Source organism: Streptomyces sp. NPDC043861 (assembly GCF_056435905.1).
The window spans coordinates 57,672-115,342 of the sequence record NZ_JBWKDP010000014.1 but is presented as its reverse complement, the minus strand read 5'-3'; the positions used below and the strand labels follow the sequence as shown (position 1 = coordinate 115,342).

Annotated in this window: 44 protein-coding genes and 1 riboswitch (2 of these 45 cut by a window edge); of the genes, 32 read left to right on the top strand and 12 right to left on the bottom strand. The window is 71.4% G+C overall.

From position 1 onward, the window contains the following. A protein-coding gene (locus AC068D_RS27915) for a DNA gyrase/topoisomerase IV subunit A (RefSeq protein WP_478825850.1) crosses the window boundary here: on the bottom strand, positions 1-540 show its 5' end (the start). The gene continues 1,914 nt to the left of window position 1, outside the view; the window shows 540 of its 2,454 coding nt (coding positions 1-540); the start codon lies at positions 538-540; its stop codon lies beyond the left edge, outside the window. A 262-nt stretch (positions 541-802) separates the two neighbouring features. Here AC068D_RS27915 and AC068D_RS27910 point away from each other — a divergent pair, with 262 nt between their 5' ends. The 4 genes from AC068D_RS27910 (at position 803) to AC068D_RS27895 (ending at position 5,591) form a co-directional block, all read left to right on the top strand. Continuing rightward, complete coding sequence (locus tag AC068D_RS27910) at positions 803-2,149, top strand: M16 family metallopeptidase (RefSeq protein WP_478825849.1); 1,347 nt, start codon at positions 803-805, stop codon at positions 2,147-2,149. A gap of 17 nt (positions 2,150-2,166) precedes the next feature. After that, positions 2,167-3,549, top strand: coding sequence for a M16 family metallopeptidase (locus tag AC068D_RS27905; protein WP_478825931.1), 1,383 nt, complete (start codon positions 2,167-2,169; stop codon positions 3,547-3,549). 208 nt (positions 3,550-3,757) lie between these two features. After that, a riboswitch (cyclic di-AMP (ydaO/yuaA leader) is annotated at positions 3,758-3,920 on the top strand. Positions 3,921-3,933: 13 nt separating this feature from the next. Beyond that, positions 3,934-4,704, top strand: coding sequence for a M23 family metallopeptidase (locus AC068D_RS27900; protein WP_478825848.1), 771 nt, complete (start codon positions 3,934-3,936; stop codon positions 4,702-4,704). A 203-nt stretch (positions 4,705-4,907) separates the two neighbouring features. Continuing rightward, the gene (locus AC068D_RS27895) at positions 4,908-5,591 is read left to right on the top strand and encodes a GntR family transcriptional regulator (protein WP_478825847.1); all 684 of its coding nucleotides are present in this window, start codon (positions 4,908-4,910) and stop codon (positions 5,589-5,591) included. Positions 5,592-5,762: 171 nt separating this feature from the next. On the opposite strand, the gene AC068D_RS27890 is transcribed toward AC068D_RS27895, so the two are convergent. Beyond that, on the bottom strand, positions 5,763-6,044 hold the full coding sequence (locus AC068D_RS27890) for an HPr family phosphocarrier protein (RefSeq protein WP_242330306.1): 282 nt from the start codon (positions 6,042-6,044) through the stop codon (positions 5,763-5,765). Between the two features lie 196 nt (positions 6,045-6,240). On the opposite strand from AC068D_RS27890, the gene AC068D_RS27885 reads away from it, so the two are divergent. The 4 genes from AC068D_RS27885 to AC068D_RS27870 all read left to right on the top strand — a co-directional run bounded on the left by AC068D_RS27885 (position 6,241) and on the right by AC068D_RS27870 (position 12,250). Further along, positions 6,241-9,537: a bifunctional acetate--CoA ligase family protein/GNAT family N-acetyltransferase gene (locus tag AC068D_RS27885; protein ID WP_478825846.1), complete on the top strand. Its 3,297-nt coding sequence runs from the start codon at positions 6,241-6,243 to the stop codon at positions 9,535-9,537. 39 nt (positions 9,538-9,576) lie between these two features. Beyond that, entirely contained in the window at positions 9,577-10,170 is a 594-nt protein-coding gene (locus tag AC068D_RS27880) for a DUF5998 family protein (RefSeq protein WP_478825845.1), read from the top strand. Continuing rightward, positions 10,170-11,366, top strand: a complete 1,197-nt coding sequence (locus AC068D_RS27875; protein ID WP_478825844.1) for an alkaline phosphatase family protein — start codon at positions 10,170-10,172, stop codon at positions 11,364-11,366. The genes AC068D_RS27880 and AC068D_RS27875 overlap by 1 nt, the downstream gene beginning before the upstream one ends. 236 nt (positions 11,367-11,602) lie before the next feature. After that, a complete protein-coding gene (locus AC068D_RS27870) occupies positions 11,603-12,250 on the top strand; it encodes a thymidine kinase (RefSeq protein ID WP_478825843.1) in 648 nt (215 codons plus the stop codon). A 98-nt stretch (positions 12,251-12,348) separates the two neighbouring features. Here the strand turns inward: AC068D_RS27870 and AC068D_RS27865 are convergent, their stop codons facing one another. Beyond that, positions 12,349-13,125: a VOC family protein gene (locus tag AC068D_RS27865; RefSeq protein WP_478825842.1), complete on the bottom strand. Its 777-nt coding sequence runs from the start codon at positions 13,123-13,125 to the stop codon at positions 12,349-12,351. A gap of 224 nt (positions 13,126-13,349) precedes the next feature. On the opposite strand from AC068D_RS27865, the gene AC068D_RS27860 reads away from it, so the two are divergent. Further along, the gene (locus AC068D_RS27860) at positions 13,350-14,204 is read left to right on the top strand and encodes a sulfurtransferase (protein WP_478825841.1); all 855 of its coding nucleotides are present in this window, start codon (positions 13,350-13,352) and stop codon (positions 14,202-14,204) included. 149 nt (positions 14,205-14,353) lie between these two features. On the opposite strand, the gene sepH is transcribed toward AC068D_RS27860, so the two are convergent. Continuing rightward, positions 14,354-15,394 (bottom strand): septation protein SepH, encoded by a 1,041-nt coding sequence (sepH, locus tag AC068D_RS27855; RefSeq protein WP_478825840.1) that lies wholly within the window; start codon positions 15,392-15,394, stop codon positions 14,354-14,356. A gap of 464 nt (positions 15,395-15,858) precedes the next feature. On the opposite strand from sepH, the gene AC068D_RS27850 reads away from it, so the two are divergent. After that, entirely contained in the window at positions 15,859-16,743 is an 885-nt protein-coding gene (locus tag AC068D_RS27850) for a hypothetical protein (protein WP_478825839.1), read from the top strand. A gap of 202 nt (positions 16,744-16,945) precedes the next feature. Here AC068D_RS27850 and AC068D_RS27845 read toward each other — a convergent pair whose 3' ends face one another. Together AC068D_RS27845 and AC068D_RS27840 are read right to left on the bottom strand one after the other, a co-directional pair. Further along, positions 16,946-18,268, bottom strand: a complete 1,323-nt coding sequence (locus AC068D_RS27845; protein WP_478825838.1) for a D-arabinono-1,4-lactone oxidase — start codon at positions 18,266-18,268, stop codon at positions 16,946-16,948. Continuing rightward, a complete protein-coding gene (locus tag AC068D_RS27840) occupies positions 18,225-19,469 on the bottom strand; it encodes an MFS transporter (RefSeq protein ID WP_478825837.1) in 1,245 nt (414 codons plus the stop codon). The genes AC068D_RS27845 and AC068D_RS27840 overlap by 44 nt, the downstream gene beginning before the upstream one ends. Before the next feature lie 165 nt (positions 19,470-19,634). On the opposite strand from AC068D_RS27840, the gene AC068D_RS27835 reads away from it, so the two are divergent. Both AC068D_RS27835 and AC068D_RS27830 read left to right on the top strand, forming a co-directional pair. Further along, positions 19,635-20,777: a ferrochelatase gene (locus AC068D_RS27835; RefSeq protein WP_478825836.1), complete on the top strand. Its 1,143-nt coding sequence runs from the start codon at positions 19,635-19,637 to the stop codon at positions 20,775-20,777. An 80-nt stretch (positions 20,778-20,857) separates the two neighbouring features. Next, positions 20,858-21,658: an inositol monophosphatase family protein gene (locus AC068D_RS27830; RefSeq protein ID WP_478825835.1), complete on the top strand. Its 801-nt coding sequence runs from the start codon at positions 20,858-20,860 to the stop codon at positions 21,656-21,658. 117 nt (positions 21,659-21,775) lie between these two features. On the opposite strand, the gene AC068D_RS27825 is transcribed toward AC068D_RS27830, so the two are convergent. Next, positions 21,776-21,949, bottom strand: a complete 174-nt coding sequence (locus tag AC068D_RS27825) for a hypothetical protein (RefSeq protein ID WP_478825834.1) — start codon at positions 21,947-21,949, stop codon at positions 21,776-21,778. Between the two features lie 346 nt (positions 21,950-22,295). Between AC068D_RS27825 and AC068D_RS27820 the strand changes: the two genes are divergently transcribed. The 4 genes from AC068D_RS27820 to AC068D_RS27805 all read left to right on the top strand — a co-directional run bounded on the left by AC068D_RS27820 (position 22,296) and on the right by AC068D_RS27805 (position 25,878). Beyond that, entirely contained in the window at positions 22,296-22,949 is a 654-nt protein-coding gene (locus AC068D_RS27820; protein WP_478825833.1) for a response regulator transcription factor, read from the top strand. A gap of 4 nt (positions 22,950-22,953) precedes the next feature. Further along, positions 22,954-24,183 (top strand): sensor histidine kinase, encoded by a 1,230-nt coding sequence (locus AC068D_RS27815; protein WP_478825832.1) that lies wholly within the window; start codon positions 22,954-22,956, stop codon positions 24,181-24,183. Between the two features lie 428 nt (positions 24,184-24,611). Further along, positions 24,612-24,908: a DUF4193 domain-containing protein gene (locus AC068D_RS27810; protein ID WP_166632484.1), complete on the top strand. Its 297-nt coding sequence runs from the start codon at positions 24,612-24,614 to the stop codon at positions 24,906-24,908. A 13-nt stretch (positions 24,909-24,921) separates the two neighbouring features. Next, positions 24,922-25,878 carry a hypothetical protein gene (locus AC068D_RS27805; RefSeq protein WP_478825831.1) on the top strand — a complete coding sequence of 319 codons (957 nt, stop codon included), beginning with the start codon at positions 24,922-24,924 and terminating at the stop codon, positions 25,876-25,878. A 182-nt stretch (positions 25,879-26,060) separates the two neighbouring features. Here AC068D_RS27805 and AC068D_RS27800 read toward each other — a convergent pair whose 3' ends face one another. Continuing rightward, the gene (locus AC068D_RS27800) at positions 26,061-26,543 is read right to left on the bottom strand and encodes a DUF3093 domain-containing protein (RefSeq protein WP_478825830.1); all 483 of its coding nucleotides are present in this window, start codon (positions 26,541-26,543) and stop codon (positions 26,061-26,063) included. Between the two features lie 58 nt (positions 26,544-26,601). Here AC068D_RS27800 and AC068D_RS27795 point away from each other — a divergent pair, with 58 nt between their 5' ends. From AC068D_RS27795 to AC068D_RS27745, 11 genes are all read left to right on the top strand, one after another. Then, positions 26,602-27,177, top strand: coding sequence for a PaaI family thioesterase (locus AC068D_RS27795; protein ID WP_478825829.1), 576 nt, complete (start codon positions 26,602-26,604; stop codon positions 27,175-27,177). Further along, entirely contained in the window at positions 27,177-27,704 is a 528-nt protein-coding gene (gene dut, locus AC068D_RS27790; protein ID WP_478825828.1) for a dUTP diphosphatase, read from the top strand. Before AC068D_RS27795 ends, dut begins: the two co-directional genes overlap by 1 nt. A gap of 1 nt (position 27,705) precedes the next feature. Further along, positions 27,706-28,485 (top strand): DUF3710 domain-containing protein, encoded by a 780-nt coding sequence (locus tag AC068D_RS27785; protein WP_478825827.1) that lies wholly within the window; start codon positions 27,706-27,708, stop codon positions 28,483-28,485. Between the two features lie 497 nt (positions 28,486-28,982). Beyond that, positions 28,983-32,234: an FtsX-like permease family protein gene (locus AC068D_RS27780; RefSeq protein WP_478825826.1), complete on the top strand. Its 3,252-nt coding sequence runs from the start codon at positions 28,983-28,985 to the stop codon at positions 32,232-32,234. Beyond that, positions 32,231-35,113 carry an FtsX-like permease family protein gene (locus tag AC068D_RS27775; protein WP_478825825.1) on the top strand — a complete coding sequence of 961 codons (2,883 nt, stop codon included), beginning with the start codon at positions 32,231-32,233 and terminating at the stop codon, positions 35,111-35,113. Before AC068D_RS27780 ends, AC068D_RS27775 begins: the two co-directional genes overlap by 4 nt. Beyond that, positions 35,110-36,015 (top strand): ABC transporter ATP-binding protein, encoded by a 906-nt coding sequence (locus AC068D_RS27770; RefSeq protein WP_478825824.1) that lies wholly within the window; start codon positions 35,110-35,112, stop codon positions 36,013-36,015. The genes AC068D_RS27775 and AC068D_RS27770 overlap by 4 nt, the downstream gene beginning before the upstream one ends. 72 nt (positions 36,016-36,087) lie before the next feature. Then, positions 36,088-36,822 (top strand): ABC transporter ATP-binding protein, encoded by a 735-nt coding sequence (locus AC068D_RS27765; RefSeq protein WP_478825823.1) that lies wholly within the window; start codon positions 36,088-36,090, stop codon positions 36,820-36,822. Positions 36,823-36,978: 156 nt separating this feature from the next. Then, positions 36,979-39,522, top strand: coding sequence for an ATP-binding protein (locus tag AC068D_RS27760; RefSeq protein WP_478825822.1), 2,544 nt, complete (start codon positions 36,979-36,981; stop codon positions 39,520-39,522). A 63-nt stretch (positions 39,523-39,585) separates the two neighbouring features. After that, the gene (locus AC068D_RS27755; protein WP_478825821.1) at positions 39,586-40,269 is read left to right on the top strand and encodes a response regulator; all 684 of its coding nucleotides are present in this window, start codon (positions 39,586-39,588) and stop codon (positions 40,267-40,269) included. 161 nt (positions 40,270-40,430) lie between these two features. Next, entirely contained in the window at positions 40,431-40,838 is a 408-nt protein-coding gene (locus AC068D_RS27750; RefSeq protein WP_478825820.1) for an OB-fold nucleic acid binding domain-containing protein, read from the top strand. 3 nt (positions 40,839-40,841) lie between these two features. Beyond that, on the top strand, positions 40,842-41,582 hold the full coding sequence (locus AC068D_RS27745; protein ID WP_478825819.1) for a DUF3159 domain-containing protein: 741 nt from the start codon (positions 40,842-40,844) through the stop codon (positions 41,580-41,582). Positions 41,583-41,936: 354 nt separating this feature from the next. Here AC068D_RS27745 and AC068D_RS27740 read toward each other — a convergent pair whose 3' ends face one another. Next, a complete protein-coding gene (locus AC068D_RS27740; RefSeq protein WP_478825818.1) occupies positions 41,937-42,617 on the bottom strand; it encodes a potassium channel family protein in 681 nt (226 codons plus the stop codon). After that, complete coding sequence (locus AC068D_RS27735; RefSeq protein WP_351230915.1) at positions 42,617-43,285, bottom strand: potassium channel family protein; 669 nt, start codon at positions 43,283-43,285, stop codon at positions 42,617-42,619. Before AC068D_RS27735 ends, AC068D_RS27740 begins: the two co-directional genes overlap by 1 nt. 256 nt (positions 43,286-43,541) lie before the next feature. On the opposite strand from AC068D_RS27735, the gene AC068D_RS27730 reads away from it, so the two are divergent. The 4 genes from AC068D_RS27730 to AC068D_RS27715 all read left to right on the top strand — a co-directional run bounded on the left by AC068D_RS27730 (position 43,542) and on the right by AC068D_RS27715 (position 51,825). Then, complete coding sequence (locus AC068D_RS27730; protein ID WP_478825817.1) at positions 43,542-43,901, top strand: CU044_2847 family protein; 360 nt, start codon at positions 43,542-43,544, stop codon at positions 43,899-43,901. 161 nt (positions 43,902-44,062) lie between these two features. Next, a complete protein-coding gene (locus tag AC068D_RS27725) occupies positions 44,063-48,295 on the top strand; it encodes an nSTAND1 domain-containing NTPase (RefSeq protein WP_478825816.1) in 4,233 nt (1,410 codons plus the stop codon). Positions 48,296-48,316: 21 nt separating this feature from the next. Further along, positions 48,317-50,365 (top strand): APC family permease, encoded by a 2,049-nt coding sequence (locus tag AC068D_RS27720; RefSeq protein ID WP_478825815.1) that lies wholly within the window; start codon positions 48,317-48,319, stop codon positions 50,363-50,365. Between the two features lie 131 nt (positions 50,366-50,496). Beyond that, the gene (locus tag AC068D_RS27715) at positions 50,497-51,825 is read left to right on the top strand and encodes a class I SAM-dependent RNA methyltransferase (RefSeq protein ID WP_478825814.1); all 1,329 of its coding nucleotides are present in this window, start codon (positions 50,497-50,499) and stop codon (positions 51,823-51,825) included. A gap of 485 nt (positions 51,826-52,310) precedes the next feature. On the opposite strand, the gene AC068D_RS27710 is transcribed toward AC068D_RS27715, so the two are convergent. Beyond that, positions 52,311-54,029 carry a TIGR04141 family sporadically distributed protein gene (locus AC068D_RS27710; protein ID WP_478825813.1) on the bottom strand — a complete coding sequence of 573 codons (1,719 nt, stop codon included), beginning with the start codon at positions 54,027-54,029 and terminating at the stop codon, positions 52,311-52,313. 120 nt (positions 54,030-54,149) lie between these two features. On the opposite strand from AC068D_RS27710, the gene AC068D_RS27705 reads away from it, so the two are divergent. Next, positions 54,150-55,805 (top strand): N-6 DNA methylase, encoded by a 1,656-nt coding sequence (locus AC068D_RS27705; protein ID WP_478825812.1) that lies wholly within the window; start codon positions 54,150-54,152, stop codon positions 55,803-55,805. A 13-nt stretch (positions 55,806-55,818) separates the two neighbouring features. Here the strand turns inward: AC068D_RS27705 and AC068D_RS27700 are convergent, their stop codons facing one another. Continuing rightward, positions 55,819-57,671, bottom strand: the 3' portion of a protein-coding gene (locus AC068D_RS27700; protein WP_478825811.1) for a UvrD-helicase domain-containing protein. The gene runs 289 nt beyond the window's last position; 1,853 of the gene's 2,142 nt are visible here — the last part of the coding sequence; its start codon lies off the right edge, out of view — the gene reads right to left on this strand; its stop codon occupies positions 55,819-55,821.

The following is a 57,671-nucleotide window of genomic DNA, read 5'->3' as shown; positions in this document are numbered from 1 at the left end:
GTTGACCAGCAGATTCGGGTAGGCGGCCGGAAGAGCGACCGGCTCCCGCTCCTGCCCGTCGTAGTTGGGCGTGAAATCGACCGTGTCCTCGTCGATCGACTCGGTCATCAGGCTGGTCGCATCGGCCATCCGGCACTCGGTGTACCGCATGGCGGCCGGGGGGTCGTCGTTGCCCAGCGAGCCGAAGTTGCCGTGGCCGTCGACCAACGGGAGACGCATGGAGAAGGGCTGTGCCATGCGCACCAGGGCGTCGTAGATCGACGCGTCGCCGTGCGGGTGCAGCTTGCCCATGACCTCGCCGACGACACGGGCACACTTCACGTAGCCGCGGTCGGGGCGCAGCCCCATCTCGTTCATCTGGTACACGATCCGGCGGTGCACGGGCTTCATGCCGTCCCGGGCATCGGGCAGGGCTCGGGAATAGATCACCGAGTACGCGTACTCGAGGAAGGAGCCCTGCATTTCGTCGACGACGTCGATGTCGAGGATTTTTTCCTCGAAGTCGTCGGGCGGCGGCGTCTTCGTGCTGCGGCGGGCCATCGCTGCTGCGGCTCCTTCACCAACATGAACCTTGAACGGATCTGACGCGGACCATTGTGGACCGTCCCGCTGACAACGCCGACCGCGACCCGTGTACCCGCCCGTATCGGCGCCCCGGAACCGGCCCGGTCGCCCGGCCGCGGGCCCCGCCCGGGGCCCGCCCCTGAACGCTCCGGCGGACTGCCGGGAACTTCGCCAGGTGTCGGCGGGCTTGCATACAGTGGCAGGACATTCACGACGCGATCGAAGGGACCACATGCCCATGGGTCACACGGCCACAGCCCAGGCCGGCTCCGGCGGCCTGACAGCGACCGAGCACCGCCTGGCCAACGGCCTGCGCGTGGTGCTCTCCGAGGACCGCCTGACCCCGGTCGCCGCGGTCTGCCTCTGGTACGACGTCGGCTCACGCCACGAAGTCAAGGGCCGTACGGGCCTGGCTCACCTTTTCGAGCACCTGATGTTCCAGGGGTCCGCCCAGGTGCCGGGGAACGGACACTTCGAGCTGGTGCAGGGAGCGGGCGGCTCGCTCAACGGCACGACCAGTTTCGAGCGCACCAACTACTTCGAGACCATGCCCGCCCATCAGCTCGAGCTCGCGCTCTGGCTGGAGGCCGACCGCATGGGCTCGCTGCTCTCCGCGCTCGACGACGAGTCCATGGAGAACCAGCGCGACGTCGTCAAGAACGAGCGCCGCCAGCGCTACGACAACGTTCCGTACGGCACGGCCTTCGAGAAGCTGACCGCCCTCGCCTACCCCGAGGGCCACCCGTACCACCACACCCCGATCGGCTCCATGGCCGACCTGGACGCGGCGACCCTCGAGGACGCCCGGGAATTCTTCCGCACGTACTACGCGCCGAACAACGCGGTGCTGTCGGTCGTCGGTGACATCGACCTGGAGCAGACGCTCGCCTGGATCGAGAAGTACTTCGGCTCCATCCCGTCCCACGACGGCAAGCAGCCGCCGCGCGACGGGTCCCTGCCCGACATCATCGGCCGGCAGCTGCGCGAGGAGATCGTCGAGGAGGTGCCCGCCCGTGCGCTGATGGCCGCCTACCGGCTGCCGCACGACGGGACGCGTGAGAGCGACGCCGCCGATCTGGCGCTCACCGTCCTCGGCGGCGGGGAGTCGTCCCGCCTGCACAACCGCCTGGTGCGCCACGACCGCACGGCGGTCGCCGCGGGATTCGGTCTGCTGCGGCTCGCCGGTGCCCCCTCGCTCGGCTGGCTGGACGTGAAGACGTCCGGCGGGGTCGAGGTGCCCGAGATCGAGGAGGCCGTGGACGACGAGCTCCAGCGGTTCGCCGCCGAGGGCCCGACGCCCGAGGAGATGGAGCGCGCCCAGGCGCAGCTGGAGCGCGAATGGCTGGACCGGCTCGGCACGGTCGCCGGCCGTGCCGACGAACTGTGCCGGTACGCCGTGCTGTTCGGAGACCCGAAGCTGGCGTTCAGCGCCGTCTCGCGGATCCTCGACATCACCGCCGAAGAGGTGCAGGCCGTCGCCCAGGCACGACTGCGCCCGGACAACCGGGCGGTGCTGGTGTACGAGCCGGTCGGGGCCACCGAGGACAACGACGACGCACAGGACGCAGAGGGGGCCGCACAGTGACCGACGCTGCCGTGACCATGGACTTCCACCCGCAGCCGCAGCCCGGCGAGGCGAGGCCGTGGGCCTTCCCGGCCCCGGACCGCGGCACACTCGACAACGGACTGACCGTCCTGCGCTGCCATCGCCCCGGCCAGCAGGTCGTGGCCGTCGAGATCTTCCTCGACGCTCCGCTGGACGCCGAGCCCGAGGACCTCGACGGTGTCGCGACGATCATGGCGCGGGCCTTGTCCGAGGGCACCGACAAGCACACGGCGGAGGAGTTCGCCGCCGAGCTGGAGCGGTGCGGCGCCACCCTCGACTCGCATGCCGACCACCCCGGTGTGCGCCTGTCCCTCGAGGTGCCGGTCTCCCGTCTCCCCAAGGCCCTCGGTCTGCTCGCCGAGGCCCTGCGCGCACCGCTGTTCGCGGACAGCGAGGTGGAACGGCTCGTACGGAACCGGCTGGACGAGATTCCGCACGAGACCGCGAACCCGGCCCGTCGCGCCGCCAAGGAGTTCTCCAAGCAGCTCTTCCCTGCCTCCTCCCGGATGTCCCGCCCCCGCCAGGGAAGCGAGGAGACGGTGGAGCGCATCGATTCCGCCGCCGTGCGGGCCTTCTACGAGGCGCACGTCCGCCCCGCCTCCGCCACTGCCGTGATCGTCGGCGATCTCACCGGTGTCGACGTCGACGCCGTGCTCGCCGACACGCTGGGCGCCTGGACCGGTGGCGCGGCCGAGAGCCGCCCCATGCCGCCGATCACGGCGGACGACTCGGGCCGTGTCGTGATCGTCGACCGTCCCGGTGCGGTGCAGACACAGCTGCTCATCGGCCGCATCGGCCCGGACCGCCACGACAGCGTCTGGTCGGCCCAGGTGCTCGGCACGTACTGCCTGGGCGGCACCCTCACCTCCCGACTGGACCGTGTCCTGAGGGAGGAGAAGGGCTACACCTACGGCGTCCGGGCCTTTGCCCAGGTGCTGCGCTCCTCCGCTCCTGCCGTCCCCGGAGGGGCCACGGGCGCGGCCACGCTGGCCATCAGCGGCTCCGTCGACACCCCGCACACCGGCCCGGCCCTGGAGGACCTCTGGAAGGTGCTGCGCACCCTGGCGGCGGAGGGGCTGACGGACGCCGAGCGCGATGTCGCCGTGCAGAACCTCGTGGGTGTCGCCCCGCTCAAGTACGAGACCGCGGCGTCGGTCGCGGGCACCCTGGCCGACCAGGTCGAGCAGGACCTTCCGGACGACTTCCAGGCCCGGTTGTACGCGCGGCTGACCGAGACCGGCACCGTCGAGGCGACGGCTGCGGTCGTCAACGCCTTCCCGGTGGACCGGCTCGTCACGATCCTGGTGGGGGACGCCTCGGAGATCGAGGGGCCCGTCAGGGAGCTGGGCATCGGTGAAGTGACGGTTGTCACGGGCTGATTGACCGCCCATGGCGTGAAGCGACCCATGAGGGCCCCGTTGACCAAGTGTCAACGGGGCCCTTCCGTATGTCCGTTTTGTTGGAGAGGCTGCCCGTCTGGGCTGTGGCATGCACTACAAATCTTCGTGACCGTTTGGTGATTGACAGATGTCCGGCCTAGCGTCATCTGCGCTGTCCGCCAGTTGCACCCGCCGCACCCGCGGCATCGGACAGCCATCGCCGAGTCCCCGTCGGGCGCGAGCCTGGGGAGCCGGGGACCCATATGTCCCTGGGGTGAATCGGACGCCTTCGCGCTCGCGCGGAGGGGCCCGTAGGAGACCTTCCTGCTCCGAACCCGTCAGCTAACCCGGTAGGCGAGAAGGAAGGAAAGGATCAGCCACTACATGGCGTTCACCCGTGCCACCGGGAAGCATCGTGCTCCGAGCAGGCTGTCGCGCAGGCGTGCGGGTGTCGCGGGAGCCGCGGCCCTCGCCACCACCGGCGTCATCGGAACCCTCGCCTCCCCGGCGCTCGCCGCCGACACGGAAGCGTCCTCCGTCGAGGACACCGGTCTGAACCAGATCGTCGCCGGCGACATCCTCGCCGAGCAGGTAGACGCCCAGGCCGACGCCCAGCAGCACGAGGCCGAGCTGATCGCCGCCAAGGCCAAGGCCGAGGCCGAGGCGAAGCGGAAGGCGGAGGCCCGCGTCAAGGCCGCTCGTGAGGCCGAGGAGCGCGCCGCCCGCGAGGCCGAGCGCAAGCGCCTGATGACCTACACCCTCCCCGTCGCCGGTTCCTACGTCAGCACCGACTACCACGCGGGCGGTGCGGTCTGGTCCTCCGGCAGCCACACCGGCGTCGACTTCCACGCCGCGTCCGGCTCCTCGGTCGTCGCCGTCGGCACGGGCACGGTCGTCGAGGCGGGCTGGGGCGGTGCCTACGGCAACAACGTCGTGATCAAGATGAACGACGGCACCTACACCCAGTACGGCCATCTGTCGTCCATCGGCGTCTCCGTCGGCCAGCGGGTCACCCCGGGCCAGCAGATCGGTGTCTCCGGGTCGACCGGCAACAGCACTGGTCCGCACCTCCACTTCGAGGCCCGTACGAGCCCCGAGTACGGCTCGGACATCGACCCCGTCGCGTATCTGCGCGGCCACGGCGTCAAGGTCTGACGCTCGCAGCGAGCAGTACCCGCAGCGAGCAGTACGAAGGCCCCGGCCCGGTCATCGAGACCGGCCGGGGTCTTCGGCATATTCAGGCCAAAAGATATCCACGGATTGCTGTAGGCCATCGGAAATTGCGGCCCATTGCAATAGAGTCACCGAACAGACGTCGCTCGACTGGGTTTCGCGTGGATTAAAGGCGGAGGTTTGGTATGCGCATTCCTGCGCGCTCGGTATGCACGGCGATCCGTGACGACATCGTCTCCGGTGTCTTCGAGCGCGGCAGCCGGCTGGCCGAGGAGCAACTGGCGCGCCGGTACGGCGTCTCACGGGTCCCGGTGCGCGAGGCTCTGCGCACCCTGGAGTCGGAGGGCTTCGTCATCACCCGCCGGCATGCCGGTGCATGTGTTGCGGAGCCCACCGAGCAGGACGCCGCCGACCTCCTGGAGATACGGATGCTGCTGGAGCCGCTGGGCGCGGCGAGGGCCGCCCGGCGGCGCACCGAAGCCCACCTCAAGGTGCTGCGCGGCCTGGTCAGGCTGGGGCAGGACCGGGCGCGCCGGGGTCAGGCCGAGGATCTGCGGTCGCTGGGGGCCTGGTTCCACGAAACCCTCGCCCAGGCCTCCGGAAGCCCCGGCCTCATCGCGCTGCTCACCCAGCTCCGCCACAAGATCGCCTGGATGTACCACGTCGAGCAGCCCGCCCGGCCGGTGGAGGCATGGGGCGAGCACGGCGCGATCGTGGACGCCGTTGCGCGCGGCGACGTGGAGCGCGCGCGGGCGCTCACCGCGGTGCACGCGGAGCGGACGACGGGGGCGCACCGATTGAGGATTCCGGCGCCGGGAGCGGTGAGGGCTTCGCAACATGCCGTAAACACGGCGAGCGCCCGCCATTAACACGAGCACCGTATACAAAGAGCGGGTATTCAATTCAAAGAACAGCGGAACCGCGGGACCGGGAATTTACGGTCGTCGCGGCTCCGGTGTGCGAATTGATTGCCGGGCTCGCCGGTGTTTTCACGGCCGACTTTCCGCCCTGGTCGCGGGCCGGGCGGGAGCCCGTTCCGATCAGACCGTCTCGGGGAGTTCCTCGAGGCCTTCGGCGACGAGCTTCGCGAGTCGGTCGAGGGCGGCCTCGGCGCCGTCGGCGTCCGAAGCGAGCACGATCTCCTCGCCGCCCTCCGCGCCCAGGCCGAGCACTGCGAGCATCGAGGCGGCATTGACCGGCGTGCCGTCGGCCTTGGCGATCGTCACCGGGACGCCGGAGGCCGTGGCGGCACGGACGAAGATGGAGGCGGGGCGGGCGTGGAGGCCCTCGGCCCAGCCGACATTGACGCGGCGCTCAGCCATGGTGATGCCCTTCAAGTCCTAGCGGTTGTCTAGACCAGTATCTCATGTGCTGCGGATGGCACGGGACGGGCCTGCGATCCTCTTCCGTCCGTCGTCCGGACCTCGCGGACCGGGTCGTCCGGCTGTCCCGGGTGCACCCAGACTGCACCCCCGCTTCGGGCTTCGCGACCGGTGTCCGGGTCGTAGTCTTGCCCCCATGCAGACCCCGTCGGATCACGCGTACCCCGACCACTGGGAAGCCGACGTGGTGCTGCGTGACGGTGGCACCGCGCGCATCAGGCCCATCACCACGGAGGACGCCGAACGGCTCGTGAGCTTCTACGAGCAGGTTTCGGACGAGTCCAAGTACTACCGCTTCTTCGCGCCGTACCCCCGGCTCTCGGCGAAGGACGTGCGCCGTTTCACCCACCACGACTACGTGGACCGGGTGGGTCTCGCCGCGACGGTGGGCGGCGAGTTCATCGCGACCGTCCGCTACGACCGCATCGATGCCACCGGAATGCCTGCGTCCGCACCTGCCGACGAGGCCGAGGTCGCCTTTCTGGTGCAGGACGCGCATCAGGGGAGAGGCGTGGCATCCGCGTTGCTCGAACACATCACGGCCGTGGCGCGGGAGCGTGGGATCAGGCGGTTCGCGGCCGAGGTGCTGCCCGCGAACACCAAGATGATCAAGGTCTTCATGGACGCCGGTTACACACAGAAGCGCAGCTTCGAGGACGGGGCCGTCCGTCTGACGCTGGACCTGGAGCCGACTGCCGAGTCGCTCGCAGTGCAGCGTGCCCGGGAGCAGCGCGCCGAAGCGAGGTCCGTGCAGCGACTGCTCGCACCGGGGTCGGTCGCGGTGATCGGGGTGGGCCGTACACCGGGTGGAGTGGGCAGGGCCGCCCTGCGCAATCTCCTCGGATCGGGCTACACCGGGCGGATGTACGCGGTGAACCGCTTCCTTGCGCCGGATGTGCGCGAGCTGGACGGTGTGCCGGCGTTCCGCTCGGTCGCGGAGATCGGGCAGCCCGTCGATCTGGCGGTCGTGGCCGTCTCCGCCGAACGTGTGCCGGACGTCGTCGCGGACTGCGGGGAACACGGGGTGCAGGGGCTGGTCGTCCTGGCCGCGGGCTACGCGGAGAGCGGAGCGGAAGGGCGGTCCCGGCAGCGTGAACTGGTGCGGCAGGCGCGCTCGTACGGGATGAGGATCATCGGGCCGAACGCCTTCGGGATCATCAATACGGCGGACGCCGTCCGGCTGAACGCCTCCCTCGCCCCGGAGTCCCCGGCACCCGGCCGGATCGGGCTCTTCACCCAGTCGGGGGCGATCGGCATCGCGCTGCTCAGCGGGCTCCACCGGCGAGGTGCCGGGCTGTCCTCGTTCATCTCGTCCGGCAACCGGGCGGACGTGTCCGGGAACGACTTCCTGCAGTACTGGTACGAGGACGCGGACACCGATGTCGTTCTGCTGTATCTCGAATCGATCGGCAACCCCCGCAAGTTCACCCGCCTCGCGCGACGCACGGCCGCGGTCAAGCCGGTCGTGGTCGTCCGGGGTGCGCGGCACAGCGGCAGCGCGCCGCCGGGACATGCGGTGCCCACGACAAGGGTCCCCTACGCCACGGTCTCGGAACTGCTCGCGCAGGCAGGCGTGATCCGCGTCGACACCGTCACGGAGCTCGTGGACGCCGGGCTGTTGCTGGCCGGGCAGCCACTGCCGGCGGGGCCGCGCGTCGCGATCCTGGGCAACTCCGAGTCGCTGGGCCTGCTGACGTACGACGCCTGTCTCACGGAAGGGCTGCACCCGCTGCCGCCGCGCGATCTGACGACGGCGGCGACGCCCCAGGACTTCTGCGACGCACTGGCCGAGGCACTGGGGGACGACGCGTGCGACGCGGTCGTCGTCAACGCGATCCCCTGGGTGGGGGAGGGGGGTGTGACGGAGTCGGGCGACGGCGAGGTTCTCGCGGCGGCCCTGCGCAGCGCGGCCGCGACGGCCCCCGCCAAGCCGGTGCTCGTGGTCCACGTCGAGCTCGGCGGGCTCGCTGACGCGCTGGCCGCGGCGACGAGCTCGGCGCCACCGCGGGCGGCCGCGGCACCCGGCACCGATCAGGCTCCGGCCGGCCGGGACGGGTCCGGGCCGGGCCACCGGTTCCCGGAACCCGGAGCGGACCCCCTGGTCCCCGTCGCCGACCCGGCTCCGCCGTCGCGGACGTCCGCCCCGGGCACGCCCGCAGCGCGCCCCGCCCCTGCTCCGTCTTCCGCCCCGACGGGCGGGCCCGGTGGGCACTCGACGGGGCACGGGAGCCGGGAGCCCGTCCGGAGCGCCACCGGCGAGCCCATGCCGCCGGCCGCCGGTGACCCGCGGTATGCACATCCTGGACCGGCCTCGGGCCGTACGCCCGAGGGATCCGCCGGGGACGGCCCCACGACAGGGCCACCGCCCGCCGTGGCACACGCCCCTCGGGCCGGCGCAGCAGGCACCACCGCTCCCGGTCCGGGCGGGTCCGGGGCGACGCCCGGCACCGCGGGTCCGGCCGGCCGGACCGGGAGGAACCCGCAGGCGGATTCCGCAGGACAGGCGCCGGCCGACACGGCCCAGCGGGCACGGGGCGAGGGACGGGCCCCCGCGTCGGCGCCCCGGATCCCCGCCTACCCCGCGGCGGAGCGAGCCGTACGGGCGCTCGCCCAGACCGTGGGTTACGCGCAGTGGCGACGGGATGCCGCCGAGCCCGGGAAGGTGCCGCAGTACGACGACATCGACGAGACCGGGGCCGGCACTCTCGTCGGACGGATGCTGGACGGGACACCCGAGGGGGAGCACGGGGTCACACTGCGGGAGCAGGACGCGAGGGAGCTGCTGGCACGCTACGGGATCGACGTGCGGGCCGCTCTCCCCGCATCCGGACCGGACGCCGCCGCCCGTGCAGCCGCCCGGCTCGGCTATCCGGTGGCGCTCAAGACCACCGCCCCCCATCTGCGCCACCGGCCGGATCTCGGCGGCGTACGCCTCGACCTCGCCGACGAGCAGCAAGTGCGTCAGGCCTACGCCGAGTTGACCGAGACCCTCGGCAAGCCGGAGGAGCTCCAGCCGGTCGTACAGGCCATGGTTCCCCGTGGGGTGGACACCGTCGTGCGTGCCGCCATCGACCCGGCCGTCGGCGCCGTGCTGTCGTTCGGACTCGCAGGACCCGCCACCGAACTGCTCGGTGACACGGCCCACCGCCTCGTCCCCGCCACCGACCGCGACGCCGCCGCGCTCATCCGGTCCATCCGCACCGCCCCGCTCCTCTTCGGCTGGCGGGGGTCCGCGCCCGTCGACAGCGCGGCGCTCGAAGAGCTGCTGCTGCGCGTGTCCCGGCTGGTCGACGACCATCCCGAGGTGGTCGGCGTCAGTCTCGAACCGGTGGTCGTCGCCCAGCACGGCCTCTCCGTGCTCGGTGCCACCGTCCGGCTCGCCCCGCCCCCTCCCCGCACCGACCTCGGACCGAGGACGCTCCCCAGTTACTGAGCGCACTCCAGGGTCCCGCGGCCCCGTAGGATGGAGCCCATGGCGAAGACCGGTACGACGACCCAGGGGCTGCGCGCGGCGATCGAGCGCAGCGGCTACTACCCGGCTCTCGTGGCCGAAGCGGTGGAAGCCGCTGTGGGCGGTGAGCAGATCGCGTCGTACCTGGTGCACCAGGAGACGACGTTCGATGCGAACGAGGTCCGCCGTCACGTCACGGTCCTGGTCCTGACCGGCGCCCGCTTCATCGTCAGCCACACCGACGAACAGGCCGCCGACAGCAGTTCTCCGACGCCGTACGCCACGACGTCCACCGAATCGGTCAAGCTCGGCCGGATCTCCTCGGTCGTCCTCAGCCGTGTCGTCGCCAACCCCGAGTCGTACACGCCGGGCACCCTGCCCCGCGAGGTCGTCCTCACCATCGGCTGGGGCGCCGTGTCGCGCATCGACCTGGAGCCCGCCGCCTGCGGCGACCCCAATTGCGACGCGGACCACGGCTACACCGGAAACTCCACCGCCGACGACCTCAGCCTGCGCGTCAGCGAGGCCGGTGACGGCCCGGAGGCGGTCAGGCAGACGCTCACCTTCGCCCAGGCGCTCTCCGAGGCCACGGCCGCCACGACGGCCTCCCGCTGATGTCCCAGCACGTCTCCGCCTGGCCCGAGGAACCTCTCCCGCTCGCACTCGACACCGCGGCCGTACCGGCGTACGGCTCGGCGTCGCTCGCCGATCTGCTGCCGACGGTCGCGGCGGGGCAGGGGGTGCCAGGGCTGGGCACCGCCATCGCGGAGCTCAAGCCCGCCGACCGGAACTGCATCTTCCTCATCGACGGTCTCGGCTGGGAGCAGCTCAGGGCCCACCCCGACGAGGCACCCTTTCTGACCTCGCTCCTCGGCTCCTCCTGCGGGGGCACGGGCGAACCGATCACCGTCGGCTTCCCCGCCACCACGGCCACCTCGCTCGCTTCCTTCGGCACCGGGCTGCCGCCCGGCCGGCACGGACTGCCCGGCTACACCGCCCGCAATCCGGAGACCGGCGAGCTGATGAACCAGTTGCGCTGGAAGCCATGGACGTCCCCGCGCGTCTGGCAGCCGTATCCGACGATCTTCCAGCTGGCCGACGAGGCCGGGGTGCACACCGCGCAGGTCTCGTCGCCGGCGTTCCGGGAAACCCCGCTCACCAAGATCGCGCTGAGCGGCGGAACGTTTCACGGCAGGCTCACCGGTGAGGAGCGGATGGACTTCGCGGCGGAGCAGCTCGCCGCGGCCGACCGGTCGCTCGTCTACACGTATTACAGCGAGGTCGACGGCAAGGGGCACCGCTTCGGCGTCGACTCCGACGCCTGGCGCGGCCAGTTGATGTACGTCGACCGTCTGGTGCAGCGACTTGCCGAACAGCTCCCGCCGCGTACGGCGCTCTACGTCACGGCCGACCACGGCATGATCGACATCCCTTTCGACGAGGAGTCGCGGATCGACTTCGACGAGGACTGGGAACTGCGGGCCGGTGTCGCCCTGCTCGGCGGCGAAGGGCGTGCCCGGCATGTGTACGCGGTCCCGGGCGCCGAAGCGGACGTGCTCGCCGTCTGGCGGGAGGTGCTCGGTGACCGCTTCTGGGTGGCAAGCCGCGACGAGGCGACCGAGGCGGGCTGGTTCGGTCCGCAGATGGACGAGCGGGTCCGGCTGCGTGTCGGCGATGTCGTGGCCGCGGCCCAGGCCGATGTCGCGATCACCGCTTCGGTGAACGAGCCCAACGAGTCCGCGATGGTCGGTATGCATGGCTCCATGACCCCGGCCGAGCAGCTCGTACCGCTCGTAGAGGTACGTTCGTAGTCCCCAGGCAGCTGAGCAGTACCGAAGTCCGCAGTCCTGAAGCCGCAGTCCCGAAGGTGCAGTCCCCCGCAGGCATCCCGGCACCCGGCCAGAAAACCGAAAGGTCGTCACTTTGTCATGCCCGAGCTGGTGTTCTTCTCCGGAACGATGGACTGCGGAAAGAGCACCCTCTCACTGGGGAATCCGCCATGTGTCGGCGCTGCCCGCCCGATGCCCCGAAAGGTCACTTCCTACTGATGTCCGAACTGGTCTTTTTCTCAGGCACCATGGACTGTGGGAAGAGCACACTGGCGCTGCAAATCACCCACAACCGCTCGGCCCGCGGCCTCCAGAGCATGATCTTCACCCGCCAGGACCGCGCCGGCGAGGGCAAGCTCTCGTCCCGCCTGGGCCTGGTGACCGACGCGGTCGAGGTGACCGACGCGATGGATCTGTATGCGTACGTGGTCGGTGAGCTGTCCCAGGGTGGGAGAGCGGACTACGTGATCGTGGACGAGGCCCAGTTCCTGGCATCAGAGCAGATCGACCAGTTGGCCAGGATCGTGGATGACCTCGACATGGACGTCTTCGCCTTCGGGATCACGACGGACTTCCGCACGAAGCTCTTTCCGGGCTCGCAGCGCCTCATCGAACTCGCGGACCGCATAGAGCAGCTCCAGGTCGAGGCGCTGTGCTGGTGCGGCGCACGTGCTACCCACAACGCCCGGACCGTCGACGGGGAGATGGTTGTCGAGGGCGAACAGGTCGTCGTGGGCGACGTCAACCGCGCCGTAGAGGTGGGCTACGAGGTCCTGTGCCGACGCCACCACCGGCGCCGTATGACCGCTGCCTCGGCACGGGCCGCCGCGCTCTCCCCGGACGTGCTTCCCGTCGCGCCCGCCTGACCGCGCCCGGCGGCAGGGCCGCGCCGAGGCGTCTGCCAGGGCACGCCGACGGGGTCTCCCGGCGGCTCTGTCCCGCTGAGGTCTCCCGGCTGTACGTTTCAGCGCTGTGCCGACCGCACGATCGTGAAGACCGCGCCCTCCGGGTCCGCCACCGTGGCGAGCCGCCCGCTCGTGCCCTCCACGGGTGGGTTCAGCACATGCCCGCCGAGGTCCACCACATCGGCGGCGGTCGCGTCGGTGTCCTCGACCTCGAAGTACGTCATCCAGTGCGAGCCCCGGTCGCGGGGCAGGGCAGGGCCGACGCCGTGCAGAGAGGCCACGGCGCGGCCCGCCAGATGGAGGGTCATGTAGTCGAACTCGGCGGAGACCACCGGCTCCACGTCGTAGCCGAAGACGGACTGGTAGAACTTGCTGACCGACGACGTCTCGCGCGTCACCAGCTCGTTCCAGACCGGGGTGCCGTGCGTGCCGAACAGGGCGGTGCCGGTGTGGGCGGCGGCCTGCCAGATGCCGAACACCCCGCCCTCCGGATCCGAGGCGATCGCAAGCCGTCCCGCCTCGTCCGCGTCCAGCGGCCCGACGCCGACCGTGCCGCCGCAGCTTCTGATCTGCTCCGCCGTCTCGTCGGCGTCGTCCGTCGCCATGTATGGCGTCCAGGCGATCGGAAGATGGCGGTCGAGAGGGAGCTGGCCGATGCCCGCCACCTCCTTGCCGTCGATCAGTGCGCGGACGTACGGGCCCAGATGCCGCGGACCGGGGACGAAGTCCCAGCCGAACAGGGCCCGGTAGAACTCCTGTGTCGCGGAAAGTCCGTGCACCATCAGGCTCACCCAGCAGGGCGTGCCCGGTCTGCGCCGGGTCGCCTCGGTCGTCATCGTCGCTCTCTCCTCGGACCATCGTCGTGGCCGTACGGCGGGGAACCCGGAACGGGCCGTGGTGGCCAGCGGCCCACTGCCCCCTGCAGATGCTTGCACCACCCGGCGCGCGGCGTGTCCCGGCCGCGCCGTACTTCCCGGGATCTCCCAGGAGGATGCCCGTTCTGGCATGGCCCATCCCCTCCGTCGCCAAGGGGCCGACGCCCTGCGCGAGGATGGCTCTTATGACCCCCATCATCACCGCAACAGAACTCGCGAGCGAGTCGGCCGGTCCACGGCCTCCCGTCCTTCTCGACGTCCGCTGGCAGCTGAGCCTGGCCAAGGCGGCCGGGGCCCCTGCCTTCGACGGACGAGCCGCGTACGAGGCCGGGCACATCCCCGGTGCCGTGTACATCGACCTGGACTCCGAGCTGGCGGGCCCGCCGGGGGAGGGTGGCCGGCATCCGCTGCCCGACGTGACGGCCTTCGGCGCGGTGATGCGCCGTGCCGGTGTCTCGTCCGGCACCCCGGTCGTCGTGTACGACGGGGGCCTGGGCTGGGCCGCGGCGCGTGCCTGGTGGCTGCTGCGCTGGACCGGGCACGCCCATGTGCGGGTCCTGGACGGTGGTCTGGCGGCCTGGGACGGCTCCCTGACGACGGAGGTCCCCACTCCTGAGGCGGGTGACTTCACTCCGGCACCGGGTGCCCTGCCGCTGCTCGACGCGGCCGGGGCCGCTGCCCTGGCCCGCTCCGGGCTGCTGCTGGACGCGCGTGCCGCGGAGCGCTACCGCGGCGATGTCGAGCCGATCGACCGGGTCGGCGGCCACGTTCCGGGTGCGGTCTCGGCCCCGACGACGGAGAACGTCGATCCGGGAGCCACCACGTTCCTCCCCGCGGAGGAACTGACGGCACGTTTCAAGCGCCTCGGTGCCCTGGACGTCGCCGAGGTCGGCGTCTACTGCGGTTCCGGTGTGTCCGCAGCCCATGAGGTCCTGGCGCTGGAGATCGCGGGTGTCCCGGCGGCCCTCTATGCGGGCTCCTGGTCGGAGTGGTCCTCCGACGAGGCGCGCCCGGTGGCCAAGGGCCCGGACCCGCAGTAGCACCGGCCCGCCCCTGGTTTGTTTCGGGGCGCGGCCGTGTCCGACGCCGGGCGGGGCGAGCCTCGTCCGGAACGGATGCCCTGGAGGCGTGGAGGCGTGGAAAGGGGCTCGTACGGAGTGCGGTACGAGCCCCGTGCGCCGTGCCGGCGCTACTCCTGCTTCTTCCGCCGGGTCCCGAACACGATCTCGTCCCAGCTCGGAACGGCTGCGCGACGGCCCGGACGGACACCGTCGGCCTCTGCCTGGCGGTCGGTCGTGCCGGTGAGGCGGTCGCGGTGGCCGCTCACCGCGCGGGGCATGAGGACGTCCGCGTAGGCCGAGCCGGCACCCGCCGACGCGGCAGGGGCAGGGGGTTCCTCGGCCTCGGGCTCCTGGGCCGGGTCGGTGGCGGGCGGGTCGGCCGTCGCCGTCCGGTCGGGGACGACCATGTCACCGCGGAAGCTCGGGACCGCCTCGAGGAGGCTGGTCAGCGAGTCGCGTTCGCCCTCATCGGCCTCGGACGGGGCCGGCGCCGGGCGCTCCAGTGCGCGGTCGAGAGCACGGTCGAGCGGCCTGTCCCGCGGCAGCCGGGCGATGCGGGGCACGAACGGGAAGCTCGGCTCCTGCGTGATCATGGCGTCGTCGGTCTCGCCGATCAGCGCACGCGCCTCGTCGTCGACGGCCTGCACCAGCCGCCGCGGCGGGTCGTACGTCCAGCTCGCCGAGTGCGGTTCGCCCGCCACCCGGTAGACCAGCAGCACCTCCCAGGTGCCGTCGTCCCGGCGCCAGGAGTCCCACTGGACGCTGTCCTTCTCGGCGCCGCGCAGCAGCAGCCGCTCCTGCACCGCCTCGCCGAGCTGGGGCCCGGTGTTCTCGCCGGGGCGTCGTACGGGCGTCTTGCGTGCCCGCTCGGCCATGAAGGCCCGCTCCGCAAGCACGGGCCCCTCGAAACGCCGCACGCGGTCGACCGGGATTCCGGCGAGCTGGGCGACCTCCTCCGCGGAGGCACCGGACCGTATGCGCGCCTGGATGTCGCGGGGGCGGAGGTGGCTCTCCACCTCGATCTCGATCTGGCCGAGGCGTGCGCGGTCGTTGCGCACGGCAGCGCGCAGCCGCTCATCAATCGGAAGCGTGTACTCCGTGCTGTCCGCAGCCTTCAGCACCAGTCGTGTGCCGTCGTTGGAGACGGCCACGACACGCAGTTCGGGCATGGGGACCTCCCGGGTGGTGCCTGCCGACGTCACGTGCGTCGCTGCTTCCGCTAGTCGAGTGTGGCCTGCCCGGGTGCAGCCTGCCACAACCTTGCCGAGTTGCCCGGCGTGTCGGGCGTGGGCCCTGGATCGCCGTTATGGCACGGTTACCTGTTTGCAACGCAGCGTGACGAACCGTCACTCTGTGCAGCAGGCGCCCGTGCGGTGCCGCGGCGCCGCCGGTTCGAGTGCCACTTTCGGCCCCCTCCCGTAAGCCCGGATACCCGTGAGGGACACCGAACCCAGGGCTCGCCACAGTACTCCATTCGGGCCATGGGGGTGGACCGGCGCGCCGCCGAACTTGTCGCGGGGAGCGGGAGTTGGGATCCGCGCCCGCGAAATGATGGTGTCAAGATTCACAGAATCCGCATAAGCGGAACCATTGCCTTCGCCCATTTGTCCCTTCCTGGTGCATGGTGGGACAGATGGGTGAACAGAGGCCGGAGATGCATCAGAAGCAGGATGTGGACGAGCGGAGGGTGATACGGCAGGCGGAGCGACCGTCGGGGCAACAACGGGAGCGACGGCTGGATCTGAGCGTCCCCCAGGTCGCGGGCAGCACGCTCGCGGCGGTTGCGGCCGCAGTGCTCGCATCGCGTCTCGGGGTCTACGGCACCGTCGTGGGCGCGGGTGTGGTGAGCGTGGTGGCGACCTGTGGCGGCCCGGTCTTCCAGCACCTGTTCCGGCGAACCGGCGAACAGATCCGCGATGCCACGGCCCATGCCCGGCCGAGGCCCCACGAGCCCGGTGTTCATCCACCGAACGAGGTGCCTCCCGAAGGGGAGTTCGGTGCGCCGACGATGCATGGCATCCGCATTCGGGGCTGGAAGCGGTCCGTGCCGGTCGCCGCCGTCGTCTTCGCCGTGGCGATGCTCGGAATCACTGCGTACGAGGTCGCGTCGGGCAAGGACCTCGGCGGGGGCTCGGGCACGACGGTCGGCTCGGTCGTACGGGGGACCGGTGACGGCGGCAGCCCCAAGGACCCCGCACCCGGGCCGGCTCCTTCGGGCAGCACCTCGGACGCCCCGTCACGGGACGGAAGTCAGCGCCACGGGCGCGAGGGTGACGGGCGGAACCCGGCGCCCGACAGCGGCTCCCGCGCCCCGCTGAGCCCCGGCGGCCCAGGGGAGAGCACGGATACCGACCGAGGTGACGGCGCAAGCGGGTCCGAACCCGCCCCCGACGACACCGCCCCGGCGGGCGAGGACGCCCGGCCCCCGTCGCCCGGCACTCCGCCCGCGCCGTCCGCCTCCACGGGAACAGGCACGGGAACGGGAGAAGGGACAGGAATGGACGCAGGCCCGTCCTAGGCCGGTCCGCGGGGTCCCGCCCGAGCCCGCTCGCCGTGTGTCGTGCCCGCCGGAGTGCGCACGTACGAGGACACTCCTCCGCCGGCACGCAGCCCGAGCCGGACGTGAGAAGGGCGACCCACGACCCGTCCCGGGGTGCCCTGTTGGAGACCCGGGCGCCGGACGCCGCGAGCTTTCCGGCGGACCCCTTCCGGTGGCAGCGCTATGCGCCCAGCACCCGTCGCAGATAGTCGTTGCCGAACACCCGGTCGGGATCCAGCCGGTCCCGGAGCGCGGTGAACTCGCCGAACCGCGGGTACACGCCGGCGAAGTACTCCGCGTCGCGGGTGTGGATCTTGCCCCAGTGGGGGCGTCCGCCGTGTGCAGTCATGATCCGCTCGACCGCGGTGAAGTACGAGCGGTACGGCGTGCCCTTGTACATGTGCACGGCGATGTACGCGCTCTCGCGGCCCGAGGCCGTCGACAGCGTGATGTCGTCCGCCGGGGCGGTCCGCACCTCGACAGGGAAGCTGATCCGCAGTGGTGAACGATCGATCATCGTCTTCAGCTCGCGCAGCGCCTCGATCGCGGCCTCCCTCGGCAGCGCATATTCCATCTCCACGAAGCGAACCCTGCGGGGACTTGTGAAGACCTTGTAGGGAATGTCCGTGTACGTGCGGGCGGAGAGGGCCCGGCTGGAGACCTTCGCGATCGCGGGAATTGTCGCGGGCACTGCCCGGCCGAGCGAATTGACCACCTGGAACAGGCCGTTGGAGAGCAGCTCGTCCTCGATCCAGCCGCTGACCGCTCCGGGCGGGGCGGCGGGACCGGCGCTGCGGTTGTTGCGCTTGGTGTTGCAGCTGCCCGTGTGGGGGAACCAGTAGAACTCGAAGTGCTCGTTCTCCGCGTGCAGCTCGTCGAACTCGGCCGTGACGCGGTCGAACGGCATCGGCTCCTCGCGCGCCGTGAGCAGGAACAGCGGCTCCACGGCGAAGGTGATCGCGCTGACCACTCCCAGCGCGCCGAGGCCGATCCGGGCCGCGGCGAAGATCTCGGGATTCTCCTTCTCGGAGCAGCGGAGCAGTGAGCCGTCCGCCGTGATCAGCTCGAGCCCTCTGATCTGGGCGGCGATCGACGCGGAGTCACGGCCCGTGCCGTGCGTGCCGGTGCTGGTCGCGCCCGCGACCGTCTGCTCCATGATGTCGCCCATGTTCGTGAGCGACAGATCCTCACGGGCGAGCGCGGTGTTGAGCCGCTTCAGCGGCGTCCCCGCCTCGACGGTGACCGTCATCGCCGTGCGGTCGATCTCGCGGATGCCGGTGAGCAGGTCCGGCCGTATCAGGACGCCGTCGGTCGCGGCGATCGCGGTGAACGAGTGACCGGTGCCCACCGTCTTCACCCGCAGACCGTCCTCGGCCGCACGCCGTACGACGGCGGCCAGTTCATCGGCGGTGGCGGGCGACTCCTCCCGCTGGGGGCGGGAGTTCACCGTGCCCGCCCAATTACGCCACGCGCTCGCCGTTCTGGTCGTGGATGTGCTCGTCATCCTGCCCCTCCCGCGTCGGCACCGGCCTGCGCAGCCGGCGGTACCCCAGGAACGCCACCACGGCCGCGAGCGCTCCCGCCACCGCGGGCACCCCGTACGCGGCACCGGCCCCGAACTCGTCCACCACCCGGCCGGCGGCCGCGGAGCCCAGTGCCACACCGACCGCCAGCCCGGTGCCTGTCCAGGTCATGCCCTCGGTCAGCTTGGTGCGCGGTACGTGCGCTTCGACGAGGGCCATCGTGGTCACCATCGTCGGTGCGATGGCCAGGCCGGCGACAAAGAGCGCCACGGCCAGGATCGGCAGATTCCCGGCCAGTTGGAGGGGGATCATACTCACGGCCATCGCACAGACACCCAGGACCCACCTGCGGGACGGTTCGCCCCTGAGGTGGAGCAGTCCGAAGACGGCCCCGGCGAGACAGGACCCCAGCGCATAGACCGAGAGGACGACGCTCGACCATGCCTTGTGGCCCTGCTCGTCCGCGAAGGCCACCGTCGCCACGTCCACCGCCCCGAAGATCGCGCCCGTCGCCACGAACGTGACGGCGAGGACCTGCAGTCCGGGAGAGCGCAGAGCGGAACCGCCGGAGTGATCCCCGTGAGGATGCGGCACGGGTTCGGTGGCGCGCTGGGCCGTCAGCCACAGGACTCCTGCGACGAGGAAGACGGTGGCCAGCAGCGGACCGGCCGCCGGGAACCAGACCGTCGACAGGCCGATGGAGACGATCGGGCCGATGACGAAGCACACCTCGTCGGCGATCGACTCGAAGGCATAGGCGGTGTGCAGCTCACGCGGCGACCCCTCGTAGATCGCCAACCAGCGGGCCCTGGTCATCGCGCCGACCGCCGGAATGCAGCCCGCGCACGCGGTGAAGGCGAAGAGGGTCCAGTCCGGCGCGCCCTGCTGCGCGCAGACGAGCAGGCCCGAGACGGCCGCGACCGAGATCAGCATGGCGGGGCGCATCACCCGGCGCTGACCGTGCCGGTCGACCAGTCGGGAGACCTGGGGGCCGAGGACGGCAGCCGAGAGCGCGAGGGTCGCGGTGAGCGCGCCGGCCAGGCCGTAACGCCCCGTCAGCTGGGAAATCATGGTCACGATGCCGATGCCCATCATGGACAGCGGCATCCGGCCGAAGAAGCCGGCGGCGGAGAACGCGACGGTGCCGGGGGCGGCGAATATCGCGCGATAAGGGCTGGGCAAGGGGGCGCTCCGTCGGGCGTGGGCATGCGGGCGCGCGAGCGCTCCGTAAGGTGCGTGGAAGGCTTGAACAGCTTACGGGTTAGGCACCCTCACTCCAGCGCGGCACCGACGGCCGTACAGGGCCTCGACACGGAGGGGACAGGGGAAGAGTGGGAGGATCGCACCATGGCCGAACAGCTGCACCCCGCTCCACATGACCCAGCCCCCTACGACGCCCTGCTGCTGCTCTCCTTCGGCGGGCCCGAGGGACCGGACGACGTGGTTCCGTTCCTGGAGAACGTGACGCGCGGCCGCGGCATCCCCAAGGAGCGGCTGAAGGAAGTCGGTCAGCACTACTTCCTGTTCGGCGGGGTCAGCCCGATCAACGACCAGAACAGGGCGCTCCTCGAAGCGCTGCGCAAGGACTTCGCCGGTGCAGGGCTGGACCTGCCGGTCTACTGGGGCAACCGGAACTGGGCGCCCTATCTGACCGACACCCTGCGGGAGATGGTCCTCGACGGCCGTAGGCGGGTTGCGGTGCTCGCGACGAGCGCATACGCCTCGTACTCGGGATGCCGGCAGTACCGGGAGAATCTGGCCGACGCGCTTGCCGCCCTGGAGACGGAAGGGCTGCCGCTGCCCCGGGTCGACAAACTGAGGCACTACTTCAACCACCCGGGGTTCATCGGTCCCATGGTGGAGGGCGTGCTCGCCTCACTCGCGGATCTACCCGAGGACGTACGGGCCGGAGCGCACCTGGCCTTCACCACCCACTCCATCCCGGACGCCGCGGCGGACGCGTCGGGCCCGGTCTGGGAGCACGGCGAGGGCGGGGCGTACGTGAAACAGCACCTCGACGTGGCCCGGGTGATCGTCGACGCGGTACGGGACGAGACCGGTGTCGAGCACCCCTGGAAACTCGTCTACCAGTCGCGCAGCGGAGCCGCGCACATCCCCTGGCTGGAACCCGACATCTGCGACCACCTCGAGGAACTGCACGCGAGCGGGGTGCCCGCCGCGGTGATGGTGCCGATCGGGTTCGTTTCGGACCACATGGAGGTGCTGTACGACCTCGACACGGAGGCCACCGCCAAGGCCGGCGAGCTGGGGCTGCCGGTGAGACGCGCGGCGACGGTCGGTGCGGACCCCCGGTTCGCGGCGGCGGTCCGTGACCTGGTGCTGGAGCGCGCGGCGACCGAGCGCGGGACAGTGGTGGAGCGGTGTGCGCTGGGGGCGCTCGGTGCCTCGCACGACCTGTGCCCGATCGGGTGCTGCCCGGGCCGGTCGGAGCGGTCCGCTGCCGCCGGGGCCGACAGCCCCTACGCCTGAGACCGGCGGTCCGTGCGGCTGAGGCCGACGGTCCGCAACCCGACGACACGACCCTGCGCACGACCCATGAGGAGACCCTGGTGACCGACCCCGTGCTCGGTGAGCTGCTGACCCTGGCCCTGGAGGCCGGGCGCAGGGCCGGAGCCCTGCTGCGTGACGGGCGACCGGACGATCTGGCCGTGGCCGCCACCAAGTCCAGTCCGATCGACGTCGTCACCGAAATGGACATCGCCGCCGAGAAGCTGATCACCGGCTTTCTGGCCGACGCCCGGCCCGACGACGCCTTCCTCGGTGAGGAGGGTGCGTCGACGGAGGGCACGAGCGGTGTCCGCTGGGTGATCGACCCGCTCGACGGCACGGTCAACTATCTCTACGGGCTTCCCACGTGGGCGGTCTCGATCGCTGCCGAGCGCGACGGGGAGACCGTCGTCGGCGTCGTCGAGGTGCCGATGAGGGGCGAGACCTACCGGGCGGTGCTCGGCGGCGGCGCCTTCTGCGGCGACCGGCGACTGCGCTGCCGGCCCGCACCGCCGCTGGACCAGGCGCTGGTGTCCACCGGCTTCAACTACGTCCAGTCCGTGCGCAGCCACCAGGCGGACGTCGCCCAGGAGCTGATCCCGCGCCTGCGCGACATCCGGCGCAGCGGCTCGGCCGCGGTCGATCTCTGTGATGTGGCCGCCGGCCGTCTCGACGGGTACTACGAGCGCGGACTCAACGCCTGGGACCTCGCCGCCGGCGACCTCATCGCCCGTGAGGCGGGCGCCCTCACCGGCGCCCGACCGGGCGAGCGCCCGTCCGGCGACCTGGCGGTCGCGGCCTCGCCAGGCGTCTTCGAGCCGCTCCAGCGTCTGCTCGAGGACCTGGGCGCCTGGCACGACTGAACCCGCCCCGGGGAACCGTACGCAGCGCCCTCGGACGGCCGGTGCACCCACGACGCCCGGGCGACGCATACGAAGGGGCCCGATGCCGCATGACGGCATCGGGCCCCTTCCCAGCTGTCAGGCGCTCGCGGCGCCGACTTCCACGCCGTGCTCGGCGGCGAGGCGATGCAGGTCGTCCAGCTCGGCCTGCTCGACATCGGCCAGGAAGTCGTCGCCCGTCTCGCGAGCCCGCGTGAGGTCGGTTTCCGTGGTTCTGATGCGCTGCAGGAGTCCTGCGGTGAATGCGTCCATGGTTGCGCCCCCTCGTCGTGGGTCTGTGGCACGGGGGTGTGCCTACGGCGGGTTGATCACGCTCCCTCCCTGGGGGGTCAGAGAGCGGGGTGTGGCAAGCCACATACATGGCGTGATCGCGGGTGTGCAGTCGTCCTCCCCAGGCACACCCGCGGGGAAACCTCAACTTCTCCGGGAATCCCGTGAATTCCCTGCGCCTCCGGCGTGTCCCTCGTAGGCGTGAGAACGACTTACATCCGGTTTACGCGCGTAAGGGGCAGGATGGAGGCACACAGTCAGTGCCAGCCCGTACTAAAGCCTGCCCTGATCACGGGTCGGGGCGGGCCCCAGAGGAAGGACCAGCCACGTGCGCGTACTCGTCGTCGAGGACGAGCAGCTGCTCGCCGATGCGGTGGCCACCGGACTGCGCCGGGAGGCCATGGCGGTCGACGTCGTGTACGACGGCGCCGCCGCACTCGAGCGCATCGGTGTGAACGACTACGACGTGGTCGTTCTCGACCGCGACCTCCCGCTCGTCCACGGCGACGACGTCTGCCGCAGGATCGTGGAGCTGGGCATGGCCACCCGCGTGCTGATGCTCACCGCCTCCGGCGACGTCAGCGACCGCGTCGAGGGCCTTGAGCTCGGAGCCGACGACTACCTCCCGAAGCCGTTCGCGTTCACCGAGCTCACCGCGCGTGTCCGTGCCCTCGGCCGGCGTACCACCGTGCCGCTGCCGCCCGTCCTGGAGCGCGCGGGAATCAAGCTGGACCCGAACCGCCGCGAGGTCTTCCGCGAGGGCAAGGAGATCCAGCTCGCCCCCAAGGAGTTCGCCGTGCTGGAGGTGCTCATGCGCAGCGAGGGCGCGGTCGTCTCGGCCGAGCAGCTGCTCGAGAAGGCCTGGGACGAGAACACGGACCCGTTCACCAACGTCGTGCGCGTCACGGTCATGACGCTGCGCCGCAAGCTCGGCGAGCCGCCCGTGATCGTCACGGTTCCCGGCTCCGGTTACCGGATCTGAGCCCGTGGCCACGCTACCAGCGCCCCCCACAGCGCCCCCGAAGCCGAGCTGGGACCCCGGCGAGCCGGTACGGCCCTGGTTCAGGCCGACCATCCGGATAAGGCTCACGCTGCTCTACGGCGGGATGTTCCTGATCGCGGGGATCCTGCTGCTCTCGATCATCTATCTCCTCGCGGCCCAGGCCGTGCAGGTGGGCAGCGAGCTGCCGTTCAAGATCGTCAGCGGCAGCGTGACCAGCGAGGTGTGCAACTTCCCCGACAACGCCGGGCCCGCGCCCGAGGTCAACCGGTTGATGAATGCCTGTGTGACCGAGCAGCGCCAGCACGCCCTGGACGAGCTGCTCACCCGCTCCCTCTTCGCGCTCGTCGGTCTGAGCGTCATCGCCTTCGCGTTCGGCTACGCCATGGCGGGCCGTGTCCTCTCACCGCTCGGCAAGATCACCCGCACCGCGCGCCGCGTGGTCGGCTCGGACCTCTCCCGGCGGATCGAGCTCGACGGCCCCGACGACGAGCTCAAGGAGCTCGCCGACACCTTCGACGAGATGCTGGAGCGGCTCGAGCGTGCCTTCACGGCGCAGCAGCGGTTCGTCGCCAACGCCTCGCACGAGCTGCGCACGCCGCTGGCGATCAACCGCACGCTGCTGGAGGTCCATCTCTCCGACCCCGGAGCGCCGGACGAGCTCAAGCAGCTGGGCAAGACCCTCCTCGCCACCAACGAGCGCAGCGAGCAGCTCGTGGAGGGCCTGCTGCTGCTCGCCCGCAGCGAGAACCAGATCGTCGAGCGCAAACCGGTCGACCTGGCCGAGGTCGCCACACGGGCCGTGGACCAGGCGCGCGGCGAGGCCGACGCCCAGGGCGTGGAGTTCCGCGGCCGGCGCGCGCCCGCCCTGGTCCAGGGCAACGGCGTCCTGCTCGAACGGATCGCCCTGAACCTCGTCCAGAACGCCGTCCGCTACAACGTGCCGGAGGGCGGCTGGGTGGAGGTGACCACCGAGATCGTGCACGGACAGGCGATCCTGGTGGTGTCCAACACGGGGCCGGTGGTCCCGGCGTACGAGATCGACAGTCTCTTCGAGCCGTTCCGGCGGCTGCGCCAGGAGCGCACGGGCAGTGACAAGGGCGTGGGACTCGGCCTGTCGATCGCCCGGTCGGTTGCGCGTGCCCACGGTGGCCGTATCATCGCGGAGCCGCGCGAGGGCGGCGGCCTCGTGATGCGGGTTACCCTGCCGGTCTGATGCCCGGCAGGACCCGCGATCGACGTGGTCGTCGGCCGCCGTGACCGGAATTTTCTTCTGTTCGCTTTACGCGGAATTTTCGGGACTCGTACCGATCAAGTTCGTGTGTGATCGATCACAGAGAGGAATTTCCGGCCATCTACTCTCCGTGATCAATAGTCCTGTCGGAAAGCCGGGAAAAGTCCGGGTTTCCGGGGGTCGAGATCACGGGAAGTACACGGGGTGGCGCCCGTGAAGTGCGACATTCGGACCGTGTACGGTCCCGATCGCCGCCCAACCCGATCACGTTTGAGGGGTCCGGTTGGGTGTCGATTGAGTAACAGACCTTGATGTGAGGCAAAATCTCCGCCTCGGGTCGGGCACAAGTCCGGCCTCTCACGCGTTACGTGCGCTGGAGACACCGCAGACACCCAGAGGGGGAGAGCGACATGGCAACGGACTACGACACCCCACGCAAGACCGATGACGATCTCAACGAGGACAGCATCGAAGAGCTCAAGGCTCGCCGGAACGACAAGACGACGTCCACCGTCGACGTCGACGAGTTCGAGGCTGCCGAGGGCCTGGAGCTGCCCGGGGCCGACCTCTCGAACGAGGAGCTGGCCGTTCGGGTCCTGCCGAAGCAGGCCGACGAGTTCACGTGCATGAGCTGCTTCCTGGTGCACCACCGGAGCCAGCTGGCCCGTGAGAAGAACGGACAGCCGATCTGCCGCGACTGCGACTGAGGGCCGGTCGGTCGTGGCAGGCGGGACACCGCCCCGGAAACCTTCCAGGAGGCTCCACTTCCGGCGGAAGGGTTCCCAGGAGCCCGAGGCGCCCTGGAGCGCTCCGGGCCCGTGGGACGGCGCTGTGACGCCGGACGGAGCCGGGTCCGGGCACGCCGGCCACCTGCCCCCCTCCGGCGACGCACACGACGACGGGCGGGGCCTCCCGGCCTCGCTCGAGGCGGTGCCGGAAGACGGGCGCTCCGCCACGGCCCGGCGCCTGGACTCGATCAGGAGCGGCGTACGCAGGAGCGGCGTGGCGGCCAAGGCCGCGCTCGGCTTCATCACCGACCGGCTGATCGACACCGCACCCCGTATCCCGGTGCGCGACCTGGCGACCCTGCGCGAGCAATTCCCGGGCCTCGGCCCCGAGGAACTCGCCGACAAGCTGGTCGCGGGAGCGGCCAACGCCAGTTCCACCGTCGGGGCCGGCATCGGCGCGGCGGCCATGCTGCCCGTGCCGCCCGCGATGCCCGCCGAGCTGGCCACGGAGATCATCAGCGTCGCCGCGATCGAGCTGAAGCTCGTCGCCGAGCTGCACGAGGTCTACGGCATGCGACCGCCGGGCGGTTTCAGGGAACGCGGCAACGCCTATCTGACCTCCTGGTCGGAGGAGCGCGGTATCGACGTGAGCAAGCCCGCGACGATCAACGCAGCCCTGGGCGGCCAGCTGAAGCGTGAGCTGCGTCAGCAGATCATGAAGCGCATGGTCCGCAATCTGCCGAATCTGATGCCGTTCATGGTCGGTGCCGCCGTGGGCGCCGTGATGAACCGGCGGGACACCAGAAAACTCGCCCAGCGCATCAGGAAGGATCTGCGCACACACCAGATCCCCTGGGACGCCCTGCCCGAGCTGCCCCGGCTGGAGAAGCCGAAGGGGGAGCTGCCGGCCGAGCTCCCGCCCGAACTGCGCAGACAGCTGGAGAGCTGAGCCCTCCGGGCCGAGCCGTGGGCGTCGCCGGTCCACAACCCGCAGCCCGGATCGACCACGCGCTGGGCAAGCAGCCGGCTGCCGGGCGTCCGGCGGAGGGCCGCGCCGTGCGATTGACCCCGCCCCCGGTACGAGCCGCCGAGGTGGAGCCGCCCGATCAGCCGTCGGTCAGTCCCCGGCCGTCAGTCCCCGCGGACGGCGTCGAGCGCGGCCACCAGGCCCCGGGGGTCCCGGGTCGAGAGATACACATAGGGCGTCGGGTCCTCAGGGTCCGTGACCAGCACCCGCACCGCCGTGGGCACATAGCTGCGCAGCAGCATGTACGCCCGCGGATCAGCCTTGTACGAACGCCACGCCCGCGCCTCCTCGGCGTCCAGCACCTCGGCATCGCCGAGCGCCGCCACCGGGATACGGGCATCACCTGCGACCAGCGACTGCGCCACCACCCGGATCCGTGCGGAGCCGTACGAACTCACCGCCGCCGCCGCGAGCGCCCCCGCCCCGATGAGCCCGCCCAGCATCGCCACCGTGCCCAGCGGGAGCAGCACCAGAGCGCCCGAGAGCGCCACCAGTGCGGTGAGGACCCACCAGGAGCGGGGGGCGGTGAGGCGTTCGTCGTAACGCGGCGCGGAAGGCGCGCCGGAGGGCGTGGCCGAGGGCTGCATGGTCCCAAGCTTGGCACGGCGCGACCTGCGGCTACCCGCGCGGGTAAGGTCTGCGCCTGTGAGTAGCACACTGACCCCGCCGGCCGACGCCCTGCCGCCGGTACGACATCCCGACGCGCCCGCCCCGGGCGACCCCCTCGGCGCGCACTACGAGTACTGCTTCGGCTGCGGCGGGGAGCAGCCGCACGGACTGCACCTGGAGGCACGGGCCGGCGAGGGCGTCAGTCTCACCGCCGAGTTCACCGTCACCGCAGCCCACCAGGGCGCGCCGGGCCTCGCCCACGGCGGTGTACTGGCCACGGCGCTCGACGAGACGCTCGGCTCGCTGAACTGGCTGCTGCGGGTGATCGCGGTGACCGGGCGGCTGGAGACCGACTTCGTCCGTCCCGTACCCGTGGGCACGGTGCTCTTCCTCGAGGCGGAGGTCACCGCCGTCAGCGGCCGCAAGATCTACTCCCGCGCCACCGGCCGGATCGGGGGTGCCGATGGGCCCGTCGCCGTCCGCGCCGAGGCGCTCTTCATCGAGGTGAAGGTCGACCACTTCATCGACAACGGCCGCCCCGAGGAGATCCAGGCGGCGATGGCCGATCCCGACCAGGTGAGGCGCGCCCGCGCCTTCGAGGTGAACCCCTGATGCGCAATCCCGTCGATGTACTGATCCGGCGTGTGGACCCGGAAGTGCCGATCCCGTCCTACGGACATCCGGGCGACGCCGGAGTCGATCTGGTGACCACCGAGGCCGCCGAACTCGCACCCGGAGAGCGCACGGTTCTGCCCACGGGGGTGTCTGTGGCGCTCCCGGACGGGTATGCGGCCTTCGTGCACCCGCGCTCGGGGCTGGCGGCCCGTTGCGGCCTGGCCCTCGTCAATGCCCCAGGGACGGTGGATGCCGGGTACCGTGGGGAGATCAAGGTGATCGTGGTCAATCTGGACCCGCGTGAGAGCGTGCGGTTCGAACGGTTCGACCGGATTGCTCAACTGGTCGTCCAGCAGGTCGAGAAGGTGCGCTTCCACGAGGTGGCGGAGCTTCCCGGCTCGGCGCGGGCCGAGGGGGGCTTCGGGTCCACCGGCGGTCATGCCGCCGTGGGCGGGTCAGCCGTGGGCGGCGCACAGGGTGGGAATCGATACGCTTCGGTCGTATCCGACCGGGAAGGACAGTGACGTGTTCGGACGTCGCAAGAAGAGCAGTTCCGCTGGGGATGCAGCGGATGTGGCGGGCGAGGCCGAGCAGGTCGTCGACGAGCTCGACACGGAGGACGCGGCGACGGAGCAGGATGAGCCCCGCCGGGTGAACCTTCCGCCGGCGCCCCGGCCCGACGGCCCCTGGGACGTCTCCGAGGTCACCAGGCCCGGCGAGGGCCGGGTGGACCTGGGCGGTCTTTTCGTGCCCGGAGTCGAGGGCATGGAGCTGCGCGTGGAGGTCGCGGGCGATGCGATCGTCGCGGCGACGGTCGTGCTGCGCGACAGTGCGGTCCAGCTGCAGGCGTTCGCCGCGCCCAAGAAGGAGGGCATCTGGGGCGAGGTCCGCGAGGAGATCGCCTCCGGCATCACGCAGCAGGGCGGCGTCATCGACGAGGTCGAGGGCCCGCTGGGCTGGGAGCTCCGGGCGCAGGTGCCGGTCCAGCTCCCGGACGGCACCGGGGGCGTGCAGCTGGTGCGCTTCGTCGGTGTGGACGGGCCGCGGTGGTTCCTGCGCGGAGTGATCTCCGGACAGGGCGCGGTACAGCCGCAGGCGGCCGGTCTGCTGGAGCAGGTCTTCAAGGACACGGTCGTGGTACGTGGTGAGGGCCCCATGGCGCCCCGCGACCCGATCGTCCTCAAGCTGCCGAACGACGCCCAGATGGTGCCCGAGGGCGTCCAGCAGGAGGAGCAGGAGACGTCCCGCTTCTCCGGTGGGATGGGACAGCTGCAGCGCGGACCCGAGATCACCGAGGTCCGCTGACGATCCACCGCGATGGGCCGCACCCCGTGACGGGTGCGGCCCGTCCGCTTTTCCGGGCGCCGGTCCCCGGTCTCACGGGCCGGGGGCGCCCCCTCGACGGCGGCCCGCACCCTGATCGAGGCCGTGGCCCCGGCCCAGCTCCCCGCCCGTGCCGCACGCGCCTCGCAGACCGACGCCTCTCTTGCCCGCGCTGCCGACGGGACTCCACGGGGAGGGAACGGACAGCAGGGCCGACCCCTCGGGTGCGCACAGGACGGCGGGGTCGACCGGGGCGCACAGGGACGACGGGGCCTGTCCTTCCAGGCGCCGGGCCTGCGCGCTGAGCGCCGGGCCTGCGCGTGGCCGGCTCCCTGGTCCTCCGCTTGTGCCTCCTGTGCGCACGTCCGTGTTCGACGCGCTGAACTCGGCGTTCAACTCCCTTGCTGCTTGCGGTTGTTCTCCCCGATACTTGGCCGTCGTCCAAGGGGTGAGCGGTACCACCGGTACCAGGGGGGCTCATGGGGGAACGAGGATCGCCGCGCACGCCTGCCCTGCTGCGGCATGTCCGTCAGCACGGACTGGTGCTGTGCGCGGCCGGCCTCGCCGTCCTGCTCGCCGCCACCGTGCTGGCCGCTCTCGCGACACTCGCCGAGGGCGCCGTCGAATCCGGCGCACGACAGCGCCTCGCGGCCGACCAGGACGCGGCGGTCACGGTCAGCGGCCCCCACGCGAACGGAGACCGCGACCGGTACGACCGGACGGACGCCGCGACACGCGCCGCCGTCGCCCGTGCCTTCGACGACGTCCCGCATCGCACCGTGGCGACCCTGCGGGCCCCCGCCTCCCTCTCCACCGCGCTCGCCGTGACCGGCGAGGACGGCGCCCCGCGCGACGACGTGACGGCATCCGTGGTCGCCCTTGGGGCCCCGGCGGCCCACGCCACGCTGCTGTCGGGGCGCTGGCCGGCAGCCGCCGGGCCGGTCGTGGAAGCCGCCGTGCCCAGGGCGCTGGCCGCCCGGCTGGGGCTCAGAGCCGGAAGCGAGTTCGGAATCCGTGCCACTGCCGGGGAGAGCCTGCGGCTGAGGGTGACCGGAATCCACGGGACCGGCGACCGCGACCCTGCCCTGTGGAACGCGCTGTCCGGGCGCTTCGGCGGACCGGAGGACCTGGTCGTCGTCGACCGCGGTGCGTTCCTGAGCACACCAGGGCTGGCGGGGGACGCCCGGGACATCTGGATCGGGCAGCCCGATGTGCAGGGCTTCCGGCTCGGTGACATCGAGCCGCTCGGCAGACGGATGCGCGCCTTCGGCCGCAGTGACACCGCCCTGTCCGTCTTCCGCGGCAAGGGGCCGCCCAAGGCCGGACTCGAAGTCGCCGACGGCCTCGCCGGGGCGCTGGTCCGGCTGGAAACACCGGTCGCGGTCGCCCGCGCCGGGCTCTATGTCCCGGCGACGCTGCTGGCCGCACTCGCGGCCGCCGCTCTCGTCCTCACCGCACGTCAGCTCGCCGAGCACCGCCGTCCCGAGCTCGCACTGCTCGCGGCCAGGGGCGCCGGGACGTCCCGCCTCACGGGCGGCGCCGCCGCGCAATGGGCTGCCGTGGCCGTGCCCGCCGGGTGCGCCGCGCCGTTCCTCGCCGAGCCGCTGCTCAGGGCGCTCGGCGGCGGCCCGCCCCCGGCGCCGGTGTTCACAGCGGCCTGGTCGGCGGCGCTCCTTGCCGTTCTGGTGCACGGCGCCGCCGTACTCCTGCCGACGTTCCGGGCCGTACGGGACCGGCGGTCCGTGTCCCGGCTGCGCCTGCGCATCGGCCGGCACGCCGGCCTGCAGCGCGCGGGCACCGACGTGGGACTCGCCGCGGTGGGGTTGCTCGGCTGGCTCCAGCTGCGCCGCTATCGCTCACCACTCTCCGTCGACGGCGGAGCCGTCGACCCGGTGCTCGTCCTCGCTCCGGTCGCCATGACCACCGCAGCCGCACTGCTGGCGCTGCGTCTCCTGCCGTTCGCCGCCCGCGCGCTCGATCCGCTTGCGCGCCGGGGCCGCGGCCTGGTGCTTCCGCTCGCCGGCTGGCAGATCGGCCGTCGGGCAGCACGCCACGCCGGCCCCGCCCTCGTCGTCACCCTCGCACTGGCCGTTGCCGCGCTGAGCTCCACCGCTCTGGCGATCCTGGACCGCGGCGACCACGACCAGGCGGTGTTCGAGGTGGGCTCCGACCTCAGGATCGAGCCGGGGTCCGAGGAGGGCGGTGGGCTGCCCGGCGGCGGCCGCCGTGCCGCGTACGAGGCGCTCCCGGGCGTCTCGCGGGTCACCCCGGTCCTCGAACTGCCCGCGACCGTCGGCCGGAGCCGCATCGGGATCACCGGGATCAACACCACCGAGGGTCCCGTGCCCACCCTGCGGCCCGATCTCGCCGACCGGCCGCTGTCCGAGCTGCTGGCGCCGCTCGGCCGGTCCGGGCCCGGTCACGGCCTGACCCTCGCGGCACCGGGGGACCGGCTTCCCCTGCGCGTGCGGCTCGCTGTCGACGGGCCGGGCAGACCCGTGCCCGTACGGCTCACCGTCCACTACGAGGACGGCGACGGCCTCAGCCACCTCGGCTCGGTCGCCCTCCCGGACACCGATGGCCGGCCGCAGCTGGTCCGGGTCCCCGTCCCCGCACGAACCGGACCCGTCCGCATCCTCCAACTGCAGCTGGGCATGCACGGTGAGAGCCTGCGGCGCACCTACCGGCTCACGATCGACCAGGTCCCGGGAGTGACCCGGGCGCCCACATGGCGCGACACCTCCGGCCGTCCGGGCAGGTACGCGGCGGGCTGCCCCGGGGCGAAGCAGCAGCAGCGCGAGGAGGGGGCTGCGGGGCCCGTGCTCTGCCAGGACCGGCCGCGGCGGGGGGCGCTGCTCGACGCGGTCCTGCGCGGCCCCGACGTGTCCGTCCCGCATCCCAAGTGGGACCTCAGGCTCGCCGTCGGGACGGGCCGGGCACACGGCCCGGTGCCCGCGCTCGCCGACGACGCGCTCCTCGCCACCGGCAAGGTGAAGGTCGGCGACCGGGTCGACGCCACCCTCGCGGACGGCACGGTGCTGGGCCTGCGGCTCACCGGACGCATCGGTGCCGTTCCCGGAGCGGAGCGCGGTCACCCCCGCGTGCTGGCCGACTCCCGTGCCATCGCCGCCCGGCTGGCCGACGGTGGCCGGCTGCCCGGCCCGGAGGCCGCGTGGCTGCTGTCCACGCGCACCGCCGACGCCTCGGCCGCGCTTCGCGCGGTGAGAGCAGACCCCCGCCTGGGCACCGCCGACGACGTGCCCACGCGGCAGGCGGCGCTGGCCGCCGATCCGGTGCGCAAGGGCGCCCGGGAGGCCCTGAGGCTCTGCCTGCTGCTCGCCCCGCCCTTAGCCGTGGTGGCCTTCACCCTCCACACAGCCCTGTCCGCCCGCACCCGGCAGCGCGAGTTCGCCCTGCTGCGTGCTCTGGGAGTACGGCGCAGAGCACTGTGGGCCGTCCTGTGGACGGAGCAGCTGGGACTCGCGGCGGTGGCGGCCCTCGTCGGCACCGCCCTCGGCACGGTGCTGGCCACGCTGATCATGCCGGTCGTCACGGTCGACGCCGGCGGTCGCGCGGTCCACCCACGGCTGCTCACCGAGATCCCCTGGGCGCGGGTCTCGCTCACGGCGTCCGTCACGACGGCGCTGATCTGCGCGGTGGTGACCGTCGCCGCCCGGTTCCTGTCGAAGGTGGACCTGGCACGTGTGCTGAGGGCGGGGGAGGACGGATGACGCCGACCGACGGCCGGGCCGGCGAGGGTTCCGCCGCACGGCGAGGCCGTCCCCTGGACCGCGGTGGCGCCGGACCCGCCGGTGGCGCCCCCGGCCGACGCCCGCGGTGGGGGCCGGACCCCGTACTCGTACGGGAGGCGCGCGCGGATCTGGCGTTGCTCCTCTGCCTCGCCGCTCTGGTCGGGCTGCTCACCGCGGCGACCGCGTCGGCTCCGCCGCTCCTCGACAGACTGGCCGGGCAGGCCCTCGCAGGACGTGTCGAGGAGGCCCAGCGAACCGTGTCCGGCGTGGAGTTCGCCGCCGTGCTCGGGCCCGAGGGACAGGACGGCGGCGGTCTCGCCGCGAACAGCCCTCCTTCCCCTCTCCCGGAGGCGCTCGCCCGCACCCGGGACGTGATCGCCGACGCCGAGCCGGAGCTGATCGCGCGTTCGATGGTGCCCGCATCCGTGCGGGCCGAGATGCCGCCGACCCGGGCGGTCGTACGGGGGCGCCAGGTCGCGGTCGGCCTGATGTACGCGGACGACGCACCCGCGCCCGCCGGTTATGCGGCGGGCCGGCCGCCGCGCGAGGCCCGTGGAGTGGCCGAAGTGGCCGTCTCCACCCGCACCCGGGACACCTTGGGCCTGCGACTCGGCGAGCGCATCGCGCTGCGGCCGGGGGGAGTGGTGCCCCTCGTCGGGACCGCCGTCGTGGTCGGGTTCTTCACCCCGGCGGACAGCCGGCTCTCCCGCGAGGTGCCTGCGCTCACCACACCGCTCACCACCACGGGCCAGGGCACCGGATACGACCACCGGATCGTCGCCCTCACCAGCGCGGGTGCCCTGGAGGCGCTGCAGCGCCAGGCGAACGTGGACTTCGCCGTCGTCTGGAGGACACGGCTGCTGCTCGACGACGCCACCGCCGCACGGCTCGCCACGGACCAGGGCCGGGACCAGCTGCAGCGGGCGCTGCTGCGCCACCAGGACGGCGCCAACGAGAAGTACTGCGGCACCTCTTCGACATTCGGGGGCCAGAACTGTGCTGTCGGCCGCCACCCCGCCACCTCGCTCAGCCACCGCTCCCCACTTCCCGACGCCGTCGCCGACTTCGGAGCCGAGTGGACGAGGGCCCGCGGACTGCTCTCCTTCGCGCTCGCTTCCGTGATCTGTGTGGGATTCGCCGCCTGCGTGGTGACGGGGCTGCTGGCCGTACGGCGCCGGCTGCCCGCCCACCGGCTGCAGCGCGCCCGCGGGGCGTCGGCCCTCGGCCTCGCGTGCGCCAGGGGCGCGCAGACCCTCCCCGGTGTCCTGGCGGGCCTGGCGGCGGGTCTCGCCTGCGCGGCGGCGCTCGCCCCGGGCGGGGCGAGCGGGCCGGCGTACGGTCGGGGCCTCGCGGTCGCCGCCCTGATCTGGGCGCTGCTGCCCGCGCTCACCTGGCGTGCGGTACGGGACCGGGGGCCACGCGACCACGAGCAGGACCCCCGCCGCCGACGCGCACGCCGGTTGACTGCGGAGGCCGTGGTCCTGCTCCTCGCGGCAGGCGGAGTGCTCGCGCTCCGGGCCCGTGGCCTGGACGGCGGTCCTGATCCACAGCTCGCCGTCGTGCCGGCGCTGCTCGGCCTCGCGGTCGTCCTGCTGCTGATCCGCTGCTATCCGCCGTCCCTGCGGCTGCTGGCGGGCCGGTCGGCGCGCGGTCGAGGCGCCGTAGGGCTGATCGCTCTGTTGAAGGCGGCCGGGGACGCCCCCGCCCGGGCAGCGGCGCTCCTCGTCCTGGTGGTCACCCTCGCCGCCGGGGTGTTCAGCAGCCTGGTCACCGGCACGGTCGCCGAGGGCCGCCGCACCGCGGCGGACCGGCACGTCGGAGCCGACGCATCGTTCGTCGGCTCCGGCGCCGCAACCGAGTCCGTGGCACGGCAGCTCGCGGCCGCCCCCGGTGTGCGTCACGCCGTTCGGTTGCACCGGGCCGGCACCGAACTGGTCGACGCCCGCGACGGCGACGGGGAGGGCAGGGCCGACCTCGTCGTACTGGACGCGTCCCGGCTCGCCGCCGCCGCTCCCGGCTCGCCCGCGGCGAGGGCACTGTCCGCCTCAGCCGCCGGTGGCGGCGACTCCGGGATACGTGCCCTCGCAGGTCCCGGGCTGCCCACCGGAACGACGTACAGGACGCGCCTTCTGGGCCATGACGTACGTATCCGGATCGTCGGAACCCTGCCCGGGGACGCGGCGAACGACCCCGCGCTGGGACCGGTCCGCGAGGGGCGGGACGAACCGCTGCTCCTCGCGGACGTCTCGGAGCTGCGGGGAATCCCGCTGCACGGGAGCGAGGGCGGCGCCCTGCTGCTGTACGGGCCGGGGACCGACGCCACCGCCCTGCGCGCGATCGTGCCGCGCTCCGGACCCGGCGGACCCGCCGGAGAACTGCGCGTCCGCGCGGAGGAGGAGCGGGAGACCGGGAACGACGGTGTGCTGCGCACGCTGACGCTCGGGTACGGCGTCTGCTCGGTGCTGGCCGGACTGCTCGCCCTGCTCGCCCTGGTGCTCGATCTGGTGCTGTCGGCGCCCGAACGCGGCCGTACGGCGGCCCTGTTGCGTACCCTCGGGCTCGGCGGCCGTGCCACGACGGCGCTGCACCTGACGCAGTTGCTGCCCGTCGTGGTGGCCGCGTCGGTGGGCGGCATCGGGCTGGGGGCGGCGCTGCCCGTGCTGCTCGGACCGGCGTTGGGGCTGCGCGAGTTCACCGGCGGACCCGCGGAACCGGCCCTCACCACCAGCCTGCCGGTCGCGGCGGCACTGGGTGCGGGATTCGTCGTACTCGTCGCCGTCGCCGTTGCGGTGGAGACCCTGCTGGCCCGGCGCCGAGACCTCGGCGCGGTTCTGCGACCGGGGGAGGAAGCCCGATGACCGAGCTCAGTGCACTGGAGGCGCGCGCCCGCGCCGCACGCGTCGCCTCCGACGACGACGCGCTCATCGTCTGCGACAACGTCGTTCGTGTCTTCCGCACCGAAGGCGTCGAGGTCCAGGCGCTCCAGGGTCTCGATCTGCTGGTCGAGGAGGGCGAATGCGTCGCGCTCGTCGGGGCGTCCGGCTCCGGCAAGTCCACGCTGCTCGCGATTCTCTCCGGCCTCGACCTGCCGACGGCGGGCCGGGCCCGTGTGGCGGGCCACGACCTGCCGGCCATGAGGCGCGCGGAGCGTGTCCGCTACCGGCGGCGGACGGTCGGATTCGTCTGGCAGCAGACCGGCCGCAATCTGCTGCCGTACCTGACCGCTCTGGAGAACGTCATGCTGCCCATGAAGTACGCGCGTGTCCCCCGTCGGCTGCGCGAGGCGCGGGCCGGCGACCTCCTCGGCGCGCTCGGCATCGCCCACTGCCGCGACCGCCGCCCCGCGGAGCTCAGCGGAGGGGAGCAGCAGCGTGTCGCGGTGGCCGTCGCGTCCGCCAACACCCCACGTGTGCTGCTCGCCGACGAACCCACCGGCGAACTCGACACCGCCAGTGGGGAGGACGTCTTCGCGGCGCTGCGGCGGGCCAACGAAGAGCTCGGTGCGACCGTCCTCGTCGTCACGCACGATCCGCTCGTGTCCGGGCAGGTGCGCAGGACGGTGCTCATCAGGGACGGCCGTACATCGACGGAGACCCTGCGGGAACAGGGCGGGGACGGCGAGGAGTTCGCGGTTCTGGACCGGGCGGGGCGGCTGCAGCTTCCGCGGGAGCACCTGGAGCGGTACGGGCTGCGTCACCGGGTGCGGCTGACCGCCGAGACCGATCACATCGGCGTCTGGCGGGACTCGCCGGGCTCCTGACCATTGTCCGGACGCGTGCCGTCTGCACATACTGACGCGGCATCGTTCACACGGGGCTACACGGGGGACCGCATGACCGAGAGCACGGCCGGACACACCACGGGCACTGCCGTGGCCGAAGAGCCCGGAGGTGGGCCGATGGTCCGCGTCGAGAACCTGCGTCGCTCGTACGGCACCGGCGCCGCAGCCGTCCACGCCCTGCGCGGGGTGTCCTTCGAGATCCCGCGCGGAGAACTCGTGGCCCTCAAGGGCCGCTCGGGTTCCGGAAAGACCACACTGCTCAATCTGGTCGGCGGCCTGGACAGCCCGGACGAGGGGCGGATCGCCGTCGACGGCACGGAGCTCTCGGGGCTCGGTGAGAAAGGGCTGCTGGAGCTTCGCCGCGACCGTATCGGGTTCGTCTTCCAGTCCTTCGGGCTGATCCCGATCCTCACCGCGGCGGAGAACGTCGGCGTACCGCTGCGACTGCGCAAGACCGACCCGCGCGAGCGCGAGGAGCGCGTCGAACTGATGCTCTCCCTCGTCGGACTCGCCGATCACGCCGCCCAGCGGCCCGGCGAGCTGTCCGGCGGGCAGCAGCAACGGGTCGCCATCGCCCGCGCTCTGGCCAACCGCCCCGCGCTGCTGATCGCTGACGAGCCGACCGGTCAGCTGGACGCCGAGACGGGCCTCGCGGTCATGGAGCTGTTGCGCGCGGTGGTCCGCAGCGAGGGGGTCACCGCCCTGGTCGCCACGCACGACGCCCAGCTGCTCGGCCTCGCGGACCGGGTGCTCGAGCTGAGCGACGGCGAGATCAGCGAGCAGTAGCCGGGACGTCCGCCCCCGGCCGCATCAGAATCGCGTCAATACGCTCCCGACCCCCTGCAGCATGTCCCTTTTGTCGGATTCGATGGTTGTAGCTTCGACAAGGCGTCCGAGGCGGACGCAGCCGTCCTGGGCGGCCACTGAAGGACAATGAGGGGCATGGGACGCGGCAAGCTTCGGATCTACCTCGGCGCGGCGCCGGGCGTCGGCAAGACCTACGCGATGCTCTCCGAAGCCCACCGCCGGGTCGAGCGGGGCACCGACTGCGTCGTGGCCCTCGTGGAGCACCACGACCGGCCGCGGACCGAGGTCATGCTGCACGGCCTGGAGCAGGTTCCGCGCCGCGACATCGAGTACCGGGGCACCGGTTTCACCGAGATGGACGTGGACGCCGTCCTGGAGCGCCGTCCCTCCGTCGCGCTGGTGGACGAACTCGCCCACACCAATGTGCCGGGCTCGCGCAACGCCAAGCGCTGGCAGGACGCCGAGGAACTGCTCGCGGCCGGGATCGACGTCATCTCGACCGTCAACATCCAGCACCTCGAGTCGCTCGGCGACGTCGTCGAGTCGATCACCGGCATCCGGCAGCGGGAGACCGTCCCCGACGAGGTCGTCCGCCGCGCCGACCAGATCGAGCTGGTCGACATGTCCCCCCAGGCACTGCGCCGCCGCATGGCGCACGGCAACATCTACAAAGCGGACAGGATCGACGCGTCCCTCTCCAACTACTTCCGCCCGGGCAACCTCACCGCCCTGCGCGAACTCGCCCTGCTCTGGGTCGCCGACCGCGTCGACGAGTACCTCCAGCAGTACCGGGGCGAGCACAACATCCGTTCCACCTGGCAGGCCCGCGAACGCATCGTCGTCGGGCTCACCGGCGGCCCCGAGGGCCGGACCCTGATCCGACGGGCGGCCCGCATGGCCGCCAAGGGCTCCGGGAGCGAGATACTCGCCGTCTACATCGCCCGCAGCGACGGTCTGACCGCCGCCTCCCCCAAGGAGCTCGCGGTCCAGCGGACCCTCGTCGAGGACCTCGGCGGCACGTTCCACCACGTCATCGGCGACGACATCCCCTCCGCACTCCTCGAATTCGCGCGCGGAGTCAACGCCACCCAGATAGTGCTCGGCTCCAGCCGCCGCAAGACCTGGCAGTACATCTTCGGACCCGGCGTCGGAGCCACCGTGGCCCGCGAATCCGGGCCCGACCTCGACGTCCACATCGTCACCCACGGCGAGGTGGGGCGCGGCCGCGGGCTGCCCGTGGCCCGGGGGGCACGGCTCGGGCGTTCCCGGATCGTGTGGGGCTGGCTGACCGGCCTCGTGGGCCCGGTCCTGCTGGCGCTCCTGCTGATCCGGGCCGACGCCGATCTCGGCCTCGCCAACGACATGCTGCTGTTCCTGTCGCTGACGGTGGCCGCGGCACTGCTGGGCGGGCTGCTCCCGGCGCTGGCCTCCGCCGCCTTCGGTTCACTCCTGCTGAACTACTACTTCGCTCCGCCCCTGCACCGGTTCACCATCGCCGACCCCAAGAACATCGTGGCGATCGCCGTGTTCTTCGGGGTCGCCGTCGCCGTCGCCTCCGTGGTCGACCTGGCGGCACGGCGCACCCACCAGGCGGCCAGACTGCGCGCCGAGTCCGAGGTCCTGTCCTTCCTCGCGGGCAGCGTGCTGCGCGGCGAGACGAGCCTGGAGGCACTGCTGGAACGGGTGCGCGAGACGTTCTCGATGGACTCCGTCGCCCTGCTGGAGCGGGAGAGCGACGTCGACCCGTGGACCTGCGCGGGAAGCGTCGGGCCGCACCCCGTCCACCGTCCCGACCAGGCCGATGTGGACATGCCGGTCGGCGACCACATGGCTCTGGCGCTCTCCGGCCGGCCACTGCCCGCCGAGGACCGGCGCGTGCTCGGCGCCTTCGCCGCCCAGGCCGCCGTCGTCCTCGACCGCCAGCGCCTCGTCGGGGAGGCCGAAGAGGCCCGCAAGCTCGCCGAGGGCAACCGCATCCGCACCGCGCTGCTCGCCGCCGTCAGCCATGATCTGCGGACACCGCTCGCCGGCATCAAGGCCGCGGTCACCTCGCTCCGCTCAGACGACGTCGAATGGTCCGAGGCGGACCGGGCCGAGCTGCTCGAAGGCATCGAGGAGGGCGCCGACCGTCTCGACCATCTGGTGGGCAATCTGCTCGACATGTCCCGGCTGCAGACGGGCACGGTCACCCCGCTCATCCGCGACATCGACCTGGACGAGGTCGTCCCCATGGCGCTGGTCGGCGTCCCGGACAGCGCGGTCGGACTGGAGATCCCCGAGACGCTGCCGATGGTCCGCGTCGACAAGGGCCTGCTGGAGCGGGCGGTGGCCAACATCGTGGAGAACGCGGTCAAGTACAGTCCCGACGCCACACCCGTCGTCGTGTCCGCGAGCGCGCTCGGCGACCGGGTCGAGATACGGGTGGTGGACCGCGGCCGTGGCGTACCCGACGACGCGAAGGAACGGATCTTCGAGCCCTTCCAGCGGTACGGCGACGCCCCGCGCGGCTCCGGCGTCGGCCTGGGCCTCGCGGTCGCCCGGGGCTTCACCGAGTCGATGGGCGGCACCTTGTCCGCCGAGGACACCCCCGGTGGCGGGCTGACGATGGTCCTCACCCTCCGGGCCGCCGGCACAGCCGCCCCGGTCACCCCCGAACTCCCCGCCCAGGTCACCGGCTGACCCCGGCCCCGGAGCCCTCGCAGAGCCCCTGCGCACGGACGAGAGAAGGAAAGGCAGGCAGGAATGACCCGAGTGCTCGTGGTCGACGATGAGCCGCAGATCGTACGCGCCCTCGTGATCAATCTGAAGGCGCGCAAGTACGAAGTGGACGCGGCCCCCGACGGGACGACCGCGCTGCAGGTCGCCGCGGCACGCCACCCTGATGTCGTCGTCCTCGACCTCGGCCTGCCGGACATGGACGGTGTCGAGGTGATCAAGGGCCTGCGGGGCTGGACCCGTGTGCCGATCCTGGTGCTCTCCGCCCGGCACACCTCCGACGAGAAGGTCGAAGCGCTGGACGCCGGCGCCGACGACTACGTGACCAAGCCCTTCGGCATGGACGAGCTGCTGGCACGGCTGCGCGCCGCGGTGCGCCGGGCCGAGCCCGCCGGCGGCGACGACGAGATCGTTCTCGTCGAGACGGAGGGCTTCACCGTCGATCTCGCGGCGAAGAAGGTCCACCGGGACGGCAAGGACGTGAGGCTCACCCCGACCGAGTGGCATCTGCTGGAGGTCCTGGTGCGCAACACCGGGCGGCTGGTCAGTCAGAAGCAGCTGCTCCAGGAGGTGTGGGGCCCCTCATACGGCACCGAGACGAACTATCTGCGGGTCTACATGGCGCAGCTGCGACGCAAGCTGGAGGCCGATCCCTCGCATCCGAAGCACTTCGTCACGGAGCCCGGTATGGGATACCGCTTCGAGCGCTGAGACCGGCCCGGCGCCGCCAGGATCGGGACACTGCCGGCACCGGACCCGGGGCCGGCGCCCGCCGCGCCGGCGTCCGGCCGGAACGGACCGGACCGGTGGTGGCACGCAGTGATGGGCGGCACCTGACCGAGGCCGGAGGGCGCCCCGGTACGCTTTCTGTTATGAGTGCCGCATCCCGATCCGAGAACGGCGAGAAACCGGCCGGCCGCTTCCGCCGGATGCTCGACCGTCTGTCCAGCTCCCAGCAGGACCTCGAGTCCGAGGAGCTCAGGGAGGACGCGCAGGCATCGGGCTGCACACGCATCTCCGACTGCGGCGACCGACAGATCGTGAAGGTGACTGGTACCTTGCGCACGGTCACCCTGCGACCGAGGGCCGGCGTGCCGGCCCTGGAGGCAGAGCTGTTCGACGGCTCCGCCGCCCTGGACGTGGTGTGGCTGGGCCGGCGCTCCATCGTGGGCATAGAGCCGGGCCGCAAGATGATCGCCTCGGGCCGGATCGCCATGAGCCACGGCAGGCGGGTGCTGTTCAATCCCAAATACGAGCTGCGACCGCTCGGACAGGAGTAGCCGGTGACGTCTCTCGACAAGCCGACCACGCAGGAACCGGAAGACAGCGGCCACGACGACGTCAAGGCCGTCACGGAAGCCGCCCTGTTCGAGGCCTTCGGCGGGGTCCGGGGCTTGGTGGAGACGGTCCTGCCCGGACTGCTCTTCGTCACGATCTTCACGATCAACAAGGACCTGCACATCTCGGCGATCGCGGCGCTGGCGGTGTCGCTGCTCCTCGTCGCCGTACGGCTGATCCGCCGGGACACCGTGAAGCACGCGTTCAGTGGCGTCTTCGGAGTGGCCTTCGGTGTCGTCTTCGCGATGATGACCGGCAACGCCAAGGACTTCTATCTGCCGGGCATGCTGTACACGCTGGGCCTCGCCCTCGCGTACATCATCACGACCATCGCCGGTGTCCCGCTGATCGGGCTGATCCTCGGCCCGGTCTTCAAGGAGAACCTCTCCTGGCGCACCCGCAACCCCGGCCGCAAGAAGGCCTACGCCAAGGCCAGCTGGGCCTGGGGCCTGATCCTGCTCACCAAGTGCGCGATCCTCTTCCCGCTCTACTGGTGGGCGGACACCACCCAGTTCGGCTGGGTCCTGGTCGCCCTCAAGATCCCGCCCTTCCTGCTGGCGGTCTATCTGACCTGGGTCTTCCTGGCGAAGGCCCCGCCGCCGATCGACGTCTTCGCGGAGATGGAGGCCGAGGAGCGGGCCGCGGAGGAACGTGAGGCGGCTGCCGCACGGGAACGCGAGGGGTAGAACGCGAAGGGCATGCCGTCGAACCGCATGCCTCGAAGGGCCCGGGACCCTTGGTCCCGGGCCCTTCGCATGCCGGCGTGCAGCCGCATCCCCCACCCCGCCCGCACTCCGCAATGCAGTCCCACGCGCGGGCACGCGGGCGCGCCCCGTGCGACGGACCGTCCGACCGGTGATCTCGCCTGGGGCGCGCTCGGGCCGACCGGTGTCGGCTGCGGCCCTGAGCGCGGTGCTCGACCGGGGCAGCCGTGGCGGGTGCCCCACGGGTCTGCGGAGAACGCCGGACCACGGCGCGGCCGGACACACAAGGGGCCCGGGGGAGCCGATGGCGCCCCGGGCCCGCTGTGCATGTGAGCGTCAGCTCGGCGCACCGTCCCCCTGGCGGACCGACAGCAGGTCCTCCAACTGCTCCTCCCGCGCCTGGGCGGCCACGAAGAGGAGTTCGTCGCCCGCCTCCAGGGTCTCCTCGTTGTGCGGGGTGAGCACCCGCGAACCACGGATGATCGTCACCAGCGAGGTGTCCTCCGGCCAGGCCACGTCCCCGACCTGCGTGCCCGCCAGCGCGGACTCCGGCGGCAGCGTCAGCTCGACCAGGTTCGCGTCGCCGTGGCTGAAGCGCAGCAGCCGGACGAGATCGCCCACGCTCACCGCCTCCTCGACGAGCGCCGACATCAGACGCGGCGTGGACACCGCGACATCCACACCCCACGACTCGTTGAAGAGCCACTCGTTCTTGGGGTTGTTCACCCGCGCGACCACGCGCGGCACGCCGTACTCGGTCTTCGCCAGCAGCGACACGACCAGGTTCACCTTGTCGTCGCCGGTCGCCGCGATCACGACATTGCAGCGCTGCAGCGCCGCCTCGTCCAGCGACGTGATCTCGCAGGCGTCGGCCAGCAGCCACTCGGCCTGCGGCACCCGCTCCACCGAGATGGCGGTGGGCGCCTTGTCGATCAGGAGCACCTCGTGCCCGTTCTCCAGGAGCTCGCCCGCGATGGAACGCCCCACCGCGCCGGCCCCGGCAATCGCGACCCGCATCAGTGACCGCCCTCCTCGGGGCCCTGGGCGAACGCCGCCTCGACCTTCTCGATCTCGTCCGTCCGCATCATCACGTGCACCAGGTCGCCCTCCTGCAGCACCGTCTGCGACGTCGGCAGAACCGCCTCGCCCAGCCGGGTCAGGAACGCGACGCGCACACCCGTCTCGTCCTGCAGCTTGCTCACCTTGTGGCCGATCCAGGCCGGCGAGGTGTGCACCTCGGCGAGCTGAACGCCACCACTAGGGTCCCGCCACAGCGGCTCCGCGCCGGACGGCAGCAGACGCCGAAGCATCTGGTCGGCGGTCCAGCGCACCGTGGCCACGGTCGGGATCCCCAGCCGCTGGTACACCTCGGCACGCCTCGGGTCGTAGATCCGAGCGGCCACGTTCTCGATCCCGAACATCTCGCGGGCGACGCGCGCGGCGATGATGTTCGAGTTGTCGCCGCTGCTCACCGCGGCGAAGGCCCCGGCCTCCTCGATGCCCGCCTCGCGCAGGGTGTCCTGGTCGAAGCCGACACCCGTGACACGGCGGCCCCCGAACCCGGAGCCGAGGCGGCGGAAAGCCGTCGGGTCCTGGTCGACGACGGCGACCGTGTGACCCTGCTGCTCCAGGGTCTGCGCGAGCGCCGCTCCCACGCGGCCGCAGCCCATGATGACAATGTGCACCTATCTACCCCGCAGTCCTGGTCATCCCGCTGACCTGCGCAAACACCCTGCTCACTCTTCTCTCTCGGCTCTGCCGGGCAACGACGGGGGCAACCGCGTGCGGTGTTGCCCTTGATGAGCTTATGACGCGACGACGACGTACCCCTCATCCGGCCGCCGGTTCGCAGGTGGCGTGATCCGGCCTTATCGATGCATCCGCCACCGCAGCCGCCGCCGCAACGCTAATCTCATCGTCGCGTCGGCCCACGGGCGGGTCATGGCCGGCCACGGGGACGGGGAGGGCGCATTGCCGTTCATAGGTGAGATCACGCTCGAAGACGGTCAGGCGGTTCTCGTCGAGGTGCCTGATCCCGAGGACGGGGCACTCGTCCGGGTGGGCCGCGCCCGGGACATGGTCGACGGAGCGGCGGAGACCCTGCAGCAGGCGATGGAGCGTGTGCGCCCGGCTCTGGACGCCGTGCTCGACGGAGTGGCCGGCATGGCACGCCGCCCGGACACCATCGCCCTCGAGTTCGGGATCAAGCTCAGCGCCGAAGCCGGCGTCGTCGTCGCCAAGGCGGCGAGCGAGGCCAACTTCACGGTTCATCTGGAGTGGGTCGACCGCCAGGAGGCCTAGGGCCTTGCGTTTGGATCATGCCGGGCTGGCGTGCCCCGGCACGCACGCTCGCTGCGTTGTCGTCGGTCGACCACGCTCCGCGTGGGCTCCTTCCTCCGCCTTGCGATCGCACGCACCGGACCCCGCTCACTGATCCAGCCCGATCCAAACGAAAGGCCCCAGTGGACTCCCGTTCACCGCTGGACGGCGGAGAAGCGTCACGGACGACGCTCGAGCCCGCCCTGGTCCGTATCGGCCACCGGAAGGGCCCGGTCGAGGGCGCCGGCTTCCTGATCGCTCCCGATCTCGTCCTGACCTGTGCCCATGTGGTGCCGGACCCGGCAGGAACGCTCGTCCTCGACTTCCCCTTCCTCGGGAAGGGAGCCGAGGCCGAGGCCACGGTGGAGCACCATGTGCCCGTACGGGACGACGGCAGCGGCGACATCGCCGTGCTGCGGCTGCGGACAGCGGCGCCCGAAGGCGCACGCCCGCTGCGGCTGGTCGCCTCCCCCGACCCCTGGGGCCACCGCACCCGGATCTTCGGCTTCCCCGATCGCCGCCCCGCAGGCAAGTGGACCTCCGCCGTGCTCAGGGACCGGCAGACCATCGGCTGGATCCAGATGGACTCGCTGGACGGCGGGCCGCCCATCACCGAAGGCTTCAGCGGATCACCCGTCTGGGACGAACAGACCGGCGGTGTCATCGGCATGACCGTCGCCGCGGAGAAGGGAAGGACCACCTCCTATCTGATCTCGTCCCGCACCCTGCGCGAGGAACTTCCCGACCTTCTCGGGCCTCTTGACACGCCCTGTCCGTACCGGGGCCTGGAGGCGTTCCGCGCCGAGGACAAGGACGTCTTCCACGGCCGTGAACGCGAGACACGGCGCCTTCTCACCGCCGTCTCCCGGCACCCCGTCGTCCTGGTCACCGGCCCGTCCGGCAGCGGCAAGTCCTCCCTCGTCCATGCGGGGCTGCTGCCCGCCCTGCACGAACAGGACGTACGCACGGTCACACTGAGGCCCGTCGCCGGTCAGACACCGCACCGGCTGCTGGCCAACGCCCTGGTGCCGCTGCTGGAACCCGACACACGGGAGATCGACCGCATCCACAGGGCGGGCGAGCTGGCGGAACTGCTCGCCGGAGAAGGACTCGCGACGGTCGCCGCCCAGCTGGTCCGGGCCACCGGCCGGCTGATGCTCGTCGTCGACCAGTACGAGGAGCTGACGGCCGAAGCGCCCGGGCCGGCCCGGGACATGCTGGAGCTGATCGCCGATCTGACCCGGGCGGGGGAGGCCGTCACCAGCCGCGGTCTGCGTGCGGTGCTCACACTGCGCTCCGCCGTCCTCGACGACCTCGTGACCGCACGCACCGTCGGCCTGCTCGAGCACGCCACGCTGCTGCTGCCCCCGATGGGCCGTGAACAGCTCGCCGCGGCGATCGAGCGCCCGGCCCGGGCGTCGGGTGTGGTCTTCCAGGACGGCCTGGTCGAACGGATCATGGACGAAGCCGCTGACGCCGACGCCCAGTTGCCCCTCGTCGAGTTCGCGCTGACCGAGCTGTGGAAGCGGCAGGACGAGGGCCGCCTCACCCACGCCGCCTACGACGGCCTCGGCGGGGTGGCGGGAGCGCTCGCCGTGCACGCGGAGCAGGTGCTGAGCGAGGAACTGTCCGCCGATGAACAGGACCGTGCGCGGCGGCTCTTCGTCCAGCTCGCCGTCCCTGCCGAGAAGGGCTTCGCCTCGAGTCCCGCCGTCCTCTCCCGGCTCGCACCGGAACTCGCGGCGCTCGCCGGGTCCCTCGCCTCCGCCGTCAACCGACTGGTCGTCGTGCGCCATGACGAGGGCCAGCCACGGGTCGCCGCTCTGTCCCATGAAGCGCTGATCCGGCACTGGGACACCCTGCGCAACTGGCTCGACGACGAGCGGGACTTCCGCGCCTGGCAGGAGGAGCTCAGACACGACCTGCAGCGTGGGAAACTCATCGACGAGGGCGACCTCGGCACGGCGGAGAGGTGGCTGGCCTCCCACCCGGACGATGTCACGGCCGAGGAGCGGCAGCACATCGCGACCAGCCGTCAGGCCGTCCGCAGCTCCGCACGGCGCGCTCGGCTGATCACCATGGGGCTGGCCGTGCTGACGGTTCTGGCACTCGTCGCCTCCCTTCTGTTCGTCCTGCGGAACAACGAGCTGAACGAGGAGCTGCGCCGGGCCGCATCGCGTCAACTCGCCCAGTCCGCGATCCGGATCGACGACGTCTCGATGGCCACCTCCGCCCTGCTGAGCGTCGCCGCGTACCACTCGGCCGACGAGCCGGAGGCCGCCGGCAGCCTTGCCGCGCAGTACCAGCGGCTGCGCCATGTCGACAAGGTCCTGATGGAGGGCAGGGGCCGGATCGACGAACTCGCGGTGAGCGAGGACGGGCGAAGGATGTTCGCGGTGCTGGCGGGCGGGCGGCTCGTCCGCGTCGGACTCGACACCGCCGAGCCCGCTCCCGAGCCCCTCGGCCCCGCGAGCCACGTGGCCGTGGCCCCTGACGGGCGCACCTTCGCCGCCGGGGACGATTTCGGCGGCGTCGCGCTCGGCGACGAACATCTCAAGCGCCGGACGCTGCGCTCCGCCCGCAGGACCGGTGGCAGCTTCCAGGACGTCGCGGATCTGCGCTTCGACAGCACGGGCCGCCGGCTGCTGGCCGCGCTGCCCGGAGAAGGCGTCGCCGTATGGGACGTGGCCGGTGCGCGGCAGCTCGGCGCCGTCCTCGCCCCGCCGCGGGGCTGGGACGTGGCGCGCGCCTGGTTCGGTCCCGGCGACGACGCGGTGATCGCCCGCGTCACCCGGGGCGACAAGGGCCGGCTGGTGGGCTGGGCCCTGGGCACCGGCCGGCTGTCGCAGTGGCCGGGCGGCACGGACGGGACCGCACAGGCGGAGGTCAGTGCCGACGGCTCGACTCTCGTACGGTGTGCCGACGACAAGGACCGGACCCTCGAGGTGTGGGACACGGCGACCAGACAGCCAAGGGCACGGCATGTGATCAGCGGTGCGTGTCCGCTGCGTGCCGCCCGGCTGGACGCGACGGGCCGGTATCTGTTCGCCGGGGCCGAGCGGTACGGCTCCGGACTGGACCGCGCCGCCTACCTCACCGTCGACCTCACCACCGGGCACCGGTCCGTGTTCGAGCTCCCCGCCGCGACCCGGACCGATCCGCAGCTCTCCACCCGGGCCGACACGCCGACGATCACCGTGTTCGGGCCACCAGACAGATTGCGGGCCGCCGTCGCCTTCGGAGGCACGGTCGTGCAGACCCGGGTCCCGCGGCCGGTCGCCTTCCACACCGCCCTGCTCACCAGCCTGGTGCGCGCAGTGGAGCCGTCCGGTCTGAGGGTGGCCACCGTCGACCCCGACGGGCGCGGCATACGGCTGTGGGACGTGAGGACGGCCCGGCAGCTCGCCGGGGTCCGCCCGTCCCGTCCGCTGGCCCGCGCCTTCCCGCGGTTCGCTCCCGGCGGCCAACGCCTGCTGGCGGCCACCGCCGACGGAAGGAGCGTGCTGGTCTGGGAACTGCCGGGGCTGCGCGAGGCACACTCCATCGATCTGCCGCGCAGGGACGGCGTCGCCCCCGTGGGCAGGGACCCGGCGACCGGTCTGACCCCGATGCTGCCCGCGATCACCTTCGATGGCGACAAGGCCGTCGTCTCGGCGGCAGGAGAGGTGTCCCGCTGGGATCTGGGCACGGGCAGGCTCGCCGGAACGACCTTCCGTCCGGCGGCCGTCGATCATCCGGACAGGATGGCGCAGGCCGCCTTCGGATTCGCGGTCGCCCGCCCCGGCCGCCCGCAGGCGGCGATCAGGGTCGCGGGGCGGGAGAACAGCGTGCTGCTCTGGGACTTCGAGAAGGGCCGTGAGGTCGGCGAGGTACCCGTGGCCGACCGGGACTCCCGCCTGGTGGACCTGAAGTCGATGACGTTCGAGCCCGGGGGGCGCGGCCTCGCGCTCCTCGACAAGGCGGGCGCGGTGCGCGTGTGGGACGCGGAGAGCGGCGCCTGGGACGGCGAGCGACTGACGTACTCCGGCGTCGCCGAGCTCAGCGGATACCTACCCGATTCGGCGCTGCTGGTCCGCACCGAGCTGAACGAGCTGGTCCGGTGGGACGTCGACGAGCGCAGGGAGGTCTACCGTTTCGCGCTCGGCGCCTCCCCGACCGGTGATCTCGGGGAGGACCGCAGCAGCATGGCTCAGATCATCGGCTCGGACGTCTGGTCGTTCCCGCTGTCCCCCGAGAAATGGCGCGAGCTGACGTGCCGGGTCGTCGGCCGCGAGCTGGAGGAGCGCGAACGCGGGCTGCTGCCGCCGGGCAGCAGAGCCACCGGACTCTGCCCCGCGGGCGGTCTCCAGGGGGTGGTGGATGGGCGCGAGCGATAGGGAACGCTTACCATCCTCTCCGTGTCCAAACTGACCGACATTCCCAAACGGATCCTGATCGGCAGGGCGCTGCGCAGCGACAGGCTCGGAGAAACGCTCCTGCCCAAGCGCATCGCACTCCCCGTCTTTGCCTCCGACCCGCTGTCCTCGGTGGCGTACGCCCCGGGAGAAGTCCTGCTGGTCCTTTCGATCGCGGGTGTGTCGGCATACCACTTCAGCCCGTGGATCGCCGTGGCCGTCGTGGTCCTGATGTTCACCGTCGTCGCTTCGTACCGGCAGAACGTCCACGCCTACCCCAGCGGCGGCGGCGACTACGAGGTCGCGAACACCAACCTCGGACCCAAGGCCGGCCTCACCGTCGCCAGCGCACTGCTGGTCGACTACGTCCTCACCGTCGCCGTTTCGATCTCCTCCGGAGTCGAGAACCTGGGCTCCGCGATCCCCTTCGTCGTGGAGCACAAGGTGTTCTGCGCCATCGGCATCATCGTGTTGCTGACGCTGATGAACCTGCGCGGTGTGAAGGAGTCGGGCAAGCTCTTCGCCATCCCGACGTACGTCTTCGTCGCCGGCGTCTTCATCATGATCGCCTGGGGCGCGTTCAGGGGGATCGTCCTCGACGACACCATGCAGGCCCCGACCGCCGGATTCGAGATCAAGCCGGAGCAGCAGGGCCTCGCCGGTTTCGCGCTGATCTTCCTGCTGCTGCGCGCGTTCTCCTCCGGCTGTGCCGCTCTGACCGGCGTCGAGGCCATCAGCAACGGTGTCCCGGCCTTCCGCAAGCCCAAGAGCAGGAACGCAGCGACGACGCTGCTGCTCATGGGTGCGCTGGCCGTCACCATGTTCTGCGGCATCATCGGCCTCGCCATGGCGACCGATGTGAAGATGGCCGAGAACCCCGCCCACGACCTGCTCAGCAACGGCTCGCCCGTCGGCGCCGACTACGTCCAGGACCCGGTGATCTCCCAGGTCGCGGCCGCCGTCTTCGGGGACGGCACCTTCTTCTTCGTGCTGCTCGCCGCAGCCACCGCCCTTGTCCTGTTCCTGGCCGCGAACACCGCGTACAACGGCTTCCCGCTGCTCGGATCGATCCTCGCCCAGGACCGCTACCTTCCGCGCCAGCTCCACACCCGTGGTGACCGGCTCGCCTTCTCCAACGGCATCGTGCTGCTGGCCGGCGCGGCCATCCTGCTGGTCTGGGTGTACGGGGCCGACTCCACCAAGCTGATCCAGCTGTACATCGTCGGCGTCTTCGTCTCGTTCACCCTCAGCCAGACCGGCATGGTCCGGCACTGGAACCGCCATCTGCGCACCGAGCGGGACCCCGCCAAGCGGCGCCACATGATCCGCTCCCGGGCCATCAACGCCTTCGGTGCCTTCTTCACCGGCCTGGTGCTGGTCGTCGTCCTCGTCACCAAGTTCACGCACGGTGCCTGGGTCGCCCTGCTCGGCATGGTGATCTTCTACGGGACGATGTCGGCGATCCGCAGGCACTACGACCGCGTCGCGGACGAGATCTCCGCCCCCGACGAGCCGACCGACGACACCGTGCGCCCGTCCCGGGTCCACTCCATCGTGCTCGTCTCCAAGGTCCACCGGCCCACACTGCGCGCCGTCGCCTACGCCAAGCTGCTGCGTTCCGACAAGCTCGAAGCGCTCAGCATCAACGTCGACCCGGCCGAGACGAAGGCGCTCAAGGACGAATGGGACCGGCGCGGCATCAATGTGCCGCTGAAGATCCTCGACTCGCCCTACCGCGAGATCACCCGGCCGATCATCGAGTACGTGAAGAGCCTGCGGCGCGAAAGCCCGAGGGACGCGGTCAGCGTGATCATCCCCGAGTACGTCGTCGGCCACTGGTGGGAGCATCTGCTCCACAACCAGAGCGCCCTGCGCCTCAAGGGCCGTCTCCTGTTCACCCCGGGCGTCATGGTGACCTCGGTCCCGTACCAGCTGGAGTCCTCGGAGCTCGCCAGGAAGCGGGCGAAGAAGCGCCAGGACTGGAACGCACCGGGCTCGGTGCGCCGCGGTCCCGTGACCGAGCGCGCCAAGGAGCCCAGCTCCAAGCGCTGAGACCCGCGACGGTGCCCGGGACCGGGGTGCGGTCGCACCCGGAATCCGGGCACCCACCGGCCACGTAGACTGGGGGGCTGTCGTCCACATGGGCGACAGCCCCCTTCCGTCACCCTGGAGCCGTCCCCGCCATGCAGAACGCACCTGAGTCTTCACTCGTCGGGGAGGAGTACGAGGTCGAGGTCGGCCCCGTCGCACACGGCGGCCACTGCATCGCCCGTACCGACGGGGGCCGCGTCCTGTTCGTCCGGCACACGCTGCCGGGCGAGAAGGTCGTCGCCCGCGTCACCGAGGGCGAGGAGGGCTCCCGCTATCTGCGCGCCGACGCCGTACGCGTCATCGAACCGTCCAAGGACCGCGTCGAGGCACCCTGCCCCTACGCGGGCCCCGGCAAGTGCGGCGGCTGCGACTGGCAGCACGCCAAGCCGGGCGCCCAGCGCCGGCTCAAGGGCGAGGTCGTCGCGGAGCAGCTGAAGCGGCTCGCGGGGCTCACTCCCGAGGAGGCCGGCTGGGACGGCACCGTCATGCCCGCCGAGGGCGACAAGCTGCCGGCGGGCGAGGTGCCGGCCTGGCGCACCCGCGTGCAGTACGCCGTCGACCCGGACGGCAGGGCGGGACTGCGCAAGCACCGCTCGCACGAGGTGGAGCCGGTGCAGCACTGCATGATCGCGGCGCCGGGGGTGAGCGAGCTCGGCGTCGAGAAGCGCACCTGGGAAGGCATGGCGTCCATCGAGGCCATTTCGGCCACCGGGTCCTCCGACCGCCAGGTGATCCTCACCCCGCGCCCCGGCGCGCGGCTGCCGATCGTGGAACTGGACAAGCCGGTCTCGGTCCTGCGGATCCACGAGAAGGACGGCAGCGTCCACCGCGTCCACGGCCGTCCGTTCGTCCGCGAACGTGCCGACGACCGCACCTACCGCGTCGGCATGGGCGGCTTCTGGCAGGTCCACCCCCAGGCGGCCCAGACCCTGGTGGCGGCGGTCATGCAGGGGCTGATGCCGCGCAAGGGGGACACTGCCCTCGACCTCTACTGCGGCGTGGGGCTGTTCGCCGGTGCCATCGGGCAGCGGGTCGGCGAGAAGGGGGCGGTGCTCGGCATCGAGTCGGGCAAGCGCGCCGTCGAGGACGCCCGCCACAACCTCGAGGACCTGCCGCGCGTCCGCATCGAACAGGGCAAGGTGGAAGCCGTCCTGCCGCGCACCGGCATCACCGAGGCCGACCTCGTGGTGCTCGACCCCCCGCGCGCGGGCGCGGGCCGCTCCACCGTCGAGTACGTCGCCGGCCTCGGCGCCCGCCGTATCGCGTACGTCGCGTGCGACCCGGCGGCGCTGGCCCGGGACATCGCCTACTTCCGGGACAACGGGTACCGGGTGCGGACGCTGCGGGCGTTCGACCTGTTTCCGATGACGCACCACGTGGAGTGCGTGGCGATTCTGGAGCCTGCTGAAAAGGGCCGCTGACCTGCGGTTTTATCCGTGCGCATTATGTGTGGTGTGGGCGTTACGGGCGATATCTTGACGCTGAAATGACGCTCGTGACGCTCATTTGGCGCTCTTCTGATGGAGCGTCAGGCAAGCCATCGGGCAGGTCAGGCCCTGTCGAAAGGGCGAGCGTCGAAGGGGACGTCCGGGGCAAGCGACGCTGACGGCGGACCTGGTAGTCCTCCTGGTCAGATGTCCCGGAAGAGAACGGGTGGCCTGTGACCTGGCGCGCTGGGCGGGTTCACGGTGTTGAACTGCACAGATCGCCCTTCGGTTGTTTCACATTCGTACTCCTTGACGCGGCCGGAAGTCCCAGAAAAGTCGCAAGGAACCGGCACTTCCGACGGCCACTGTTTCGGCTTTGGGCGGCGGAGAGGACGCAAGCAGTCGAAGTGCGGTACTCCACGGCAGTTGGCAACAGATGACGGTGGCCGTCATCCCGCTGCACTGGTCTCCACCTCGCACTAAGGCTGTGAAAGTGCGTCGGTGCCGCCTTCAGGGATGCCGATGACCTCGACAGTCACCCCTCGTGCCGCCAGCGCCTTCGCGGTCTGCGCGATGGTGATCTGGGAGAAGCCGAAGATGGAGTCCGGGGTCAGGCTCGTGCGGTTCTTGAGGAGCATCGCAAGGACGATTCGCTTGGGCGTGTAGTCATCAGGAAGCAGGCGTGCGCCGCGACTCAGCCGGGCCACCTTGGCGGTGAACTCGCTGCGGACCCGGGCGGACTCCTGGAGCAGTTCCACCGCGACCCTGGCCTGGCTGAACAGATGGCTCAGCGGACTGGAACCGCCTCCCCGTTTGACGAGGATCAGGGTGTCGTCGGGCGTGAGCAGGTCGCAGATCTCGACCTGGTCCCTGGGTCGGAGAGGGTTGGCGACGTTCTTGGTATCGAGGCAGAGCCAGCGGGGCTGACCGTCAGCCACCTCGCTGTTGTACTCGTCAGCCACCTCGCTGTTGTACTCGTCAGCCACTCTGTTGTTGTAGGTGTTCTCCGACTCGCCGTCCTCCCAGGAGGGGAGGGAGACGGAAGGCAAAGGAGAGAACAGCGCCCGCACCGTGGCCCGGCACTCTTCGACATAGGCGGCCCCGGCCTCGTACCATTCGCCGTCCATCAGGAAGAACCGTCTGGAGCCGAGGGATACACCGGTCTCCAGCCAGGTCAGCACACTGGTGACGGCGAGCGTGTCGGCGATCCCCCTCCGGCGGCTCCTGGCCAGGGTCACCGTCCCTTCGCGCAGTGCCTTCAGACGCCGGCCGGGCGGTGCGAGCCGAGCCCGGGTGATCACGTATCCGAGGTCGAAGTGGTCCGAGCGCAGGGCTCCGTTGTCGCTGTTGATCTGGGTCATGTACGTGGTGGCCTCGGCGTACGCCGTGTGATGTTCGGAGGGGACACAGACGGAGATGCTTCCGTCGTCGGGGCGCCCGAGACGGTCGTCCAGGGTTTCGCCGAGGGTGTCGAGGGTCGTCGGGTCGCTGACCGGGACAATGTGGTCAATGAACTCCAGCTCGTGATGCGGGATGTCCTCACGGCAGATCCTGGCGATGGTCCGCAGGTCGGAGAGCAGGGCCTCGGGTTCGATTCCGAGGGCGATCCGCAGCCCGCACCCACCCTGGGCGCTCACGGCTTTGCCGAGGCTGTACCGCGACCGGGTGAGCGGCAGGTCGTCGAGGTATCCGCCCAGGCTGCGCACGATGCGCGAGTGGTCGCGAATACCCAGCAACGGGACCGAGGCGCCGCCCGGAACCAGGGAGATGTCCGTGCGAGCTTGCCCGAGAGATCTCGACACGGCTCCGCGGATCAAGTTCGGGTCCATCTGCCGGATGGCGAACGAGAGACCGAAACGCTTGTCCTTGAGGTGTTCGGGGATCAACCGGTACCCCTGGTCACAGCCGATGGCATACACCATGCCATCGACTGCGATCAGCAGTACGGCGGCGGTGCGGCGGACGCTCTCGTTGACCGCGATGCCCGTGGTGCGTGACATGGGCTCGCACCACGGGGCCTCGGCGCGTTCCATCCCACAGGTGATGTACACAGCCGGGACCCCGAGTGCCTCCGGCAAATGTGGATCTACACCGAGGCTGTCTAGAAGTTCGATGTCAAGGGCGTCCAGCATGGCTTCGCTGGTGGGGGCGACGCCGGACAGCCGGTAAACGGTACGTACTTCGGTGTGCGAGGGCATGGCGCGGCTCCGTGGGCCAGGAGGGAATCGAGTACACAAGGTAAGAGAAACATCTGCATGTGTACGTTGTCAACAGACGGCACTTTGGAATGTGAGTGCCGGTCCGTGTACGCTGGAGATATGACGGACAACGCCGCTCCATCGGTTGGCCCACTGGTCACTGGCGCCGAGATCGCCCGGCTGGCCGGAGTCACCCGGGCCGCTGTCTCCAACTGGCGCCGGCGCTACGACGACTTCCCCGCGCCTGCCGGAGGTGCCGCCAACAGTCCGCTCTACGCGCTCACCGAGGTCCAGGAATGGCTGGACCGACAGCGCAAGGGCCAGGAGGTGTCACCCGAGGTCGAGTTGTGGCAGGCCATGCGGGCTGCATACGGGGAACAGATGGTCTCGGGCCTGGCGCAGGTTGCCGCCGCCGTGGCCGGCGAGACCGGACCGGGGCTGCCGGAGGACGTCGCCGCCCGTGTACAGGCGCTCGTCCGAACCGGATCGTCCGTCGACCTTGTGAACGGACTTACCGAACGGTTCATGGACTCCGCTCGGCGGGCCGGATCCGACCAGGTGACTCCTGAGCGCGTGGTGCGTGCCGTCCGCCACTTCGCCCCCGAACTGCCGTCCAACGCCACGGTCTTCGATCCTGCCTGCGGAATCGGGGTGCTCCTCCTGTCTGTCGCCTCCGGCGCCGGGACGCGTTGCTGCGGCCAGGAGGTGGATGGCTACAGTGCTCGCTTCGCACAGCTCCGCGCCGACCTCCTGGGCCGCTCCGGCGTGCGCATCGTGGCAGGCGATTCACTGCGTGCGGACGAATGGCCGGACCTCAAGGCGGATCTGGTCGTCTGTGACCCTCCTGCCGGTGTGACCGACTGGGGGCGGGAGGAGTTGCTGCTTGACTCCCGCTGGGACCTCGGCACCCCGTCCAAGGCCGAGGGGGAGCTCGCCTGGCTCCAGCACGCCTACGCCCACACCGCGCCCGGCGGCCACGTCCTCATGGTCATGCCGGCCTCGGTCGCCTACCGCAAGGCCGGCCGCCGCATCCGGTCGGAACTCGTCCGCCGGGGCATCGTGCGCCAAGTGATCGCCCTGCCGCCGGGGACGGCGACCTCGCACGCCCTGCCTGTGCACCTGTGGTGTCTCCAGCGTCCCGAGAACACGGAAGGGTTGGACACGCACCACACCGTGAGCATGGTCGACCTGACGGAGAACCCACCCGACGGGGATCTGGAACCACGCCCCGACCAGGTTGCCGACGTGCCGCTGATCGAACTCCTCGACGACACGGTCGACCTGACGCCCGGGAGCCATCTCCGTTCCCGGCACTGCGACTACCCCGCTGAATACATCGCCCTGCGCAAGGAGTTGGAGGACCAGATCCGTCGACTCGCCGGCCTTCTGCCCGAACTCGCGACGGGCGGCGGGCCGGGCTCGCTGGACGGCGCCACCACCAGCGTCGCGGATCTGGCCCGCGCCGGGCTCGTCGCGTACGACGGTCCGGAGCCCGTCTCGGCCAGCGAGCAGCTCGACACGGACTATCTGCAAGGGTTCCTGCGCAGCTCGGCCAACGCCCGCAGGTCCACAAGCGCGAGCGGGACCTACCGCTTCGACGGCAGGGGCTCACGTATCCCCCGTATGGGCATCGACGAGCAGCGTCGGTACGGCGCTGCCTTCCGTGCCCTGTCCGCGTTCGAGGAGGGCATGCGCAAGGTCGACGAGCTGAGCCGACAGCTCGCCGAGGTCGCCCGTGACGGTCTGGCCACGGGCGCCCTGGCACCGGAGGAATGAGCCGGTTCGCCAGTCAGTCGACGGGCGGGAGAAAGGGGCTCGCGGTTCCGCTCCACGTCACCTTCAGGGTTTCGCGAGCGCGTGTGCAGGCGACGAAGAGCAGACAGCGCTCACGGAGCAGATCGGCGTCATGCTGGAGCGGGTCCGCCTCACGCGGGGTGATCTCACGGGCGAACGGGACCGTGCCCTCGGCGACACCGAGCACCGACACCGCCCGGAACTCCAGTCCCTTCATCGCGTGCATCGTCGCCAGCCGCACGCCCTCGGACCCTTGCGTGACCTGCCCTTTGACCCGTAGCACCGGAATCCCCGCGGCCTTCAGCTTCTCCTCGGCCGCGTCCAGGGCGAGGTTGAAGCGCGCGCACACACCGATCTCGTGCGGCGCGAAACCCTCGGCGACCAGGGCACGCACCCGCTCCACCAGCGCCTCCGTCTCCTCCTGCCGGGTGGCGTACCCCCGTACCCGGGGGCGGCCGCCGTGAAGCAGCGAGCGGTACCCGGCCAGCGAGTCCGTCCCCTCGCCCTCCAGCGCGTCGACGGTGACGGGCGCGAGGAGGCGGGCCGACCAGGCGAGAATCTCCTCCGTGGAGCGGTAGTTGACGCGCAACCGGAAGCTGCGGCCGACTGAGGCGATGCCCAACGAGCCCAGCGACACCCGGGAGTCGTAGATCCGCTGATGCGGGTCGCCAGTGATGAACAGGTCGTCGGGGCCGGGGGAGACGGCGGCACGCAGCACCCGCCACTGCGCGGGGTGCAGGTCCTGTGCCTCGTCCACGACGACATGGGCGTACGGAGCCGGCCTGGTGCCGTCGGCGAGGAGTTCCGCCGCACGGGTGCAGATGCCCAGGTGCGTGGTCTCGCCGCGGTCGCGCAGGAACCGCTCGAACCGCTCCACGCCCCTCCACACCTCCCGGCGGCGCGCGGCACCGAGACCGGTGCCGCGGCCGCGGCGGCTCGCGCCGAGGTAGGCGTCGAGATCGCGGAGGTTCTGGCCGAGGACGACATGCCGGTACTCCTGGGCCAGGAACCGGGCGGTGAACGGCAGATCCAGCTGCTTGACCACCTTCTCCCACAACTGCCGCTGCTCCCGGTCCCCGATCGGCTTGGGCGCGGTCGCAGAGTGGGTGCGCACGACGCCGTTGGCACAGGCGTCGACCGTCGTCACATCAACCCGTGCCAGCAGCTTCTCGTCCTCGTCGAGGAGCAGACCGAGCATCTCGCGCAGTCCGGCGGCGAGTGCGTTCGTGTACGTGGTGAGCAGGATGCGGCCGTCCTCGGAGCGGCCGAGCAGATGCTTGACCCGGTGCAGCGCGGCCACCGTCTTGCCCGTGCCGGGGCCCCCGGTGACCTGGACAGGGCCGCCGTACGACGTGCGGTAGGCGACGCGCCGCTGGGAGGGATGCAGGAAGACGCGCCAGGCCGCGAACGGCTTCGCCAGCATCTCCTCCAACTCCCGCGGCCCGGTGACCAGCCGGATGCGGGCGGACGTGTTGGTGATCACCGTGGCCAGGTCCTCGACCGGTTCGGCGGGCGCGTCGGCGGGGCGGCGTACGGCCACGACATCGCGGTAGACCTCTTCCGGGCTGAAGCCCTCGGCGAGGTACTGGAGCACCTCCAGCTGGTCCTCCGGCAACAGCGTGGCGAAAGCCTCCAGTTGGGCCTTGTCCACCAACGTTCGTGCGGCGCGCAGGACTTGGTCGTCGATGCCGAGCTCGCGCAGCGTGCCGTCGGAGACGTCCGCGAACAGCAGCCGGGGAGCCGTGCGCGCGGCCGTCTCGTACAGCGGTGTCAGCTCGTCCAGGGCGACGGCGTTGCGGACCTCCAGGGCGCGCGTCGCGGAGTTCGCGCTGTACAGGCGCTTCGCCG

Bases quoted from the DNA above. Each gene is read 5' to 3' on its own strand.
- AC068D_RS27910 (WP_478825849.1), top strand. From the start codon at position 803: ATGGGTCACACGGCCACAGCCCAGGCCGGCTCCGGCGGCCTGACAGCG.
- AC068D_RS27905 (WP_478825931.1), top strand. From the start codon at position 2,167: ATGGACTTCCACCCGCAGCCGCAGCCCGGCGAGGCGAGGCCGTGGGCC.
- AC068D_RS27900 (WP_478825848.1), top strand. From the start codon at position 3,934: ATGGCGTTCACCCGTGCCACCGGGAAGCATCGTGCTCCGAGCAGGCTG.
- AC068D_RS27895 (WP_478825847.1), top strand. From the start codon at position 4,908: ATGCGCATTCCTGCGCGCTCGGTATGCACGGCGATCCGTGACGACATC.
- AC068D_RS27890 (WP_242330306.1), bottom strand. From the start codon at position 6,044: ATGGCTGAGCGCCGCGTCAATGTCGGCTGGGCCGAGGGCCTCCACGCC.
- AC068D_RS27885 (WP_478825846.1), top strand. From the start codon at position 6,241: ATGCAGACCCCGTCGGATCACGCGTACCCCGACCACTGGGAAGCCGAC.
- AC068D_RS27880 (WP_478825845.1), top strand. From the start codon at position 9,577: ATGGCGAAGACCGGTACGACGACCCAGGGGCTGCGCGCGGCGATCGAG.
- AC068D_RS27875 (WP_478825844.1), top strand. From the start codon at position 10,170: ATGTCCCAGCACGTCTCCGCCTGGCCCGAGGAACCTCTCCCGCTCGCA.
- AC068D_RS27870 (WP_478825843.1), top strand. From the start codon at position 11,603: ATGTCCGAACTGGTCTTTTTCTCAGGCACCATGGACTGTGGGAAGAGC.
- AC068D_RS27865 (WP_478825842.1), bottom strand. From the start codon at position 13,125: ATGACGACCGAGGCGACCCGGCGCAGACCGGGCACGCCCTGCTGGGTG.
- AC068D_RS27860 (WP_478825841.1), top strand. From the start codon at position 13,350: ATGACCCCCATCATCACCGCAACAGAACTCGCGAGCGAGTCGGCCGGT.
- sepH (WP_478825840.1), bottom strand. From the start codon at position 15,394: ATGCCCGAACTGCGTGTCGTGGCCGTCTCCAACGACGGCACACGACTG.
- AC068D_RS27850 (WP_478825839.1), top strand. From the start codon at position 15,859: ATGGGTGAACAGAGGCCGGAGATGCATCAGAAGCAGGATGTGGACGAG.
- AC068D_RS27845 (WP_478825838.1), bottom strand. From the start codon at position 18,268: ATGACGAGCACATCCACGACCAGAACGGCGAGCGCGTGGCGTAATTGG.
- AC068D_RS27835 (WP_478825836.1), top strand. From the start codon at position 19,635: ATGGCCGAACAGCTGCACCCCGCTCCACATGACCCAGCCCCCTACGAC.
- AC068D_RS27825 (WP_478825834.1), bottom strand. From the start codon at position 21,949: ATGGACGCATTCACCGCAGGACTCCTGCAGCGCATCAGAACCACGGAA.
- AC068D_RS27810 (WP_166632484.1), top strand. From the start codon at position 24,612: ATGGCAACGGACTACGACACCCCACGCAAGACCGATGACGATCTCAAC.
- AC068D_RS27800 (WP_478825830.1), bottom strand. From the start codon at position 26,543: ATGCAGCCCTCGGCCACGCCCTCCGGCGCGCCTTCCGCGCCGCGTTAC.
- dut (WP_478825828.1), top strand. From the start codon at position 27,177: ATGCGCAATCCCGTCGATGTACTGATCCGGCGTGTGGACCCGGAAGTG.
- AC068D_RS27780 (WP_478825826.1), top strand. From the start codon at position 28,983: ATGGGGGAACGAGGATCGCCGCGCACGCCTGCCCTGCTGCGGCATGTC.
- AC068D_RS27775 (WP_478825825.1), top strand. From the start codon at position 32,231: ATGACGCCGACCGACGGCCGGGCCGGCGAGGGTTCCGCCGCACGGCGA.
- AC068D_RS27770 (WP_478825824.1), top strand. From the start codon at position 35,110: ATGACCGAGCTCAGTGCACTGGAGGCGCGCGCCCGCGCCGCACGCGTC.
- AC068D_RS27765 (WP_478825823.1), top strand. From the start codon at position 36,088: ATGACCGAGAGCACGGCCGGACACACCACGGGCACTGCCGTGGCCGAA.
- AC068D_RS27760 (WP_478825822.1), top strand. From the start codon at position 36,979: ATGGGACGCGGCAAGCTTCGGATCTACCTCGGCGCGGCGCCGGGCGTC.
- AC068D_RS27755 (WP_478825821.1), top strand. From the start codon at position 39,586: ATGACCCGAGTGCTCGTGGTCGACGATGAGCCGCAGATCGTACGCGCC.
- AC068D_RS27750 (WP_478825820.1), top strand. From the start codon at position 40,431: ATGAGTGCCGCATCCCGATCCGAGAACGGCGAGAAACCGGCCGGCCGC.
- AC068D_RS27740 (WP_478825818.1), bottom strand. From the start codon at position 42,617: ATGCGGGTCGCGATTGCCGGGGCCGGCGCGGTGGGGCGTTCCATCGCG.
- AC068D_RS27730 (WP_478825817.1), top strand. From the start codon at position 43,542: ATGGCCGGCCACGGGGACGGGGAGGGCGCATTGCCGTTCATAGGTGAG.
- AC068D_RS27715 (WP_478825814.1), top strand. From the start codon at position 50,497: ATGCAGAACGCACCTGAGTCTTCACTCGTCGGGGAGGAGTACGAGGTC.
- AC068D_RS27710 (WP_478825813.1), bottom strand. From the start codon at position 54,029: ATGCCCTCGCACACCGAAGTACGTACCGTTTACCGGCTGTCCGGCGTC.
- AC068D_RS27705 (WP_478825812.1), top strand. From the start codon at position 54,150: ATGACGGACAACGCCGCTCCATCGGTTGGCCCACTGGTCACTGGCGCC.